Below are 55166 nucleotides of genomic sequence, written 5' to 3'. Positions count from 1 at the left end.
GCCTCGGAAATCGACATGAAGATGACGCCGGCTTTCTGAAGCTCTTTCTTGAAGGTCGTGGCGACGGAGACGGAATCGAACACCGCATCGACGGCGACTTTCTTCTTTTCCGGCGCCGCCTCGTTTGGAGTTGGGCCATCGGGATGCGTTCTCGCCTCGCCGGGACTGGCGCCGGCGCCCGCAACACCGAGCAGCACTTCCGCCTCGCGCAAGGGAATGCCGAGCTTTTCAAAGTCGGCGAGAATTTCCGGCGGCACATCGTCAATGGAGTCGTATTTCGCGCCCGATGTCGGTTCGGAATAATAATAGGCGTCCTGATAATCGATCTTCGGATAGTGAACCATCGCCCAGGTCGGCTCGGTCATGGTCAGCCAGCGCCGGAACGCTTCGAGGCGCCATTCGAGCAGCCATTCCGGCTCTTCCTTTTTGGCGGAGATGAACCGCACCGTGTCTTCATTGAGACCCTTCGGCGCCTTCACCGATTCAATATCGGTCGAGAAACCGTATTTATAGGTCTCCAGCGATTTCGCTGTGGCGACGGTGTCTTTGGAAATGGTTTCTTTGATTTCGGACATTATGCGTTCCCAAACTTTTCAATAATTTCTTTTTGCTGCGCCCTCGGCAACGCATCTAACTCTTCAACGCTTAAGCCCGTTTTTTCCATTATTTTTTCGACCCAAAAAACTTGCCGGATCATCAAGAACACAAACAAAAGCACATATCCGATAACAGCCAGAAGAAGAGCACCTTCAAGGTAAGCTTTAGTCAGAAGCCCAGCGAAACATTTGAGCAATATCGCTATGCCCGCAAAAAACGGAACCAAAAGCGCGACGAAAATCGGAAATAGAAAATATATACGAAACGATGCCATCACGCCGCCCTCGCTTTGATGCGCGTGTAAGCTTTCGGCCATTCGCGTATGAAGGCGTCGGCGTCTTCGGCGCCCGAGTTCCAGCCGAGGGAGACGCGGATGGCCGAGGTCGCCTCTTCTTCGCTTGCGCCCATGGCGGTCAACACATGGCTCGGTTTTGTCTTGCCTGAGGAGCATGCGCTGCCCGCCGAAATCGCGAGCCCGGCGAGATCCATGGTCATCAATTGCGTGGCGCCGGGAAAGCCGTCCGCCGACAGACAAAGCGTGCCGGGCAAACGCTCTTCGCTGGCGCCCCAGATTTTCGCGCCCGCCGCAATCGCCGCGTCTTCCATGCGATTGCGCAAGGCGGTGATGTCATCGGCGCGCGCGAGGCTGTCTTTCGCAGACTCGCAAGCCAGACCCAGCCCGGCGATCCCCGCCACATTATGGGTGCCGGCGCGGCGATTGCTCTCATGGCCGCCGCCGCGCATCTGCGGTTCCAGCGGCAGGTTCGGGCCCGCGACCAGCGCGCCAACGCCGATGGGACCGCCAAATTTATGGCCGGTGAACGACATGATGTCCGCGCCCGACATGACAAAGTTGACGGGAACCTTGCCCACCGCCTGCGCGGCATCGCAGAAGAGAAGCCCGTCCGCTTCATGCGTAATCGCCGCCGCCTCTGCGACCGGCTGAATGACGCCGGTCTCGTTGTTGGCGAACATGAGACAGACCATGAAGCCGCCGTCGCGTTGCACATCATAATTGGCGAGCCGGTCTTTCAGCCAGGCGAGATCAACAAGGCCCGAGCGCAGCGCAGGAATGATTTCGATGTCGGCGCCGGTGGTTTCGGCGTTGGCGGCGACCGCCGTATGTTCAAGCGCGCTGATGAAAAACCGTTTGATCTTGTGCGGCGCCATTGCGCCATGCAGCGCATAATGGATCGACTCCGTTCCGCCGCTCGTGAAGATGACGCCATTGACTGGCGCATTGACCAAAGACCGCACCTGTTCGCGCGCATCTTCCAGAATTTTGTGCGCGCGCCGTCCCTCTTCATGCACCGACAGCGAATTGCCGTCATGACGCATCGTCTCGGCCACAAGATCGATCACCTCGGGTCGAATGGGCGCGGTCGCGTTGTGATCCAAATAATGCCGTTTCATTCCGCCGCCCCCGCAAAACTGTTTTCACGGATGGGCGCGTTCACCGCCGCCATGCCGGCGACGCGGCGCTCAATAATGTCTTCGAGCGTGACGGCGTTGAGAAACACTTCGATCTGACGGCCAAGCTCATCCCACAAATCATGGGTGAGGCATCGCGCACTCGTTCCCTGACAACCGATGGCGGACCCTGTGGCGCAGGCGGTTGTGCGAATTTCCTCATCCACAGCAGCAATAATATCCGCAACCCGCGTCTCGGAGGCGGGCGCCGTCAACGCGTAGCCGCCGGCGACGCCGCGAACGCTTTCCACCAGACCGGCGCGGCGGAGTTTTGCGAAAAGCTGTTCGAGGTAAGAAAGCGAAATCCCCTGACGCAGCGCCACGTCGGAAAGGGCGACCGGACCGTCGCTGCCCGTCGCCGCCCCGGTCGCCGCAATATCGGCGAGGGCCGAAACCGCATATCTGCCTTTGGTGGTGAGTTTCACTTGGCAAATCCTCTTATAAGCCTGTGCGCCTGATCCGCGCGGTTTGGCCGGTTCGGCTGGCGCCAAAGGGAAAACGTGCTATACGCGCCCGCTCTTCGACCCCTTGCGCAGCCGAGATAAGAAATCCGACCAAAACAGTCAACATTAGCGCCGCTTGAAAAACCGGTGAAAATGACGATTTCTGCGTCTCCAGGGGATGAAAAGTGAGTGAGCGGCTGGGGTTTCGCCCCTGCCCCGTCAGGATTTGAAAAGGTAGACGATGCCAGAAGTGATTTTCGCCGGTCCGGAAGGACGCCTTGAAGGCCGCTATCAAAAGGGGAAAGGCGATAATCCGCCTGTCGCCCTGATCCTGCACCCGCATCCGATGTTCGGCGGGACCATGAACAATCGCGCCACCTATGAACTGTACCAGATGTTCGTGCGCCGCGGTTTCTCGACCATGCGCTTCAATTTCCGCGGCGTCGGCCGCAGCCAAGGCGAGTATGATCAAGGCCAGGGCGAACTGGCGGACGCCGCGACCGCGCTTGATTACATGCAGCAGTTGAACCCGAATGCGCCCTTTAGCTGGGTCGCCGGCTTTTCCTTCGGCTCCTGGATTGCGATGCAGCTATTGATGCGCAGACCCGAAATCGTCGGCTTCATCGCCGGCTCAACGCCCGCCAATCTGTATGATTTTTCGTTCCTGGCGCCCTGCCCGTCTTCCGGCGTCGTTATCCACGCCGAGCATGACAAGATTTGCATGCCCGAAGAAACCCGCGGCATGGTCGAGCGCACACGGACGCAAAAGGGGCGCAAGATCGAATTCGAAGTGGTGCCCGGCGCAGACCATTTCTTCGAGTCCCATATTGAGGCGTTCATCAAGACCGCCGAGACTTATCTCGACAACCGCCTCGCCCATGATCTGCCGGAAGGCGAGTATCACGGCGAAAAATAGAGGCTGTCCAAAGGCTTAACCTTTGACGGATTTCCCCCGGATTAACTTTTGCAAGCCAGAATGATAGACTGGCGCAACTGTCCGGGGGGATATTATGCTTGAGATGCTCACGAAGGCGTTGCCGCTCGCTTGGCGGCCGTTTTCCGCAAAGCTTACCGGCGTGAGCGGCTTCACGGGCCGCGGCTCCATTTCCTATCTGATTGGCGGCGACGGCGCGACAAAACTCTCGGTCGACCTTCAAGGAGTGGCGGGACGCGAAGCGCAGGTCATGGCGAATGATCACAGCGTTGTTACGGTGAAGATTGTAAAAGGCCGCGTCAACGCAACATTCACCTCAAAGCGTGGTGCGATCCTGCCGAAACTTGAAGATGGCGCGCGCATCGACATCCGTCAGAATGGCGATGTCATTTTAAGCGGCGTTTTGTCCCGCAGCTGACGCGCTTTACCGCAACGCGTCTCGTGCAATTTCATTCATGCATGCTATCGTTTTCAGGCAAGCAATGAGGACCTGCGCAGGTGGCGTCAGACGATCAACATGACTTTGATGATGGCTTCCCAACGCCGCCGCCGCGCAACGCCCGCAATCTCCCGCTGAAAACAATATTGCTTGCGGCAGGCGTCGCGGCGCTCATCGTGCTGCTCGCGCTGTCCAATTAAAACCAATAAATTTGAAGCGCCTTAAGCGAGGCCGACGCGGCCGATCGACAGGAACTTATTCCGGCGCTGTTGCTTCAGCTCATCCGGAGAAAGATGCTCAAGCTCGCGGATCGCAGACTCTACCGCATCGCCGAGACGTTCAATCGTCAGCCCCGCATCGCGATGGGCGCCGCCAACAGGCTCTGCGATCACGCCGTCTATGACGCCAAGCTCGAGGAGATCCTGCGCGGAAATGCGCATCGCCTCCGCCGCATCCGGCGCCTTGTTTTCGCCTTTGCCGGCGGCGTCTTTCCACAAAATGGAGGCGCAGCCTTCCGGCGAAATCACCGAATAGACCGAATGTTCAAGCATCAGGACCTTGTTGGCCGCCGCCAGCGCAACCGCGCCGCCAGACCCGCCCTCGCCGACAATGACGGAGATCAGCGGAGCGCCGAGGCCAAGGCATTTTTCCGTACACGACGCAATTGCTTCGGCCTGTCCGCGCTCTTCCGCGCCGCGACCCGGATAGGCGCCGGGCGTATCGACGAGTGTCACCACAGGCATGTTGAAACGCTCGGCCATATCCATGAGGCGCATCGCCTTGCGATAGCCTTCGGGCCGGGCCATGCCGAAATTATGTTTCACACGGCCCGCCGTGTCCGCGCCTTTTTCATGACCGATGAGCATGACCGAGCGTCCACGAAGGCGCGCCGGTCCGCCAAGGATCGCCGCATCCTCGCCAAAGGCGCGGTCGCCCGCGAGCGGTGTAAAGTCATCGACAAGCTGCGCTACATAGTCAGCGAAATGCGGTCGCGACCCGTGACGGGCGACTTGCGTCTTCTGCCAGCGCGACAATTTTGAATAGGCGTCGGACAAAAGACTGTCCGCCTTGCCCTGAAGCTTTTCAATTTCTTCGTCTACATTGACGCCGGTCTCGCCATCCATCTGGCGCAGATCAGAAATCTTGCCCTCAAGTTCGGCGATCGGTTTTTCGAAGTCGAGATAAGTGCGCATGGGCGACGACATAACAAAACTTTGGTTAGGGATGAGATAGAAGGATCTCTGCAATACCTAGTATTTTGGCAAATAGGCGGCAACCCTTCTAAGGTCGCGCCGGGAGATTCGCTTATTTTCCGCCCTTTTTCCGGGCCAGTGGGTGTTTTGACATGACAAGATCGCGCAGCCGGTCCTGAGCGACATGGGTGTAGATCTCGGTCGTGGTGATGTCCGCATGACCCAGCATCTGCTGGACGGTTCTGAGATCAGCCCCGCCATCCAGCAGGTGCGTCGCAAAGGCATGGCGCAGGACATGGGGAGACACCTTGGACGGGAGCACCCCGGCGGCGGCGGCGAGGTCTTTGAGCATCTGGGCGAACCGCGCCGCCGTGATATGCCCGGTTTTGCCGCGCGAGGGAAACAGCCATGGCGAGGCGGCGCCCTCTTCCAGAAACTCGCCACGCACGCCGAGATAAGCCTCGACGGCCTCGACCGCCCGCGCGGTCAGCGGCGCAAGACGCTCCTTGTCGCCTTTGCCGCGGATGATCAACAACCGCTCGCCCTTGCGCATGGCGGCGAGCGGCAAGCCCACAAGCTCCGACACACGCAACCCGCCCGCATAGAGAATTTCCAGCATGGCGATAAGACGCTTGCCCTTGGCGCCCTCAATCGCCTCCGCCGCCTCAAACAAAGCCTCGACCTCTTCGCGGCTGAGAATTTTGGGAAGCGCTCTTTGTGTTTTCGGGCGCTCAATTGCGGCCGTCGGATTATCGGCGCGAAGCCCTTCCGTATAGAGAAACTGATAAAACTGGCGCAGCGCGGACGTTTTCAGCGCGGCCGTCGCTGCGGACAGCTCCTGTTGTTCCAACGCCTCCAACCAGGCGGCGATGTCGTTGGCGCCAGCGGTTTCCAGCGTCTCATGACGATGGGTAATGAAGACAGAAAACCGCTCAAGGTCGCGGCCATAGTTCTTTAGGGTGTTGGCTGCAGCAGCGCGCTCCACCGCCATCATTTCCAGAAACGCCTCTATCAGCCGGGCGTTTGTTTGCGACGCTTCTGCGCGCTTTGCGCTCATCGCTTTTCCATCAAAGACATCACCGGCTTTTCGGCGGCTTGATGCGCGGCGCAAAACCGCCCTCTTCGCTCGTCGACGCAGCTTGCCCCGCCGCAGGCGCGGCTGCGAAAGCGGACGCCAGCGCGCGCTCGAACTGGTGACGCCGGCCAAGCTCCGGCATCCCCGCCGCGTCCAGACCTTCTTCAATAATCACGGCCTCAACCTCGCCGCCAAAAGCCGCAGAACCTGACGACGCCGCCAGCGCGGCAAGCCCCGCCTGACCGACCTTTTCGCCAGCCACGGCGTCAAAAGCCGCTTCCAGAATGCGGGCCGTCACCGAAGGGTCTTCATGGGCGCGGGCTCCCGCACCCGTCACGCCCGGTTCGTTCGAAAGAAGAGACACCCCGGCGCCGCGGGCGATGCGCGCAGCCGTTTGCGGATCGAGAACCGAGAGCAAATTGACCCGGTCGATAAATTCAATCCCGAGCGCTTCAGGCAAGGCGGCGACGCTTTCATTTGCGCCGATCATTGAGGCGAGCCAGCGGCCGGCGCCAACACTGTCGCCGGTGGTCATCGCGGCAAGGGCGAAGCTTGACGCCTCTTCCGGAGAAACAATCACGCCTTCGAGCGTGGCGATTTGCTCCGCATAAAGATGCGCCAGCGAATAGGCGCGGTGAAAACTGTCTGCGCGCGCAAGCGCAAGGGAAATGCGCTGCGCCTTGTCGCGAATGAATTCAGGCGCCGTCATCGCAGCGATAGATTGATAGAGGAGCGCATCCGTGACCGGATCGCCGGGCCGCGCCGCCGCCGTATCGATCGCCGCTCCAAGATCGGCGACTTCAAACTGGATGCCGCTGAACAGGGCGTTGAGGCGCGATGGCTCCATGATGCCGAGCGCCACGGCGCGCATGGTGGCTTCGATCCGCAACGCATTGGAAACGCCGGCGTCGCGCGCAACCGCCGCTATGACACCGCCTTCGGCCCCCGCCAGATCGTTGAGACTCATCTCAACGCCAGCAGCTTTGAGCGCAGCATATTGAAGCGGGGTTGTGATCGGCGGGACGTCCTTTGGCGGGGCGCCCGCAGCAGCGGCGAAAAACAGGGCTTCATCCGCCTGGGAAATCGCGCCGCGCTCGCGCAGCAGATTCATGGTGAGGTCAAGCGCGTCTAGCTCACCGGCGCGGGCGTAACAGAAAGCTCTGAGCCGCACCCAGAAAATCGCCTCGCGCCCGCCCGCAAGCCCGGCGCCGCGACGGCAGGCGTATTCAGCATCGCCGTTCAGAAGGCTGATCGTCGCGTCGGCCTCAGCCACGACAAGATCGTTGCGGCCGGCGCTTGCGAGACTGGCGATATTGCGGGCCTCATCAACGAAGCCTGCCCGCGCGAGCGCGAGCATTTTCTTGCCGCCAAGCGAGACGTCCGCCCCGGCGGGCTTGGCGCCGGGCGACAAAAGCGTCCGCCGCATCGCTCTGCCAAGGCTAGGCGAGGCCGGGCGCACCGGCGCGTGGGACAAGAGGAAATCGAGAATCTGCGGATCGGAATTGGTCCAGAGCGTCGCGGGAAGCCCGCGCTCGCCCTCCTCAAGCCCGCCAATGGCGAAAGCATCCGTTGGGAGCTGCGCGGTTTCGACGGTGTCCGGCGGCGCGATCTGGGCGACCGCAAAGGGAACGCTGGCCCCGGCGACAAAGGCGGAGGCCGCTGCGGCGAGGAGCTTATTGCGGTTCATAATTGGCTTCCGTCTGAATTTCGCGGGTCTCCGGCTCCATCATCTGGCCATAAACGAAAAGCCCAATCAGCCCGGCCAGGGCCACCAGCAACAGAATTCCTACAAACCGCACGAAACCGCTCCCTTCGAGGCCCAACTCGCTGACGCCAGCCAGCATAGCACGCTATTCGCCCAGCGCGCCGCCCGCCTTCCCTGACAATGACGCCTCAACCAGCATACGAACTAGCATCCCGAAGCGCGCTCCCCTACATCTAGCCTTCATGGGGCAAGCTCGTAAACACCCTGACCTTATCTGCGCCCGGCCAGTGGTTCTGGTCGGTATGATGGGCGTTGGCAAAACCACCGTCGGAAGGCGCCTTGCCGCGCGCCTCGAGCTCCCCTTTTACGACGCCGATCACGAAATTGAAAAAGCCGCCGGCATGACCGTTTCCGATCTGTTCGCCGCCCATGGAGAGCAAAGTTTCCGCGAGGGCGAGGCCCGGGTGATCAAGCGCCTGCTCGAAGGGCCGCCCCATGTCCTCGCCACCGGCGGCGGCGCCGTCACCAATCCGGAAACCCGCGCCCTCATCGCTGAGCGCACCGTCTCAATCTGGATCCGGGCTGAAATCGACACCATCGTCAAACGGGCGAGTAAAAGGAACACAAGACCCCTGCTCCAGAATGACGACCCGCGTGAGACGCTGATCAGGCTGATGAAGGAACGCGAACCTTTTTACGCCAGCGCCGATATTCATATCGACAGCCAGACGGGACCGCATGCAAATACGGTCGATCTGATTGTCGATGCATTGTGCGCCCGTCCGGATCTCCTGACGGCAATTGAGGAGCCCATGTCATGACCGCCGAAACCGTGCGCGTTCCCTTAAGCGACCGGTCCTATGACATTACGATTGGCGCCAACCTGATCGAGCAGGCCGGCGCACTGCTCGGACCGCATCTGAAACGGTCGCGCACGGCTGTCGTGACGGACGAGAATGTTTTCGTGACGCAGGGCGAACGCCTGCGTGAAGGGCTGGCCGCATCGGGTATTGAAGCCGATTTCATCACCCTCCCTGCGGGCGAAGCGACGAAATCATTCGCCGAGCTGGAAAAACTGACGGGACGCTTGCTCGATCTCGGCGTTGAGCGTGACGATGTAGTGATCGCTTTTGGCGGCGGCGTGATCGGCGATCTGACCGGGTTCGCCTGCTCAGTGCTTCGGCGGGGCTGCCGCTTTGCGCAAATTCCGACGACATTGCTCGCCCAGGTCGACAGCGCCGTTGGCGGCAAGACCGCGATCAATGTCGCCCAGGGTAAAAACCTCATCGGCGCTTTTCATCAGCCGGTGGCGGTGATTGCGGACATCACCTCGCTCGACAGCCTGCCAATGCGCGAGCTGAAAGCGGGTTACGCCGAAGTCGTGAAATACGGTCTGATCTCTGACCCCGACTTTTTCCGCTGGCTCGAAGAAAACGGCCCCGCCCTTTTTGAAGGGAATGAAGGCGCGCGCATTCACGCCATTAAAAAATCATGCGAGGCGAAGGCGGCGATTGTCAGCGCCGATGAAAAGGAAAAAGGCGCGCGCGCCCTGCTCAATCTCGGCCACACTTTCGGGCACGCTTTCGAGGCCTATTTCGGCTATTCGAACAAGCTCCTCCATGGCGAGGGCGTCGCGCTCGGGATGGCGCTCGCTTTCGATTATTCCGCCAGCGAAGGCCTTTGCCCGGCGCCAGACGCCGAGCGCGTGAAAGCTCACCTTAAAAACACAGGGCTGCCGTCTGAGATCAGCGATCTCAACTCGGAAATCACAGCCGACATCATCGCGAAATACATGATGCAGGATAAAAAGGTTGAACAAGGCAAGCTGACGCTGATCCTTGCAAAAGCCATCGGCGGCGCTTTTATCGCCAAAGATTCAGACCTTTCCACCGTTACCGCCTTCCTCAAGGAGAAAACCGGCGAATAGCCGGTGACAATCACCTCATGCCAAATATTGATCCGGCGATCTTCCTGCCCATTGGAACCATCGTTTTTCTGCTCTTCCTTTCGGCCTTCTTTTCGGGCTCGGAAACAGCGCTAACTGCAACCTCAAAAGCGCGCATGCACAAGCTGGAAAGCGACGGCAATCTGAACGCGCGCCGGGTCAATCTTCTCATCAAGAACCGCGAGCGGCTGATTGGCGCCATTCTTCTCGGTAACAACCTTGTGAATATTCTTGCATCGGTTATCGCCGCAAGCGTCTTTAATCAGCTTTTCGGCGCGTCTCTAATCGCCACCGGTCTTGCAACCGCAACCATGACGGTGCTCGTGCTTGTATTCGCTGAAGTGACGCCGAAAACCGCAGCCATCACCCGCCCTGATACGGTCGCCATGCTGGTGGCGCCGGTGATGCGGTGGGTCGTCTATATCCTCGCGCCCGTCACCTGGCTGGTGCAGATGTTTGTGCGCGGAGTCTTTCACATTTTCGGTCTGGATATTTCGAAAGACAGCGCCGTCTTTTCCGCGGAGGAAGAACTCCGCGGCGCCATCGATCTTCATCATTACGAAGGCCGGGTCGACAAGGAATCGCGCGACCTCATTCGTGGCGCGCTCGATCTCAATGAAATCCGCACGGAAGAGATCATGATCCACCGGAAATCGATCGAGATGCTCGATATCGATATGGCCAAAGACGCGCTGATTCGTCAGGCGCTCAAAAGCGCGCACACCCGCCTGCCGCTTTATCGCGAGAACCCCGACAACATTATCGGCATTCTTCACGCCAAGGACCTGTTGCGCGCGCTCTGGGACGCGGAAGGCAACGCTGACGCCATCAATTTCGAGGCGCTGGCGCGCGAGCCCTATTTCGCGCCGGAGACAACGACGCTTCAGGAACAGCTCGACGCGTTCAAGGTGAAACAGGAGCATTTCGCACTGATCGTCGATGAATATGGCGCGCTGATGGGGCTCGTCACCCTCGAAGACATTCTCGAGGAAATCGTCGGTGAAATCGAAGACGAATATGACAGCCCGGTTCAGGGCGTGCGCCCGCAAGGCGACGGATCGCTAACGGTGGACGGCGACGTCACCTTGCGCGATCTCAACCGCGCCATGGACTGGAATTTGCCCGATGAAGAAGCCGTGACGGTCGCAGGCCTTGTCATTCACGAAGCTCAGAGTATTCCGGATGTGGGCCAGACCTTTTCGTTTTACGGGTTCCGGTTCAAAATCCTGCGCCGTCGGCGTAACCAGATCACCGCGTTGAAAATCACGCCCATCACCTGACAAGTTAAAGAAAGAAGCCGGACATGGCGAAAACTGCTGGCAAGAGCGCCTTCGTTTTCATTTTCATCACCATCCTTCTCAACATGATTGGCTTCGGCGTCATCATGCCCGTGATGCCGCAGCTCATCATGCAGGTGACGGGCGAAGATGTCTCCCATGCGGCGAAGTGGGGCGGCTATCTGTCCGTCGTATACGCCATCATGCAGTTCTTGATGATGCCGATCATTGGCGGCCTTTCCGACCGTTTCGGGCGCCGGCCTGTGATGCTGACATCGCTCGCCGCCTATTCATTCGACTTTTTCATCATGGCGATTGCACCGACGATCGGGATTATCCTTATCGCCCGCATTCTCGCCGGCGCATTCGCCGCGACCTTCTCGACAGCAAACGCCTACATTGCCGACATCTCACCGCCTGAAAAACGCGCCGCGAATTTCGGGCTGATCGGCGCTGCCTTCGGCGTCGGCTTCATCATCGGGCCCGGCATCGGCGGATTTCTGGGCGAACATTTCGGTCCGCGCGCGCCGTTTTATTTCGTCGCCGCGACGGGCGCCGTGAATTTCCTTTTCGGCTTTTTCGCCATGCCGGAAACCCTGACGCCTGAAAACCGGCGCCCTTTCGACTGGCGGCGCGCCAATGCACTCGGCAGCTTCCGGCAGTTTTCGAAATATCCGGTCATGCTGCCCATTGCGGCGGTCCTGTTCTTCGCGCAGCTCGCCCATTGGACCTATCCGTCGATCTGGTCCTATTACGCCATTGAGAAATTTTCCTGGAGCGAGGCCATGATCGGCGCCTCGCTCATGTATATGGGCCTTATGTCCGGCCTTGTTCAGGGCGGACTCACGCGAGTCGCCATTCCCAAGCTTGGCGAGCGCAGGGCGGCGCTGTTCGGCATCAGCATTACCGCAATCGGCTATTTATGTTTCGCGTTCGCCGGAAAAGGCTGGATGATTTTCGTCATCCTGACATTCACAGCCCTCGGCGGCCTTGCGCAACCGTCGCTGCAGGGAATCATGTCGCGCACCATTCCGCCGAATGCGCAAGGCGAGCTTCAAGGCGCGATTGCCGCGCTCAACAGCCTGACCATGGTGTTCAGCCCGTGGATCATGACCCAGATGTTCGCGGCGTTTTCGTCCCCGGGCGAACCTTTCACGCTTTTCGGCGCCACGATCCTGCCCGAAGGAGCGCCATTCTATTTCCCCGGAGCGCCTTTGGTGTTTGCGTTTGTGCTGGAGCTGTTTGCGCTCGCGCTGTTGTTCCTCGCCTTCAAGCGCATTCAGCGCCCGCGTGAAGAGGCGGCTGTGGATGCCGAACACGCAGCGGAACAGCCATCGCCAACGAATATTTAGACAGACTTGCGGTTAGACTGGCTTGCGGTGAGAGACCCCGCCACGCATGGGCGACGGAACCCGCGTGGTCTTGGGATAGCTGATGGGAAGCTTTTTCATGTTGCGGACGGCGAGATAGGCGAAGCATTCCGCTTCAAGATCGTCGCCGCGCCAGCCCGCCTCTTCGGCGGCGATGACTTTGGCTTCCAGACGCTCGCGCAAGGCCTGCATCATCGCCGGATTATGCCGGCCGCCGCCGCAGACGATATAGCCGCCGGGCAGATCCGGCAAAAACTTCTCCGACTGCGCGATGCAGGCCGCCGTAAAGGCGGTCAACGTCGCGGCGCCATCTTCCACCGATAGTCTTTTCACCTGATCCAGCTTGAAATCATAACGATCAAGAGATTTTGGCGGATAGCGGCGCAGATACGGATTGAGCAGCATCATGCGCAACGCTTCTTCATTGACCTTGCCGGCAAGGGCGAGCGCGCCGTCCTCATCCATATGCTCGCCGGTTTTCATCTCGACCCACTCATCGACAAGCCCGTTGCCCGGCCCGCAATCGAACGCAACGAGATCAAGCGCGTGACAGCCTTCAGGCACATAAGTGACATTGGAGACGCCGCCGAGGTTGATCACGCCGACAGGGCATTGCGGGCGCTCTTTCATCGCGGCGACAAGCGCACGGTGATAAATCGGCGCAAAAGGCGCGCCCTCCCCGCCTGCGGCGACATCGTTCGAACGGAAGTCATTGACGACATCAATGCGGGTTTCTTCCGCCAGCGTGCGGCCATTGCCCAACTGCCAGGTGCGCCCGGCGACGCCCGCCTCTTTCGAGGGACGGTGCAAAATCGTCTGGCCGTGAAAACCGATCACATCGATGTTCTTCCGGTTCAGTCCGGATTTTTCGAGGAGCCGTTCCACAGCGCTTACATGAGCGTAGGTGACCTCGCCCGCCGCCTTGCCGATCTCCTCTGCGCCATCGCGGCCTTCAAGCGCCGCCTTGATCGCGCGGCGCACCCAGATTTTAAGATCGCGGCTATAGGGAACATGCAGCGCAGGGCCCGCTTCCACAAAGTCGGCGCCATCGGTGACCAGCACCGCCGCATCGATCCCGTCGAGAGAGGTGCCGCTCATCAATCCGATGGCTGTCATCTTGTCGGACATGGAAGTTTCCCGTCAAAGGCCGCGCCTAGCCTATCCAGACTCGCGGCGAAAACTGAAATGTCTCTTAACCATACGCTCTCAATCCATGCCAATACGTTGGAATTCAAGACGTAAGGTGCTAGGGGCTCCCGTCCCGGCAGCAGAACAAACCAAGAGCAGCCCCATGAGCGGCAAAGCGACTTACAAATCCGATTTCCTGAACGTGCTCAACGAGCGCGGTTTCATCGCCCAAGGCACCAATCTCGAAGGTCTCGACGAGAAAGCGGCGGCTGGCCCGATCACCGGGTATATCGGCTATGACGCCACGGCGAAGTCGCTTCACGCCGGGCACTTGATCCAGATCGTTATGCTCTACTGGCTGCAGCAGACCGGCCACCGGCCGATTGCGCTGATGGGCGGCGGCACCACCAAGGTGGGCGACCCCACGGGCAAGGACGAACAGAGAAAACTTCTCACCGATGAGGAGATCGACGCCAATATCGCCTCGATCAAGGGCGCGTTCGAAAAATATCTGACCTTCGGCGACGGCCCGACGGACGCCCTGATGGTCAACAACAACGACTGGCTCTCAAAGCTCGGCTATGTGGGGTTCCTGCGCGATTATGGCGTGCATTTCACCATCAACCGCATGCTGACCTTTGACTCGGTCAAGTTGCGGCTTGAGCGTGAAAGCCCGATGACCTTCCTCGAATTCAATTACATGCTCATGCAGGCTTACGACTTTCATGAGCTCTACAACCGTCATGGCTGCATCCTGCAGCTTGGCGGTTCGGACCAGTGGGGCAATATCGTCAATGGCGTCGAGCTTTGCCGCCGCAAGGACGGCGCAGAGGTGTTCGGCCTGACGACGCCGCTGCTGACCACCGCTTCCGGCAAGAAAATGGGCAAAACCGAGGGCGGCGCCGTCTGGCTCAACGCCGACATGTATGCGCCCTATGATTACTGGCAATATTGGCGCAACGCCGAAGACGCGGATGTGGCGACGCTGCTTGCGCGCTTTACGACCCTGCCCATGGATGAGGTGAACCGGCTCGCCGCGCTGCAGGACGCTGAAATCAACGACGCCAAAAAAGTGCTGGCGACCGAAGCGACCGCCCTCCTCCATGGACGCGAGGCGGCGGAAAGCGCCGCGGCGACGGCGCAGAAAACTTTTGAGCAGGGCGGACTCGGCGGCGACCTGCCGACCATCGACATGGCGTCCAGCGCTCTTTCCGAAGCCGCGCTCATCGATCAGTTCATCGCTACGGGCCTGTGCGCCTCGAAAGGCGAAGCGCGTCGCCACATCAAGGCCGGCGCCCTCAAAGTGAATGACGAAGCGGTGAGTGAGGAACGCAATCTTGCGACGAGTGACGTGCGCGACAATGCGGTGAAACTTTCCATCGGCAAGAAGAAGCACGCCATTATCCGCGTGCAGTAATTATTGCGGCGACGGCTCTTCTTCCGGTTGCGCTTCCGGCGCGGTTTGTTCGGAAGGCGCGTCTTCACCCGCAGGCTCAACTTCAGACGGCAACGTGCGCGAGGGCTGCATCAACTGGCGGAAAATACCTGGAGTCAATGCTGACAGCGGATTGACGAAAACGCGCGGATCGGTGGTCTCCCCCGTCACGCTATAGGAAAAGGCGAGGATCCCCTCGCCTTTTTTGCCGACCAGAATATCGCCGATGATCGGCGCGCCGCCGAGAATCGAATTCAGGGCATAAACAGGCGCCACAGCGCCATTGAGATGGGAAACGCCGTTCGGTCCAAGGCCGATTTCGCCATCCGCCGTGATCCCCACGGACGACCCGGTGGCGCGCATGTCATCGACGGAAACGACGCCGTCCTTGTAATCAAACTGCCCATAGGCGTAGGCGAATTCGATGCCTTCTCCGCTCATCAGATTGGCGAGGCCGTCAAGCGATCCCGCGGAGAGAATACGCGCCAACAACGGCGCATTGACGATTTGCAGATTGCGTGCTTCCAGCTCGCCCGCGAAGCCCGGCACTCCCGGCTGGTGCAGGGCGATCCGCATGGACCCTTCGCCGCCTTCAATGGATTGAATGCCAAAGACGCCGCGCAGCAATTCACCGATCGCGCTGGTGCGCGCGTCAAGGGCGCGTTGCGGCCCCTCCGCGGCGCCGGTCAGCGCCATGTCCACCCGCAAGGGTTTTCCATCTTTGCCAAAGGCCGAGAAATCAAGCGCCTGCAACCGCGCCGCATCGCGGCTGAAATCAAGAGCGCCGTCGCGATAGACGACGCCATCGCGCAGGGCGATTTCATCGATGCGCGCCTGCAGGCTGATGCCGGCGCCCCAGTTCAGCGGCTCGCCGCCCTCGCCGCCAGTTCCTTCCAGAATTTGTTCAACCAACGGCGCCGCGTTTAAAAACGGCCCCACCGCGGTCAGATCAAGCCCGCCCATTGCGTCACGTTTGGCGGTCATAGTGAAATCGGCCGCATCGGAAAAATAGAAGCGGCGCAAACCCGCCTCCTGCAACGCGCCGTGCCGATCAAAAGAGAGCGTGCCGCCGACATCAACGCCGTCGCCGGTGATCGTCATGCGCTCGACCAAGACGCGATCGGCCTCGAACACCATGGACAGATCGCCGACAGCAGCCATGCCAGCCGGTTTGCGCCAGCCAAGCGGACCGAGGGTGACGATCGCATCAACGAAATTCGCTTTAACATCAAGGCTCTGAAAATCTCCAAGATCGCCAATCGCCTTGGCGTCGAAGGAAACCGGCCCGCGCAGAAATTGCCGCGAGGAAACGCCAAAAACATCGCCTGCGGACGAATTGAACACGCCGGAAATGGCGATGTCGGAAGGGCCATCCGTCTCAAAGAAATTCTGGCGCCAGACCATTTTAATCGGCGCCTCTTCCGCCAGCGAAGCGTCCGCCCTGACCGTCAGGGAGCGGGGTTTCAGCTCAACATCGCCTTTTGCATTTCTGAGCTGAATATCGCCGATCAGACCATCAAGCGTCATGTTTTCGAAAGTCGCCGTTCCAGTATAGGCGTATTCTTCTGGATCGACGTCGCGCTTGTTCGGGCGCATCACTTCAACGACGGCGCGCGCGTCTCCCGCGAATTGATCCGGGGACAGATTGACTTTGGACAATAATAATAGCGGCTCCTGATCGAGGACGCCGAGCATGTCCTGCGCTTTTCCGACCGCCGAGAACCGGTAGTAGGTCGGCTCCCATTTCGGGATAAAGACCGGGAATGCAACCTCGCCTTTGGTGATCGCAACATCGCCAACACGCGCGCTATCGACAGTCAGGGTGAAAGAATTGCCGCGTACGAGCCCGCTTCCCTTGCCATTGCGCAACGGCGTCATGCCAGTCACATAATGGGCTTTCGCGTCGCGCGCATCAAAGCTGAGCTGGAGCGCATCGTCTGGAAAACCGCCATCTTCTCCGATCGCGCCCGGCGACAAATTCATCGTGAAATCGAGATTGTCGATATGCGCCGTTTCGAGCCGGTCCTCGACCCAGTCGCGCGCGCCGCTCGCCAGTTTTTTTGGCCAGATAGAAAGCAGCCTTTCAGGATCGAGCGAGCCATCAATATCAAGATCGGCGATGGCGCCCGGCGACGGAGCCGCCGCGCCATCAACGCCTCTTGGCCGCAGCAGCGTGACGTTGCCGGACACTGCGAGACCGGCGAAAGACGCCTTTGTTTGCCGGATCGCGAGCCGCCGGTCAGAAACAAAATACTGCCCGTCCAGGAACAGCGCCTCCAGCGGCAAGGGCCCTGGCAACTGGTTCGGCGCGGTTACGACAATTTCATCGGACGCCAGCGTGAATGAAATGCTTTCAGGTTTCCTGATATCGTCTCCGAACGAAATCGACACATCTCCTGAAACCGCGCCTTTCGCGCCTTCGAGATCGAAATTGAAATGATCTATGGAGAAACGGTTCGCCTCCGGATCAAACCCTGTCTCCCATTCGATGAAGGATACTTTCCGGGGAACACCGCCAACGCGCAACACGCCCTCGCTGAGGCGCGCATTGAACTGCGACGACAGAACCGCGCCTTCTGATGTGAATGCAATATCCGCATGCCCGCTCGCCGGCGCGTCGATGATCGCGGCCACGTCGCCATAAAATGTGCTTAACAGATCGCCCACGGGAAAGTTTTCGCCATCAAGCATGACATTGATGACGCCATTCTCGGAATCATAATCAGCGGTCGCTTTCACGCCGGCGTTGACATCGCCCATATCTATCTTGCCATCGACCAGCGCAGTCAGGCCGGCGTCATTTCGCCGAAGACGCACTTCTGTCGACGGCGCCGTCCATGACCGTTCTGACGCTTCGTCAAAGAATGTAATTTCAGCATTCGATAAATGCGCTTCCTCGAAAGCGCTTTTCAACAATCCGCCTTCGAGTATGGCGGCAAGGCCCGGACCTTTTTTGCGGGGCGCTTTCACCTTGACGATCGGAATATCGACATTGAGATTTTCGCGCCGGATGATGCTGAGATGGGCGCGATCTGCGAGGATGGTCTTCGGACCGATCTCCCCTGAAAGAAAATCACCGAGATCGAACGTCATCAACAGCTGAGGCGCGCGCGCCGCCTCGTGACCGTCTGTGTCGAAAATGGAAATGTCATTCACCGCGAGACGATATTCGCCCCGCAACTCGGTGCGGCGCAATTCAATCTCACCGAGTTTGGCGTCGTAGCCTTTCGGCAATCGCCGCTCGACCGCGAATTCGACGCTCGGTTTGAAGAGGTCAAGCATCACCGGCCCCTGACCAAGGCGCCATGTGAGAAAAATCAGTGCGGCGGCGGCGATGGCGATCGCAAGAGCGATGACTTCAAGCGCAATGACAGCCGATTTCAACGCCCGCTTTTTCATGCAAGCCGCAACCCTCGCGACACTCTACCCTGATGGCGGCCCCGCCCCGTCCATCACCGGCGCCGCAAACGACTACCGGTACCGGCCAACGCGCGCGACGGCAAGGGAACGGACGGAAAACAAAAGCTGACGAACTCTGTGCACACTGGAGATTTTGGCGAAGGCCGATATGGTGCCGGGCTATCAACCAGCCTCTTAGGACATCGTCATGACGAAAGCGCTCGCCGAGGGCTCTAAAGCCCCGGCTTTCACCCTGCCCCTTGATGACGGGACAACGATTAAACTCAAGGATCTCGCCGGAGAGAAGATCGTCCTCTATTTCTACCCTAAAGACGACACGTCGGGCTGCACCAAGGAAGCCATCGCCTTTTCCGAGGACATCGCGAAATTCAAGCGCGCCAAGACCCGGATTATCGGCGTGTCGCGCGATACGCTCGCCAAGCACCAGAAGTTTAAAGAAAAACATGACCTTAAAGTCGATCTCGGGTCTGACGAAAGCGGCGCGGTCACCGAAAAATACGGCGTCTGGGTCGAAAAGAGCATGTATGGCCGAAAATATATGGGCATTGAGCGGGCGACCTTCCTGATCGACGAAAAGGGCGTAATCCGGAAAATCTGGCGCAAAGTGAAAGTGGCGGGCCACGCCGAAGAGGTGCTGGCGGCGGTGAAAGCGCTTTGAGCGAACCCGAAACCCTGTTTGCCGCGGCAGCGGCCGTTCTGGAAACTGCGGCGCCAGACGCAAAAGTGGCGGCGGCCCTCAAAGCCGACGAATTACGGCGCGCAGGCGCCCCGCTGGGCGCCGCTCACCCCCCGCCAGACCGTCCCGCCAGACCGGGCGCCCCGCCCCTGGTACCGCCCGGGGATACACCGCGCCGCCGTTTCGGCAGCCCGGAGGGCCGCGCCATCCTCCTCCACGCGATCGCCCACATCGAATTCAACGCCATCGACCTCGCCTTCGACATGGCTCTGCGATTTGCGCCCGCCATGGCCGAAGAGGGCCTCGATGCAGACGCTTTCGCCGCCGACTGGGTCCGTATAGGCGGTGAGGAGGCGCGCCATTTCCGGATGGTGGACGCCCGTCTCGCTGAACTCGAGTGCCGCTATGGCGACTTTCCCGCCCATGACGGGCTTTGGGAGGCGGCCGAAACCACACGCCATGACGCCCTCGCCCGCCTAGCATTGGCGCCGCTCATTTTGGAAGCGAGAGGACTTGACGTGACGCCGGAGATGATCAAAAGGCTGAAGGCGGTCGGAGATGAGCGCAGCGTCAGCGTTCTGGAGGTCATCTATCGCGAAGAAGTCGGTCACGTCGCCTGTGGAAAACGATGGTTCGACGCTCTGGCCGCCGCGAGAGGCCTTGAACCTGAAGCCGCTTTCAGGGACCTCACCAGGCGATATTTTCCAGGGCGGCTGAAACCGCCTTTTAACCATGAAGCAAGGGCGAATGCCGGCCTGTCACGCGAATTTTATGAACCTATTGGAAACGAAACCCGGGTTTAATCATAAGTTATGATAAAGACGGCGAAAAATAGCGTTACACCATCACATAACTATTGCGTAATGCGCAATTTTGCGCTTCCCTGCGAGCAGGGGTGGCTAGGTTGCGTGTGTAAGCGCGTACAAGGGGCGTTCGTTTAATGAGCCGTCGTTCCGGCAAAATGAGGCGCGTACTCAGCCGTATCTTCAAGGAACGGCAGATTTACCATCGTAGCGATGGCGTCGTCCATTTTATCTCCATGTCATCGAAGACGCAGATCGCGCTCGCTGTTATCGTCGGCGGCGCCCTCCTCTGGGTCGCCTATGCTTCGGTCAATGTGGTCTTCAAGGAACAGATCATTGTCGCCAAGGATCGCGACAGCCGGATCATGGAGACAACCTATTCGAAACGACTGCATGACGCTCAGCGCGCTTATGACGATGTCAGCGAGCTGAACCAGATCATCAAGCAGAATTTCGACGAAACGCTTTCCGACATTTCAGCCCGCCACCAGCTCCTGCAGAACATGGTCGAGCGCAAGGCGGCGATCGATGAAGGCCTGAACGCTCTCGCAAACGGTCTTTCCGAGGCTGGCGGTCCCAATGGCCAGCGCCCGACCAATGGCAATCGCGTGATGATTGACGTGGCGCCGGGCGAACCGACCCCGCGCCAGTCGCGTATGTCCGCCGCCCGCAAACTTGGCGCAGCGGAGCCCGATAGTTCCAAAGCGAACGGCACCGCTTCAGAAGCCATCAGGGCGATGAACCATGCTGCGGCCGATCTCCATGCGGAACAGATGATGCTTGTTGCAGCGCTTGAAGAAAAAGCGACTGCGCAACGCGAAAGCCTGACCCTGTTGTTGTCGAGCGTCGGCGTGCCTGCGGAATCCCTCGTCACGCCGGCAAAAATCTCGAACACCATGCTGGCCCAGGGCGGCCCTTTCATCGATATCGCCGCCGGAGGCGAAGCCGCCGCCATATTCTATGAGCACGCCAATCGCGCGGCCGCCGCCGTGGACGATCTCGCGGCGATCTACAAGGCGCTGCAAAATGTGCCCCTTTCATCTCCGCTCGTTGTTGGGCGCCGCTTCACCAGCGGCTTCGGCATCCGCCGCGACCCGATCAACGGCAAATATTCCCGCCATAACGGCATAGATTTTGCTGCGCCATGGGCGTCGCCGGTGACGGCGACAGCCGACGGCGTGATCCATTTCGCGGGCACACGCTCTGGTTTCGGACGCGTAGTTGAAATCAACCACGGCAACGGGTTCATTACCCGCTACGCGCATCTGAATCGGATATCCGTGAAGTCTGGCCAAAAGGTATCTCTTCACGACAAGGTTGGGGAACTGGGGTCTAGCGGCCGTTCAACAGGACCGCACGTTCATTACGAAGTGCTGTACAAGGGCAAGCCGCTCAATCCTCGCCGTTTTATAGAGGCAGGTAGATATGTTTTCGAAAGCTAAACCAGCTAAGCAGCAAGGCGATCTGAAAACCGCGAGCAATGCGCCTCAGGAGGCGCCTGTTCAACATGCAAGCACGCATTCTGCGCCAAGAAAGGGATCAGGCGTTATGAAATCCGCCGGAGTGCCGTCCATCATCTCTTCCGACGTCGTCATGCGCGGCAATGTCAACTCAGCCGGCGAGATCCAGTTTGACGGTTCGCTGGAAGGCGACATCAAAGCGGGCTCGCTGATCATCGGGGAAAAAGCTTCGGTCAAAGGCGAAGTGATCTGCGAGACAGTCACCGTGCGCGGCCGCGTCGAAGGCGGCATTCGCGCAAAGTCAGTCTCCCTCGCCTCCACCGCTCACATCCAGGGCGACATTCTTCACAGTTCGTTGTCTGTTGAAACTGGCGCTCATTTTGAAGGCAATTGCCGTCACTCCGACGATCCTCTGTCGGAAACCTCAGCGAAAGATTTCCGCCGCGCCCGTCCCTCAAGCCCGGCTCCGGCGCCGCGTCCGGTTGCAAACGCCAGCGATGAAGCCGAGACATCGGCTCCGGCGAATGAAACACCATCCTTCCTCAGCGTTGGACGTTCGCCGCTGCGCTAAACGCATTCACTCATACCGATATAAAAAAGGCCGCCTTTTGAGGCGGCCTTTTTACTGGATCATATTTTGCCGGCGCTATCGACCGCGCATGCCGGAAAGCCCGGTGATTGTGGTTAGGAGCGAAAGTCCCGCCGCGAGATAAGCGCCCCATTGAACGCCGCCCAGCCCGGCTTCAGAGCCAATCATCCCCATCATGAAAAGTCCTAAAGCGCCTAGCGACGCCACCCCCGACACAAGCGTCACAGCGCTTGTGATACGTCCAATCACTGGCAACAGGCCAGGTATGCCGAGAATGGCGGCGATGCCGCAAAGAACGGACGCCCAAGTCAGTGCGCTGCCAACGGTCGTGCCGTCATTCATGCGCCCTTCTGTTGCGCATTCCTCCCCCAACGGCAGCCGCATATCCATGACACAATCAACCGCATTGCCGATAAAATAATCACCCGTGACGACTGACATGCTCTCGCCTCGCACAGGATCTGTTGTTTCGACCGCAAACATCGGCCCAAAGAAAATCGCTGCAATAATCGCCAGCGGCAGTAAAATCCGGATCATCTGGAATCCCCTCATCCAAGCCCACAAGGCCGATCTTACCGGCTCCAGCGCGCCAAGCCAAGCGCACAAGGATGAGGTGCAAGGCGCAACTCTTCTGTGCGCGATGATGCTCAAGCTATTTGATGTTGCATTGCGGTCGGGTCAGCAAACCGGCGGTTCAGGCGGCTTTTCTGTTTGAGGCCGCCACACCCATTTCGCGCAGTTTTTTGGCGAAACCGCCAAGCTCCGCGAACGGATTGACCTGGACCGGTTCATCACTACCCGTCCCTTCCGGTTCCGCTGGCGTAAGCCCGCCAGCCACGACCGTTTCACCTGACGGACCAAGCACGATCAGATATTCAAGATCGTCGCAGCGGACAATCGCAAGACGCCGGCGCGCATCGAGCGGCAAGGATTCCGAGATCGCAAGCCTGCGTTTCTTTCCATTGGCGCCGGCAAGATTGGCGAGCCCGGCCTTGCGCGCCAGAAAAGCCGACCCGCCGATCATCCCGATCACGGCGATGAAGCCGAAAACAAGGCGGAGAATTTCAGACGCCGGCATGTTCAATCCCTCGCGGCTTTGCGCAGGATGTTAAAATACCGGCTTCATGATTAATGCGGTGTTAAGACCGCACCGCCGCATAGAAATCATCGAGATCTTTCAGCGAAACAATGTCGCCGCCGACTGTTTCCTTGAACCAGCGAAGATAGGCGGCGCTTGTCCGCAACATCTCATCAACATCCTCGGCATCAGGCGCGTAGACATTGGCGCCAGCGGTTAAGGAAGTTGAATGAAGCGTGAAGGTGAGAACAGGCGTTTTATCCTGAACGAGACGGCGCGTGAGCGCCTGAAGCTCCACCAAACTCGTTCCTTCCGGCGACAGGCGCATCGCGCGTGACATGTCCGGAGATTGTTCTTTCATATAGCCTGGAAAGCCTGGCTCCGCTTTCTCCTGAGACAGGAAACTTCGCGTTCGCGCAATGGCGCGGGCGCCGCAAACCGGCGTCACGTCAATGCGCCAGTCATTCGCAAACGCCGCGAAGGGACAGTTCGACATGGATGAAAAATCCGGGCCGCCGCGATTTGAAAAGTCAAATCCGGCGCTGGGGCTGAAGTCCAGTTTCACCCCTATTTCCGCCAGCAAATCATAGCACGCTTTTGATATCCCATAGCGCCCGGCGCGATGGGCCTGCGCTTTTTCTCCAAAGAGACCTTCGTGAGCTTGCGCAAGGCTCTTTAGTTTTTTCCGCTGCACATCGCGGGGAAGGTTTTTCTGAAAGGAATAGAACTCGCCCCGATAGTCGCCCGGCGGCGTCGCCCATTGATGCAGATGAAGGCCGAATGACGCAAGCTCGCGCGTATGCAATGACTTGAACAGCCCCGCGGTTTTTTTGTCTTCCATCATCGGCAAGGTGAGAAAATAGAGCGGGCTGACGTTTATCTCTTCGCAAAGCGCCTGAAATCGCTCGATGCCGGAAGGATCGCAAACACGCCAAGTGTCATCATCAAAACGCGACCAGTCGAAAGTTTCTTCCGTGTCCACCGTAACGATCAGCCGGGGCCGGTATGGTGCATTACCGATTTCGATCGGCGCCGTTTTCAACGCCTGACCCGCCGCGGCCTTGTCCGTGAGCTCTTTAAAAATCCGATGCATCCCGTCGGCGGTTTCACCCCAGGAGTGACGCTCGGCATAGGCCCGCGTTTTTTTGCGGCCAGGCGGCGAAGCCAGCAGCGCTTTCACTTCAAACGCAATGGCTTCAGGATTTCGCTCAGTGACGAGACGTCCTGCTTCTGGCGCAGCGATCACTTCACGCACCCCGCCGACATCCGTTGCAACGCATGGCGCGCCGCACGCCATCGCTTCGAGCAGCACATTGGGCCAGCCTTCTCGCGAGGAGGCCAGCACCAAAACATCCGCCGCCGAATAAACGCCGCGCAACTCGTGATGACCAACCTCACCCAGAAATCTCACGCGATCCGCAACGCCTGCGGCTGCAGCCTGGTTTTCGAGAGAGGCTCGCATCGGGCCCGACCCGGCGATCAGCAAGGTTGCGCCCGGCAGAAATTTCAGCGCCTCAATAACCAGATCGTGCCCCTTGCGCTCAATCAGATGACCAACGCTTGCGAGCACAAGCCCATCCGCCCCCAGCACCCGCCTTTCCTGTTCGCGGTCTGCAGGGGAGAATGCTTCGAGATCGACGCCATTGCGCAGAACGGTGATCTTTTGCTCAGTCGCGCCGAGCCGGACAAGCTCCTGTTTTAAAGACGCCGCCACGGTAATGATTGCATCAGCGCGTTGCGCTGTATCCTGAATAAGCCGGCGCGGCCGCGTAAAAGACGGCAGCAAGGTGACATCCGTGCCTCGCGCCGTAACGACAAAAGGCTTTCCAAGCTCACGCGCGACCTGAGCCGCCGCCACGGCGTCAGGGTAGAAATAATGGGCGTCGATGAAATCAAAATCCCAGCCATTGTCGATCAGCTCCCGCGCCGCTTTGCGCAGGCATCGCGTTAGAGAAACCGGCGCCACATCCATGGCGACCTTTGGCGGAATAAAATAACGCGGATGAAAGACGTCAAAGCCGTTGCGCGTTTCGCGATGCGGCGCGCGCGCAAAATCTGCATATTCGCCGAACATCGGATGGGTGAACGGAAACCACGGAACCGGGGCGATGACTTTTACGTCCGCATCATACTTTTGACAGTATGCGGTGAGGCGGTTCTCCACGAAAACGCCATGCGCCGGACGGGCGGCGTTTGGATAAAGCGTAGAGAACAAAAGGATGCGCATGAACCTCGCGCCGTTCAGCGCACTGGACTGGGAAGCGAAGGGCCGTTCATCCGCCCAGCGACCCGGGCGGCAATTTCAGAATGAACCCTCATTAACATTTCTTTGTTCTCTATCCGGTTAACCTCACCAGCCCCCTGACCCGGATTGATACAGATGTCTCTCGCAGCACACGCCAATTTGGAACGCCCAGCCTCCGCCTCCCGGGAGCGCCTGCCCGTTCTCGCTTGCATGGCGGTCTGGTTTGCAAGTTCCGGTGGAATTTGGGTCGCCATCTTCGCTTTTCTGAGCCGCTGAGCGCCATAAAAGGCGCAATCTCTGAACGAAAATGCGCTCATTCCCCGCTTTGTCACAATAAATTTCTTAACTTTTCGTTAGGCATGCATTATGCGGAAACTGTGTCGACTGTCGAATTTCGGGACATCGGGACTGTCGGAGGCGCGCCTCCGCAAAATGGGGCCGGGGGATGTACGTTCATTACGCATTTGCGTTGGCCGCCGCCGTGGCCAGCGTCGCAGCGACAAATTATGCGCTCGGTCCGGCGTCTCGCCGAGAACGTAATCGAACGTCATCATATCGCGAGGCTTCACCGGAAGAGCATGATGGACAATCCGGAAATCTCACACCGTCTGGCGACGGGCTAAATCTCGAGACCACACAATTGGGAGAGATCGCTGACGCCGCCGAGCGCGGCCGCAGACCTTCTTCAGCCGCCATCAAGCGCGGACTGGACATCGTTTTGAGCCTTTGTTTGCTGGGGTTTTTGTCACCGCTGCTGGTTTTGACCGCCGTCGCGATCAAGCTCGACAGCCGTGGTCCTGTTCTTTACCGGCAGCGCCGGGTCGGCTTTGGCGGCAAGGAATTTGAGGTGTTCAAATTCCGCTCCATGATCGCAAACGCCGAAGCGAACGGCCCGCAATACGCCGCCGTGAAAGACAAACGCGTCACCCCTGTGGGATCTGTCATCCGGAAATTCCGCATTGACGAGATCCCGCAAGCGATCAACGTTCTGCGCGGTGAAATGAGCTTTGTGGGTCCACGGCCGGAGCGGCCCGAATTCGTCCGCGAGCTGGAACAGGAAATCCCGCTCTATCATTGCCGCCATCTGGTCAAACCGGGAATCACCGGCTGGGCCCAGGTCAAATATGAATACGCCGCCTCAGTCGAAGGCGCACGGACCAAGCTGCGCTACGACCTTTATTATATCCGGCATTCTTCCCCGCTTTTGGACCTCCTGATTGTCCTGATGACGGTCCGGGTCGCCCTATTTGGGCTCGGCAGCCGATAAGACCCTTTAAGGTTACTGATTCCAACGGAATCAGGGAATGAGAGGCGGGCTGCGAAACCGCCAGGATCCAAGGATTCCATGGTTTTGCATGACGCAGCGGAAGGGGGAGGCATGGCAAAGATTTTGCGTTGCCTTTAAACTGACGTGCGATTTTTGAGGCTTTCGCGCCGGCGTGATGCGCATTGGCGCCTTTGAGGTGATGAACATGATGAAAATTCTCGACAATTTCCGCATCCTGGCCGCGATCGGCGCAGCCTTGATCCTTTCCGCCTGTAGCGCCGTCGGCCTTGGCGGGGAAAAACTCGCAGCCGCTCCAGCGAATGCGTCGGACGCCGCAGCCGCCGCGCCTGACTATCTGATCGGCCCGCTCGACCAGCTCGAGATTTTCGTCTGGCGCGCGCCAGAGCTGTCGACCAAAGTCACCGTTCGCCCGGATGGCCGGATTTCGACGCCGCTGGTTGAAGACATGGTCGCCGCCGGCAAGACGCCGTCGAAACTCGCCAACGATCTTGAAGGCGTCCTGCGCGAATATGTGCGCACGCCGGAAGTGACCGTGATCGTCAGCGATTTCTCATCGACTTATGACCAGCAGGTCCGCGTCCTCGGGGAAGCGCAACAGCCAGTCGCCCTCGCCTATCAGGCCGGCATGACCGTGCTCGACGTCATGGTCGCGGTGGGCGGTCTCACTGAATTCGCCGCCGGCAACCGGGCTGTGCTCATTCGCGGACAAGGCGAAGATCGTCAGTCCTATCGCCTGCGCCTCGATGATCTCCTGCGCAAAGGCAATATTTCTGCGAACGTTCCGGTCCTTCCGGGCGACGTCATTTTGATCCCGGAAAGCGTGCTTTAAGCGGCGCGCTCGAGGGGTTTGGGGAAATAGAGTAGTGTTTAAGTTCTCCGATTTGCCGCAACCGGTCCTGCGCAGCCTTAACGGGCTCTGGCGCAGGCGCTGGCTTGTGCTTGCCGTGGCCTGGGCTGCAGCGCTCGCAGGCTGGTTCGCCGTGTGGCTCATACCGGACAAGTATGAGTCCCGCGCGCAGGTCTTTGTGCAAACGGAAACGATCCTCGAACCCGTGCTGAACGGCTTTACGGCGCGCCCGGATTATTCCCGGCGCGTCGAAGTCATGCGCCTTCAGCTTTTGACGCGGCCGAATGTGGAGGAAATCATTCTGCGCTCCGGCCTCGACAAAACGATTGAAGCCCGCACCCCTCTTGAACGCCGCGCAAAAATGCAAGGCATGGTCGATTGGGTGGCCGGCGAGATCAATATCGAAAGCCCGCGGGAGATGTATTTCATCATCTCTTACAAAAACAGCGACCCGAAAATCGCCCGCGCCGTTGTCGACGCCGTCCTCAATATGCTGATCGAACAGGATCTCGGCGCCAGCCTCACGGAGAGCGAAGCGGCGCGCCGCCGCCTCGATTTGCAGGTCGAAGAGTATGAGGAAAAACTGGTCGCCAATGAGCGCGCCGTCGCCGCCTTCCGCGCCGAGCACGCCGCCGAACTGACCTCCCTTCAGGGGGAAACGCGCCAACGCGAGCTTAAGGAAAACGAGCTTGTCCGGGTTGGCGACGAGATTGAGCGCACCAAAGGCCGCGTCCTGACATTGCAAAATCTCATTTCGGCGACGCCGCGGCGCGCGTCCGGCGGGGAGCTTGACCGACTCAAAGTCGAACTTTCAGCGCTGCGCAGCCAGTATGAAGAAAACCATCCCGACATTCGCGGCGTTGTCGCCCGCATCGAGGAGCTCGAAAAGGAAAACGCAACGCTCTCGGCGAATCCCGAATTCATCCGGCTGCAATCGGAGCTTCGCGTTGCGCAGGATTCTGTCACAGCCCTCGAAGCCCGCGAGATCAAACTCAAGGATGAACTCGGCTCCCTCGACTTTGCAGCGGGACAAGCCCCCGCCGTCGAAGCGGAGCTGCGCCAGATCGTACGGGAATACGAACAGACGCAAAAAACCTATGATGAATTGCTGTCGCGGCGCGACCGCCTGGCGCTGACGCGCAGCCTCGGCGCAGCCGGCCGCGGCGTCGAATATCAGGTGTTCGAATGGCCTGCCGAAGCGCTGGCGCCGAACGACCCGCCGCGGCTGCTTCTCATTTTCGGCGTGTGCGTCGCTGCTGTGGGCGCTGGCGCCGCGGCGGCGCTCGGCCTCGCCCTGCTCGATAAAAGCTATACGCAGGCGAGCGAGCTGCAAACCGCGTTCGGCCTGCCAGTGCTCGGCGCCATCAGTGAGACCCCGTCGGACGACATTTTCGAAGCGCGCAAACGCGACCTCATGCGTCTCGCCATGGCGAGCGTCAGCTTTGTCGCTGTCGCGGGGATTTATGCCTATCTGACGGTCTTCCGCCTGCCCTCAACAGGCCCGGCGCTTGAAAAAACAGCGTCCGCCTTCTCTCAAACGGCGGAGGCGTCATCATGAGCGTAGTTGAAAAAGCCGGCGCCAATGTCCTGAAGGCCGCCTTCGCCAAGAAGGACAAAAAGAACAAGAAAGACAAGAAAAAGCGCGACGCCGTCGACATGACGGCAACGCGCCAGATGGGAGAGCCTGAGAAAATCGATCTCGATTTTGAGGCGATGTCCCATCACGGGTTTTACAATCCGCAAGAGCGCTCAAACCAGCTTGCGCTGGAAATGCGCGCGGTAAAGCGCCGCCTGTTGCGCCGCATCGGCTATCTGCGTTCAAGCGGCGAGCGTCAGGCGTTTCGCACGCCCGGCAAACAACGCAACATGATCCTCGTGACCTCGACCCGGGCCGGCGAAGGCAAAACCTTCACGGCGATCAACCTCGCCCTCAGCCTTGCGCTCGAAGATCAGATTGAAACGTTGCTGATCGATGCAGATCTGTCGCGCCCTAAAATCCGTGAGCGTCTCGGCCTGCCTGAAGCGGCAGGCCTTCATGACCGCATTCTTGATCCGAAAATTGATGTGGAAAGCCTTGGCTGGCGCCTTATCGACGCGCCGCTCACCATCCTGCCCGAAGGCGCGCGGGCGGAACGGCCGACCGACCTTTTCGCAACAGCCAGCGCGCAGGACATGTGGACCGAACTTTCTACGGCTAATCCGCAGCGTCTTGTAATTATCGATGCGCCGCCGGTGCTCGCCGCCACGGACGCGGTGATGCTCGCCAAATACGCCGATGAGATCGTCTTCGTGGTGGAAGCCAATTCGACTCCGGAAGCCGCCGTCGCCGCCGCTGTTGACGAACTGATCGACATTAATCCGAATGTGAGCCTGATGCTCAACCGCTGCCAGATCGGCGCAGGCGGCGCCCATTACGGCTCCTACGAATATTACGACCGCAGCGAGGCCGCGAGCGCGCCCGCCGGCAAACCCTCCAGTGAAGGATAATCTCATGGGGAAGCACATCAAAAAACCAGTCGCCGCTCCACGCACGAAAGCGGCGCTCCTTGCGAGCGCCGGCATCGGTGTCTTTGCGACGGCCTCCTTCGCACAGGTCGCCGCGCCCAATGCTCCACTGAAAATGCAGACGGATTATTTCGGCTACGCTGCAAGCGCATCATTGCGGGGCGGCTATTCCGACAATATCAACCTCTCGCGGTCGGGATTGAAGGAAGATGAATTTTCTATTTCAACCATGTTTTCCGGCGGCGCGATTGTTTCAACGCACCGCGTCACAGCGATCGCGCTCGGCGATCTCGATTTTTCCTATCTGATCAACCAGGGCGATTTCGTGGTGAACCAGAATATTGGCGCCACCAGCACCTTCACGGGCGTCGACAACTGGCTCTATTTCGACCTGTCCGGCGCGACATCGCGACAATTGCTCGGCGATCAGGCGCGCTTTTCGGGCAATATCAACGCCGGGCGCAACCAGCGTGCAAATGTCCATAATTATTCGGCAAGCCCCTATGTCTTTCATGAGTTTTCTGACTCATCGACCACAGAGTTGCGTTACCGCTTCTCGCAGGTTTTCGTTGACGAAAGCGGATCGCTCTCTTCGTTTCTGACCGGCAACTCTGTCAGCGACTCGATTACACATGAAGTGCTCGCGCAATATGACAGCGGCCGCAAGCTCGACCGGATGCGTTTCCGCCTGACGGCTTATGGCAGCGACACGACAGAGGATGGCGTCAGCATTTTCCCTGACTTCGGATACAAGCAAGGCGCGCTTTCGGCCGATCTGCAATTCTCGCTGACCGACCGTTTCGCCCTTTCCGGGGCTGTCGGTTATGACGAAATGGAAACCCAAGGCGCGGCGGCCGTATTCTTTAATGACGCAGACCTCTCCGGTTTCTTCTGGCGCGCGGGCTTTACAGCGCAACCAGGCCCACGCTCTTCCATCAGGATCGAATATGGCGAGCGTTATGGCGATGACTTCATCGACGCCAGCGCGCGATACCAGATTTCCCAGCGATTTGCGTTTACCGCCGGCGCCAGCCGGTCGTTCCGCACCCGCGCGCAATCGGTCACGTCGCAATTCAGCACGACGCAGCGTGAAACGCTCGAATTCGCCGATCGGCTCCGCGAGGGGCAAGAGCTGCCAGCACGCGATATTATCGAGGCTGCAACTTTCTATTCCTCTGGCCGTAATTTCGGCAGCGCCCAAACAAGCGGCGTTTCCGTTACAGATAGCGCTTTTGCAACATTGACGGGCGATTTCGACATGACCGAAATCTCACTCAATGGCTTTTACTCGGACGACAATTTTGGCTATCGCCAGATTGAAACCTATGGCGCGGGCCTGAATCTGAACCGCCGCCTGGCGCGCCGCGTCACCGGTTATGGTTCGGTCTCCTACCGCCGAACAGACACCGCGTTCGATCCGGCGACCTGCGAAGCCAATCCGCTGATTTTCGGCCTCGACACCATGGACCCGCTGTTTAACGCCGTCACCGATTGCGCATCGCTCGCTGCGCAAAATGGCGTCACCAACACGGTCATCGGCCAGATTGGAGCGTCTTACCGCATCTACGAAAATGCTTCTATTTTTGTCGAGGCGACGCATACGGAGCGTTTTTCGCCGAACGCCCTTCTCGAATATAACGAGAACAACTTGCTGGCGGGAATCACTGTGGACTTCTAAAAATGTATGAAGAGTATTTCCACCTATCCGACGCCCCGTTCCGGCTTAACCCGGACCCGCGTTTCTTTTATGGCAGCCGCAGCCATAACAAGGCGATGGCGTATCTTCATTACGGCTTGAAGCAAGCGGAAGGATTTATTGTGATCACCGGCCCCGTCGGCGCGGGCAAGTCCATGGTGATCAGCCATCTTCTCGACCAGCTCAACTCGTCCAATATTGTCGCCGCAAACCTCCTCACCTCAAACATCGAGCCTGAGGATCTGTTGAGCCAGATTCTTTCCGCCTTTCGGATCGAGCCAGAAGGCGAAGGCCGCACAGGCGAGATCGAGGCCTTCGAGGATTATCTTTTCGACCAGCTCAATCGTGGTCGGCGCGTCCTCCTGATCATCGATGAAGCGCAGAACCTTCCCTTCAAAACACTCGAAGAGCTGCGGATGCTCTCCAATATCGATTATGAAGGCACGCCCCTGTTTCAGGTCTTTCTGGTGGGTCAACCTGAATTCCGTACGATTATGGAGCAACCCAATATGGAGCAATTGCGCCAGCGCGTGATTGCCTCCTACCATTTGGAGAATCTTTCCGAGGAAGAAACCCGCGATTACATCATGCACCGCCTGTCCGTTGCAGGCTGGCGCGAAGACCCGGCCTTCGCGGATGATGCGTTCAGCGCCATCCATGAAGCCACAACCGGCCTTCCCCGGCGCGTCAACACCCTGTGTAACCGGCTCATGCTTTATTGCTCGCTGGAAGAGAAGCATGAAGTGACGGTGGAGGTTGTCGAAACAGTTTGCGCTGAGTTGAAAGAAGAAAAACTCGACGCGCGCAAACCCGCGGACGCCATGCCGCCAGTCGCGAAAGTCGAAGGTGAGCCGGCCCGGGAAGAGCCGCAGCAAGAAGAGCCCGTTATAGAGGCGACCGCTGAACCGGCAGAAACGCCGACGGATATCTCCGAGGCTGATGACGCCGCCGCAGAAGAGACCGACACCAACATAGTCTCGCTGGAGACTGAGCGAGCGCGCAAAACCGCCGCTGTCGAACCCGACATGGAGCCTCCCGTGGAACAAGAACCAACCGCCACGCCCTCTTCCATGAGCGTGCTAGACCGCTTGCGCGCCAAAAAGGGGGACGACGCCCGCCAGGAAGCGACGCTGACCGATGTGGCGAGCGCCATCAAAGCAGCGAGCGAAGGCGCGGCCTCCGAATTTGAAGAAGAGACAGCGCCAGACTCCGGCGACACAATGTTGCCCACGGGAAATGCAGGCGAACCGCAATGGAGAATCGCCCTGACCCGCTCCATCGACGAAACCCGTGACGAGTTAAAGCGCGCCCATTCCAATGTGGTGGAGCTGACACGCTCTGTCGGTGCGGGCGAAAAGGATCGAAAGGCGCGCCGCGAGAAAATTGCAGCCAGCCTTGGCCGGGCCGAAGCGCTTCTCGATGCAATGCGTTCCGCTGAAGGCTGACCGGCCGCCGGAGAGGGAAAAATGAACGCCGCCGACATCATATCTCGGCCCCGCTTCGCTCTTTCCGTCGATGTGGAAGACTATTTTCAGGTTTGGGCGTTTTCCGGCGTCGTCTCTCGCGCCTCGTGGGACGGCTTTTCATCCCGGGTTGGCGACAACACCCGCCGCTGTCTTGATCTCTTTGACAAACACAACGCCAAGGCGACTTTTTTCACGCTTGGCTGGGTGGCGGAGCGCGACCCGGAGCTGATCAGGGATATTGTCGCCCGCGGTCATGAACTGGCCAGCCACGGCTATGACCACACCAAGGTTACAGAACAGACTCGCGATCAATTCTTCGCTGACGTCACAAAAACAAAAACGCTTCTGGAAGATCTTTCCGGCGTTGAAGTCAAAGGCTATCGCGCCGCAGGGTTTTCCATCGGCAAGGCGACGCCTTGGGCCCATGAGACGCTTGCGCAAGCCGGTCATCGTTATTCGTCCAGCAGCCATCCCATTGCGCATGACCATTACGGCGATGCGGCGGCGGCGCAATCGCCCCATGAAATCGCCGGCATGATTGAAGCCCCGGTGGCGACAGTGAATTTTCTGGGAAAGCGCTTCAGCGCCGCTGGCGGCGGCTGGTTTCGCGCGGCGCCTCTCGCCCTGTCAAAAGCATTGCTGTCAAAAGCCTCGAAAACCCTCAACGGGCCTGTGATCTTTTATTTTCATCCCTGGGAAATCGACCCAGGGCAACCGCGCCTTACACGGGCGCCGTTAAAATCGCGATTGCGCCATTATCTCAATCTCAACCGCATGGAAGGCAAGCTTTCGAAAACGCTCAGCGCTTATTCCTGGGGCAGAATTGACGAGGCCCTCGGACTGTCATGAATGCGCCCCTATCCATCACGCCGGGCTCGCCTTTATCGGTTACAGTCGAAACACAATGCGATGCAGCGGAATGGGACGAGTTTGTCAGCGCGCAACCCCATGGGACATTCTTTCACCTCTCGGGGTGGGGCAGAGCCGTCAAAGCCGCGTATGGCTATGAGACGTTCTACATCACCGCGCGCCGGGAAGGCAGACTCGCCGGCGTCCTCCCCCTGACTATGGCCAGAACGCCGCTGCTCGGCGCTTCTTTGATTTCGACAGCTTTTTCAGTGGGCGGCGGTCCGCTCGCCAGAGACGGCGACGCGCTGCAGGCGCTGCTCCACGCGGCCAATAAGCTCGGCGAAGAAACCGCGGTTCGCTATATCGAGTGCCGGTCTGATTTTGAGGCGAAAGGCTGGTTGGCGCAAAGCGGGCGGCACGCTGGTTTTGTAACGCCTCTGTTGAAAGATGATAAGGAAGCGCTGGCGGCGATCCCACGCAAACGACGCGCCGAAATCCGCAAGGCGATCGACGCTGTCAACAAAGGCGATTTGACGGTGCGCCATGAGGGTTCGCCCGATCTCTTTTATCGGCTCTATGCGCAATCGCTTCACCGCCTCGGCACACCTGTTTTTCCGCGCCGTTTTCTGAGCGCCTTGATGGACGCCTTTTCAACAGAGACGGAGATTTCCGTTATTGAACATCATGGCGAGCCCGTCGCCGCGCTGTTGAGTTTTTATTTCAAAGACAAAGTGCTGCCTTATTATGTCGGCGCCACTGAAAAAGCCCGGCCGACACGCGCTTTTGATTTTATCTACTGGTCGGCGATGCGCCGCGCTGCGGAAAAAGGGTATGAATATTTCGATTTCGGGCGCAGCAAGATCGACACCGGCGCCTATGCCTATAAAAAACTCTGGGGCATTGACCCACACCCCTTCACCTATCGCATCAACCTTATCAGCGATGATGCGCCGCCCGACATCAATGTGAATAATCCGAAATTCGCAGTCTTCTCGAAACTCTGGCCGCGCCTTCCCGGTTTCGCTGCGAACCGTCTCGGCCCTCTGCTGGCGCCGAATTTCCCATGAAATCGGAAGTCTTATTCCTTGCTCATCGCATTCCCTATCCGCCGGACAAAGGCGACAAGATCCGGTCATGGCGCATCCTGAAATTTCTGACGGACAATTATCGCGTTCATCTCACTTGCTTCGCCGACGATCCGCGCGACCTCGTGCATCGCGATTTTCTGGAAACGCTTTGTGAGAGCGCAACAATTATTCCACTAGACCCGCGCGCGGCGCGCATTAAAAGCGTCGCGGCATTGGCGGCCGGACAGCCACTAAGCTTTCAGTATTTTCGTGACGCCCGCATGGTTGCTGCTGTCCGCAAGCTTCGGAAAAAGCCGCTCAGCGCCGAGATCGTCTTTTCTTCTTCCATGGCGCCTTATATCAAAAAGCCAATTGACGACCGCATACGGCTCGTCGATTTCTGCGACACGGACGCGGAGAAATGGCGCGACTACGCCCGCGACGCCAAAGGCCCAATGAAAATTATCTATCAGCGCGAGGCGAAACTGCTTGAGCGTGAAGAAACGGACATCACCAGCTGGGCCGATGCGTGCTTTGCGGTCAGTGCAGAGGAAGCCGCCATTTTCAATTCGCGCGCAGACGTGACAAACACTGTCGCATCCTTCTCAAACGGCGTCGACGCGGCCTATTTCGATCCGATTGGAAATGTTGCTTCGGACACGCCTGAATATGACTGCGTCTTTATCGGCGCCATGGATTACCGCGCCAATATCGACGGCGTGTTGCATTTCGTAAAACATGTCTGGCCGCTGGTGCGCCAGTCGCAGCCTGAGGCGACATTCGCCATTGTCGGCGCAAACCCGGCGCCCGCCGTCGCCGCTCTCAATGGAGAGAACGGGATTACAGTCACCGGCCGCGTCGAGGATATTCGCCCATGGCTCGGCGCGGCGAAGATCTCCGTTGCGCCTCTGTGCGTAGGACGCGGCATCCAGAATAAAGTGCTGGAAGCGATGGCGATGGCCAAGCCTGTTGTCGCAAGCCCGGCTGCCATGACCGGTATCGCCGCGCCGCGTGACGCCGCGCTCACCGCCGCAACGAATGAAGCGATGGCGGCATCAATTCTCACACTTCTGGACGATGCGACCCAATGCGAGCGCATTGGACGGGCTGCAAGGCATTTCGTGCTGACCCATCATCAATGGGATCAGGCGCTGAAGCCGCTTGAGGACAAACTCACTGCACTGGGACTGTGAGCTTACCTTTTGCCTTCTTCAGCCAGCACTTTCTTCACATAGGCGTCGATATCGACATCGCCCGACACACGCCCTTTGACCTGTTCGCGGACTTTTGACGGAAGCTGCGCGGGATCAATGGCTCCCGCGCTTTTGATGGTCGCGCGAATGAGCTCTTTCAAACTCTCTTCGTCATCGGGCTTCCATTTTTTATCCGTCATGTCTCTCGCCTCAGTTGAGCAACGCTCCGGCGGCGGGCGCCTCCGGCCCTGACCCGCCGAGTGAAAACGCGTCACGCCCGCCAACAGGTTTGCCATTGATGGTGAGACTGGCGTCGTCGGCGGAAATTTCAAGCGTTTCGCCATCACTGACTTCGCCGGACAGGATCAGCTCTGCGAGCGGGTCCTGCAATTTTTTCTGAATGACCCGCTTGAGCGGACGCGCGCCATAGACCGGATCATAACCACTGTCGCCAAGCCAGTGACGCGCCTTGTCGTCAAGGTCCAGCGTGATCTTGCGGTCAGCCAGCAGTTTTTGCAGACGCGCCACCTGGATGTCGACAATAGTATCCATGTTCACGCGCGACAGGCGATGGAACAGGATGATCTCGTCAAGGCGGTTCAGGAATTCCGGGCGGAATTTCGCCCGCACGGCTTCCATTACTTGCGGGCGCACCGCGTCGCTATCCTGGCCTTCCGGCTGGTTCGCGAGATATTCAGCGCCCAGATTCGACGTCATGATGATCAGCGTGTTCTTGAAGTCGACCGTATGGCCCTGCCCGTCCGTCAGGCGGCCGTCGTCGAGAACCTGCAACAGGACGTTGAAGACATCGGGATGCGCTTTTTCGATCTCGTCGAAAAGCACAACCTGATAGGGGCGCCGGCGCACGCGCTCGGTCAGGACGCCGCCTTCTTCATAACCGACATAGCCCGGAGGCGCGCCGATAAGGCGGGCGACCGAATGTTTCTCCATGAATTCCGACATATCGATACGCGCAATCGCGGTCTCGTCGTCGAACAGGAATTCCGCGAGCGCTTTGGTCAGCTCGGTTTTACCAACGCCAGTCGGCCCAAGGAACAGGAACGAACCCATGGGGCGGTTCGGGTCTTTAAGACCAGCCCTTGCACGGCGCACAGCAGCCGAAACAGCTTCCACCGCTTCGTGCTGACCGACGACGCGCTTGGCCAGCGCTTTGTCCATGGCGAGGAGTTTTTCGCGCTCGCCTTCGAGCATCTTGTCGACGGGCACGCCGGTCCAGCGCGAGACGATGGCGGCGATGTTTTCTTCGTCCACGACTTCATGGACAAGGGATTTCGCCGCCGCTTCATCGGCTTTGGCCTCCGTCGCGGCGAGCTGTTTTTCAAGCGCAGGAATTTCGCCATATTTTAACTCAGAGGCGCGGCCAAGGTCGCCGCGGCGCTCTGCGTCGGCCAGCATCTGGCGCGCCTGGTCGAGCGACTCCTTCACCTTCGTTGACGACGCAAGGCTGTCTTTCTCAGCCCGCCAGCGCGCTGTGATGTCCGCCGATTTCTGTTCAAGCTCGGAAAGCTCCTTGTCGAGCTTTTCAAGCCTATCCTTCGACGCGTTGTCGCTTTCCTTTTTCAAGGCTTCGCGCTCGATCTTCATCTGAATGATGCGGCGATCAAGCTCATCGAGTTCTTCCGGCTTGGAATCGACTTCCATGCGAAGACGTGACGCCGCCTCGTCCACAAGGTCGATGGCCTTGTCGGGCAGAAAACGGTCAGTGATGTAACGGTTCGACAACGTCGCGGCGGCGACGATGGCGCTGTCGGAAATCCGGACGCCGTGATGGAGTTCGTATTTTTCCTTGAGTCCGCGCAGGATAGAGATGGTGTCCTCGACCGTCGGTTCGTCCACGAACACGGCCTGAAAGCGCCGGGCGAGCGCGGCGTCTTTCTCCACATATTTGCGATATTCATCGAGCGTAGTCGCGCCGACGCAGTGAAGCTCACCGCGCGCAAGCGCCGGCTTCAAGAGGTTCGAGGCGTCCATGGCGCCGTCACTTTTCCCGGCGCCCACAAGCGTGTGCATTTCGTCGATGAAAAGGATGATCTTGCCGGCTGCTGCGGTTACTTCGTTCAAGACCGCTTTTAGGCGCTCCTCGAACTCGCCGCGATATTTCGCGCCGGCGATCAGCGCACCCATATCGAGCGCGAGCAATGATTTGTCTTTCAGGCTCTCCGGCACGTCGCCATTGATGATGCGCAGCGCGAGCCCCTCAGCGATGGCGGTCTTGCCGACGCCCGGCTCACCAATGAGCACAGGGTTATTTTTGGTCCGGCGCGACAGCACCTGCATGGTGCGGCGGATCTCCTCGTCACGACCGATGACCGGATCAAGCTTGCCTTCGCGCGCCGCCTCCGTCAGGTCGCGGGCGTAGCGTTTCAACGCGTCATAGGCCTGTTCCGCCGACGCCGTATCCGCCGTGCGCCCTTTTCGAACGTCATTGATCGCCTCGTTGAGTTTCGTCGCCGTGACGCCCGAGTCTTTCAAAATCTTTGCTGTGCCTGCGCTCGCCTCCACCGCCAGCGCCGTGAGGAGCCGTTCCGCGGTGACGAACTTGTCGCCGGCTTTCTTGCCGATTTCCTCGGCGGCGGCGAAGACCTTGGCGGTCGGCGCGGCCATGTAAATCTGGCCGTTGCCGCCTTCGACTTTCGGCAGCTTGCCGAGCGCCTCGTCAGTCAGCTGCAAAGCCTTGTCAGGCTGGCCCCCTGCCGCGCGAATAAGATTTGAGGCAAGCCCTTCCTGATCATCCAGCAGGGCTTTCAGGACATGTTCGGGGGTGAATTGCTGATGGCCGTCGCGCAGGGCGATGGTCTGGGCGGCCTGAATGAGACCGCGGGCGCGGTCAGTGTAGTTTTCAAATTGCATCTCGACCTCGGTTTGAGCGTCAATGGGTTAATAGCGTCCCTGTTGCGGCAACGCCTTGTTCTATCTCAAAATGGGTTACGAACGCTCAAGATCAAGCCGCTGTGGCAAATTTTCAGAGCCCCGCAAGTCAGGCGGCAAGCCATTTTTCGCGGTTCAGGCCGCGAATCAGAAGCCAGAGCATGAGCGAGCCCTCTCCGACCAAGGCCGGCAGAATGACGACATAAAGCCCTGCATTGGGGAGCCCGCCATAATCAAGGGCGAGAATGTCGTTGAAGCCGTCGGCGATGTAGCCCGCGCCGGCAATCATCACCAAAACCCCGATCAGGGACGGCAGGAAGGAAGACCGGATCACGAGATATCCGAGCAGCAGGAGATGCGCGCCGAAAAAGATCAAGGTCAGGGTGAAACCCGTATTGTGGGCGCCAAGAAAATAATACGGCCAGGCGCTGTCATTGATCGCCGCCAGGGCGCTCGACGGATCTGACGCGCCGACAAATTCAAGGACGCTTACAAGGTTCAGAAGAACGCCGATCTGCGCGACCGTGTAGGTCAACCGAAACAACGCTGCGAGGAGCGATAGATTTGGATCGACTTTCTGCAGGATCAGATAAAGCGCCCACGAGATGAACACATCGCAAATGAGAACAACGAAAAACGCAGCAATGGCGAGGCGGAAAAGACTTTCATTCGATGCGATATTGGCGGCGGTCGCGGCCGCATCACCGCTGACGATAAGTTTCGACAGAACGAAAAAATTCGCAAAAATCGCAAGAACGAAAATCAGGAAATAATTGAAGCCGGCGAAACGCGCATAAGCTTGCGGTTCAGAGATTATTGCTGGTTGTCCCATAGTTACCCCGGTCTTGATTTAGGCCGAACCTTCTCCGCCTTTATATTAAGCCCGCCAGCGGGCTCGACGGATCGGCATAGCGTTTTTTAGGCATCCGTCCGGCGAGATAGGCCTCGCGGCCTGCAATAACGGCGTGCTTCATGGCGCTCGCCATCAGGATCGGATCTTTGGCTTCCGCGATCGCGGTATTCATCAACACGCCGTCGCATCCGAGCTCCATCGCAATCGCCGCATCTGAGGCTGTGCCGACGCCGGCGTCAACTATAACGGGCACGGAGGACTGTTCGACAATGAGGCGGATGTTCACCGGGTTCATGATCCCGAGCCCCGAGCCGATCAGCGAGCCCAAAGGCATGATAGCGCAGCACCCCGCGTCTTCGAGCTTGCGCGCATAAACCGGATCGTCGGAACAATAGACCATAACATCGAAGCCTTCCTTGATGAGCAGCTTCGCGGCGCGCAGGGTCTCTTCCATATCCGGGTAAAGGGTTTTCTGGTCGGAGAGGACTTCGAGTTTCACCAGTTCCCAGCCGCCCGCCTCTCTCGCTAATCGCAATGTGCGGATGGCGTCTTCGGCGGTGAAGCAACCAGCGGTGTTCGGCAGGTAAATATATTTCTTCGGGTCGAGATAATCGACGAGAAGCGGCTTGTCCTTGTCAGTGAGGTTCACCCGGCGCACGGCGACCGTCACCATTTCCGCGCCCGCCGCCTCGGCCGCTTTCGCATTCTGCTCATATGTCTCGTATTTGCCGGTGCCTATAATGAGGCGGGAATTCAGCTTCCTGCCGGCGACTTCCAGAATATCCGTCATGCGTATTCCTAAACCCTAACCACCGCCAACAAACTGGACGATCTCGATCTTGTCGCCGTCGCTCAGCGCCGTGTCCTCGAAAAGCGACTTCGGAACGATTTCGAGATTGCGCTCCACGGCGATTTTCCGGGGCTGAAGCTCCAGCGCAGCGAGCAGGCCCGCAACGGTAATCGGGCCTTCAAACCGCCTCTCTTCGCCATTCACGGTAATATCCATGAAAATTCAATCTCTTCCATCTATTGCACGGGGACGGGCCCCGTTTTACTAGGGCCTTTACGCGCGCTTTCGGGCGCCAGATGTATTCAGGCGCGGCTGGCCCCGCAAGGAACATGGGCGGAAAACATGGCTTCGAAGACGATCTATGTCCTCAATGGCCCCAATCTCAACCTTCTGGGGACCAGAGAGCCTGAGATCTATGGCAGGACCACCCTTGCGGATATTGAGGCCGAGGTGACCGCCAAAGCCAAAGAGCTCGGCTTTTCCGTTGAGTTCCGCCAATCCAACACCGAAGGGACCCTCGTCGACTGGGTTCAGGAGGCCGCCGCTAAAGGGGCTGGCCTCATCATCAATCCCGGCGCCTACACCCACACCTCCATCGCCCTGTTCGACGCCCTTTCGGCGGCGGCGCTGCCGAAAATCGAGCTGCATCTGTCCAATATCCACGCCCGGGAGGCGTTTCGGCGGCAATCGGTCACGGCGGCGGCGGTGGACGGCGCCATTATGGGGTTCGGCGCGCCGGGCTATCGCTTGGCGCTCGAAGCCCTTAAAACCCTTATTGAAAGCCGCACGGCCTCCTGACGGTCAAAGCGGCGTGTCGCAGTAAAGAAGCGGGAATTGCATGTCCGACAAGAAAGACCACAAAGATCACGGATCTGAAGCTGCGTGGATTCGCGAGCTTGCCGGGATTCTGGAAGAAACCGGCCTCACGGAAATCGAGATCGAAAAAGACAATACGAGGCTGCGCGTCTCGCGCCAGGGCGGCGTCGCCGCCTTCGCAGCGCCCGCGGCCGCTCCTGTTGCAGCTGCAGCGGCGCCTGTTCCGGCCGCCCCTGCGGCGAGTCATCCGGGCACGGTCAAATCGCCAATGGTGGGAACCGCCTATCTTTCGCCCTCGCCCGGCGCTGACCCCTTTGTGCGCGAAGGAACACAAGTCACGGAAGGCCAGACGCTGATGATCGTTGAGGCCATGAAAACCATGAACCCTATTGCGGCGCCGCGCTCCGGGAAGGTGACAAATATCATGGTTTCCGACGCACAGCCGGTAGAATTCGACGAGCCCCTGCTCATCATCGAATAAACGGAATTGACGGGTAAGACATGTTCAACAAGGTCCTGATCGCCAATCGCGGTGAAATCGCCCTACGCATTCACCGGGCGTGCAAGGAGCTCGGCCTATCCACCGTCGCTGTCCACTCGACAGCAGACGCGGACGCGATGCATGTGCGTCTTGCCGATGAAAGTGTGTGCATCGGCCCGCCCGCGCCCAAGGACAGTTATCTCAACATCCCTGCGATTATTTCCGCCGCGGAAATTACCGGCGCTGACGCCATTCATCCCGGTTACGGATTTCTGTCGGAGAATGCGCGCTTTGCTGAGATTGTGGCGGCGCATAACATCACCTTTATCGGTCCGAACCCGGAGCATATCCGGGTGATGGGCGACAAGATCGCCGCCAAGGACGCGGTCGGCAAGGCGGGGATCCCCCTGGTGCCCGGTTCGGACGGCGAAGTCCGCTCCTATGAAGAAGCAAAGGAAGCCGCAGAAAAAATCGGCTATCCCGTACTGGTCAAAGCAGCCGCCGGCGGCGGCGGGCGCGGCATGAAGGTCGCTAAGACCGCTGCTGATCTTTCTGAAGCCCTTTCAACCGCCAAAGCGGAATCTAAAGCCGCCTTTGGCGACGACGCGGTCTATCTTGAAAAATACCTGCAACTGCCCCGCCATATCGAACTTCAGATCATCGCCGATCATCACGGCAATGTAGTTCAGCTCGGCGAGCGCGACTGTTCCCTGCAGCGCCGCCACCAGAAAGTGCTGGAAGAAGCGCTCTCGCCGGCGCTTACGGATGAAGAGCGCATCAAAATTGGCGACACCGTCAGAAAAGCGATCGAAAAGATCGGATATCTCGGCGTCGGCACGATCGAGTTCTTGTATGAAAATGGCGAGTTCTACTTCATCGAAATGAACACCCGCCTGCAAGTGGAGCATCCGATCACCGAGCAGGTGACCCGCATTGATCTTGTGCGCGAACAAATTCTCGTCGCAGCCGGGAATAAACTGAGCTTCAAACAGGAAGACATCGCCTTCAAAGGCCATGCGATTGAATGCCGCGTGAATGCGGAAAATCCGAAAACCTTCCGGCCTTCTCCCGGCGAGATCAAACAGTTCCACCCCGCCGGCGGCCCCGGCGTACGCTTCGATTCCGCAGTTTATACAGGCTATAAAATTCCGCCTTATTATGACTCCATGATCGGAAAGCTGATCGTCTATGGCGACGACCGCGCCCATTGCATTGCGCGTCTGAAACGCGCGCTTTCCGAAATGGTTTTCGTCGGCGTTGAAACGACCGTGCCGCTATTCATGGACCTTGTTGACGATCCGTCTTTCCAGAAAGGCGACTACCACATCCACTGGCTTGAAGAGTGGCTGGAGAGCCACGACTAATCCAGCGTCCTCTGGAACCGCATCAGCGCGATCCCTGCAAGCACCAACAGAATAAGCACCAGCGGTCCGAGGTCGCTGATGATATCCGGCAGCCCCGCCCCTTTCAGCATGATTTCGCGGACCATGCGCAGAAAATGCGTGTTCGGAATGCCTTCACCGAGGGCGCGCGCCCAGCCGGGCATGGCGCGGAACGGAAACATGAATCCCGACAACAGGATCGACGGCAGGAAGATGAAGAACGTCATCTGCATCGCCTGCATCTGTGTCTTCGCAACAGTGGAGATGAGATATCCGAGCATCAGGTTGGTCAGGATGAAAACGGAGATGACCAGAAGAAACGCCGCCGGATCGCCGGTGAAAGGGATATGAAAAACATATCGCGCGGCCAGGAGAATAATCGAGGTCTGGATCGCCCCGACAATAATATAGGGCGTCGTCTTGCCGATCATGATTTCAAGCGGGCGAACAGGCGTCGACAACAACGCCTCATAGGTGCCGCGTTCGCGTTCGCGGGTAAGTGCTATGGATGTGATCATCGTCATGGTCATCGTCAAAATGACGCCAAGAAGCCCCGGCACAATGTTGAAGGCCGTGACGCCCTCCGGATTATATTGCCGGTGGATGACGACACTATAAGGCGGAGCGCCGCCCCGCAATTTCGCCGGCAGCCGGTCAAGGTCTGGCGCAAAGGCGCGGCGCGCAATCTCCCCGATCGCCCCGACAACGCCGCCCGCGGCCACCGGGTCTGAGGCGTCAGCCGCGATCAGGATTTCCGGTTTCTGGCCGCGCACAAAGTCCGTTTCAAAATTTTCAGGTATAACGATGAGGAAATTCACCTTGCCGGAACGCAAAAGTTCTTCTCCCTCCGCATCGCTGTGAACGAGGTCGATGATTTCTACATAGGTCGATTGTTTAAGGGAGGACAAAAAGCTGCGCGTCAGGGGGCCGTCATCGCGCAACTCAACCGCCGCCGGCAAATGACGGGGATCAGTGTTGATAGCGAAACCGAACAAGGCGAGTTGCATCACCGGCACCATAATCATAATGGCGAATGTCGGCCGGTCCCGGCGCATCTGCACCAGTTCCTTGATAAACACGGCGGCGATGCGGGAGAAAGAAATCACGCCGCGCTCTCCACACTGAAATTGTCATCGCTTTCGGTCATGAGATAGATAAACGCCTCTTCGAGACCCGCCTCTATCTCTGTGATCCGAACGCCGGGCTCGTCCCTTATCCTCGCGACGGCGGCGGCGAGTTTTTCCCGGTCTTTCCCGCAGACATGAATGGAGGCGCCAAAACGCGCGAGAATCTCCACGCCAGGCGCGCCTTTCAACGCCGCCGACAGTTTCTCAAGATCGCCATTATCAATCTTGAAGGCGTGCAGCCCAAGACGCGCCGGTATTTCCGCCGTCGGCGCATCCAGCAATTTCTTGCCATAGGCGATATAGGCGATGCGGTCGCACTGGACGGCTTCATCCATATAATGCGTCGAGACTAGCGTGGTTACGCCTTCGCGCGCATAGGCGCGGATGGTGTCCCAGAAATCGCGCCGCGCCTTTGGGTCGACGCCGGCCGTTGGTTCATCCAGCAACAACAATTGCGGCTCATGGATCATACAGGCCGCCAGCGCCAGGCGTTGCTTCCAGCCGCCCGACAGGCTCCCGGCCAATTGCCGCGCACGTCCCTCAAGCCCGAGCGATGAAATCGCTTCATCAACGCGGCGGCGAATATCATCGAGACCGTAAAGCCGGGAAAAAAACTCCAGGTTTTCGCGAATGCTCAGATCTTCATAGAGCGAGAAGCGCTGGGTCATATAACCCACATTGGATTTGATCTTCACGCTCTCATGGAGAACGTCATATCCAAGACATGTCCCCTCGCCTTCATCAGGCTTTAAAAGGCCGCACACCATACGGATGGTCGTCGTCTTGCCGGAACCGTTCGGACCAAGAAACCCATAGATCGATCCGCGCGGCACCTTGAGATCGAAATGATTGACGACGGTTTTATCGCCGAAACGCTTGGTGAGGCCGCGCACATCAATGACGGGCTCGCCTTTCATGGCGCTTCAACATCAATCGGCAGACCGGTCCTCAATCCTTCTGTATTGAGCGGCCGAGCCTCAATGAGAAACACGAATTTATCGCGTTCATCGAGGCTGTAGATCACCGGCGGCGTGAATTGCGGCTCCGCCGCCACATAGGTGATGCGCGCCTTGAGGCCATCGGCGCAACCATCGCAATGAAAACCAATTTCCTTGCCGGGGGCGAAAGAGGCCAGCATGCGTTCCGGCGCAAAAAAACGCAGCTTCAAATTTCCCGGCGGCAATAGCGCGATCACCGGGTCGCCGGCGCCGGCGATTTCACCGGCGCGGCGGTAGATGCGTTCAATGCTTCCCGCTTGCGGCGCAGCGACCGCAAGGTCATAAAGGCGTTGCGTCGCAAACCCCGCCTGCGCCTGCACCGACTGATAGTCTTCTTCAGCCGCCTCTTTTTCTGCCCGTGCGCGTTCCAGCCGCGCTTCCGCCGCCGTCAATGCTGCGCGGTCTGAATCATAGCGCGCCTTGGCGACATAACCCTGCTTGAAAAGTTCTTCAGTCCGGGCGAAGTCAGCAGCGATGCGATCGAGATTAGCCTGCGCTTCCAGCACCCCTTTAGCGAGGGCGCCCGTATCATCGGCGCGTTTTTCCGCCGCCGACGCAGCGGCTTCCGCCTGCTCTGCCTGATAGAGGATTTTGTCAGCATCCATGCGAAACAAAATGTCCCCCGCCTTAACCCGGTCGCCTTCAACGACGTGAATGTTGCTCACAACACCGGTTTCCTGCGGCGCCAGGTAAAGCGTTTCCGCTTCAACATAACCGCTGAGACGGTCTGGCGTCGCGTCGGAACAACCCGAAAGAAATGCTGCGATACAAAGAAGGGTGATGTTTCTCATGACTGCGCCATCAATCCGTTAAGCAAAATATCCGTGTGCGCCTCAACACGTTGCTCGGCGTCTAGGGGCCCGGGATCGCCAAGGAGAACATGCGTGTAAAAACCATGCAGAAAGATGGGGCCGATAAACATCCGTGCGGCGATTTCGGTGTTGCAGGGCCGGAACACCCCACTCGCGACACCGGCTTCCAGCAAAGCCGATACGGCGGCGAGGCCCTGCTCGACCACATTCTCGCGGTAATAGATGGCGATGTCGGGATAGCGCCCCGCCAGTGACAGGACGAGACGGGGCACGGCGAATTTTCTTTTATCGCTCGCCAGCCCGGTCAAGGCGGCCGCGATCATGTGCAGGGCGCCAACGGGATCATCTAGGCCCGCCTCGGCGACAGCGCGAAGGTTACGGGCGACCGGCGCCACTTCACGCTCGATCAGCCCCCGCAGGATCGCGTCCTTGGCCTCGAAATAGAGATAGACGCCCGCTTTCGACAGATTCGCCGCTTTGGCGATATCTTCGACCCGGGCCGCATCGAAACCGTCCCGCTCGAAAATTTCGAGCGCAGCGTCCAGAATCTCATCCGGCCGGCTTTCGGCGCGGCGACGCCATTTCGGCTTTTGACTGGCGAGCTGGCTCATAAACGGGACTACAACTAACTAACCCGTCAGTCATATATTCTCCGCCCTTAAAAAATCAATAAGCAGGACCAGTCAAACGACAGGTGACGGGCGCCGCCGGGCCAGCTTAGACTGACCCTCATGGCCCGCGATTCAGCCAATTCGATCCCGACCGAGGACCTGTTAAAGGCCTACACGCTTGGCTATTTCCCGATGGCGCGTGCGCGCGAAGACGCTTCTGTCGTCTGGGTTTTGCCCGACGAGCGCGGGATCATTCCGCTGGATGCGCCGCATGTGCCGAAAAAGCTGGCGCGGCTCCTGAAAAAGGAGCCGTTTGAAATCCGCATCAACACGGCGTTTTCAGACGTCATGATGGCCTGCGCCGAAGCGACCAAGGCCCGGCCCGAAACCTGGATCAATGATGCGATTGTCGAAGCCTATTCGGAACTGCACTTTCAAGGCCATGCCCATTCAGTGGAATGCTGGCGCGAGGGCAAGCTTGTCGGCGGTCTTTACGGTGTTGTGCTTGGGGCGGCCTTTTGCGGCGAGAGCATGTTCTCACGCGAGAGCGGGGCGTCAAAAATCGCCATGCTGCATCTGATGGCGCGGCTGAAAATCGGCGGCTTTCATTTTATCGACGCGCAGTTTTTCAACGAGCATCTCGTCCAGTTCGGGCTCATCGCCATGGACGACGCCGATTACCAGATCATTCTCGCAAAAGCGTTGAAGGAGAAAGCGGACTTCTTCGCCGCGCCGGATCAATTATCGGCGGCTTTGGTTTTGCAGTCGATCACCCAGACATCATAGACCGGGTGCTCAAGAGCATTGAGGGCCGGCGTCGACGCAAACATCCAGCCGCGGAAAATATTGACGCCTTCTGCTTGCGGCCCTTCGAGCACCACCGCCGCCGGCGCTTCAAAAGTAGGCGTTTCGCCCACCGCTTCGCCGGGCAGAACCTCAAGGTCCCTCGTCTCGATTTCATCCTCGATCAATTCGGGCGCCTGAATTTTCAAATCGCTCTGGCGGCTTTCGAATTCAGTGTCGAAGATTTCAAGGAACGCCGTTGTTTCCGGAAACTCTTCCGGCGGGCGTTTGTCACAGGTGCGCGGCTGAATTTCGAGCGAGCCGAAATGTGCGATTTCATTCATCTTGATTTCAAGATCAGTGTACCGCGCCGTGATCTTGTTGAGGGCCCGAAGCGTGACGGACACCGGCTCGCGTTCTTCCGTGTTTGCAGCGGCTGCGAAGGGATCATCTTCCGCCTGTGAGAGAAGATCTAGTTCACTTAGAATGTCGTCAACCGGCGCTTCGTCCTGCGCCATGGCAGTTGCGGACAGCATGATCAGCGCCGCAAAAACACAAACGCAACGCATTACATATCTCCCAACGGATCAGCAGGCTTGTCGCTCTCGTCGCTGTCCTTGCCGCCGCCTGACGTGAACGCCTGAACAGCGAGGCTCAACAGGTCGACAGACCCTTGCGTGATGGTGAGCTTTTCACCTTCCACTAACATTTCTTCCGCGGCGCCCGGTTCGATCGCGATATGCGCGCCGCCGAGAATGCCGTCAGAAACAACCTTGGCGACAGAGTCCTGCGGAATGGCGACGCCGCGATCGATTGCAAGCTCCACATTCGCTTCATAGGTCATGAGATCAAGGCTGTTGCCAGCGACCGACCCGACTTTAACGCCGGCGATCCTGACTTCCGATCCTACCGTCACTCCATCAACGCGGCCGAAGACGGCGCCGATCTGATAATGGTCGCGCCCAACACCCTTGCCGCTCACCCCATAAGCATAAGCGAGAAACGCCGCTGCAACGGCGATGACAAGAGCTCCGACAATCGTCTCGAAAAATCCGGCGCGGCTCATAGACCAGCCTCCCCTTGGTTTCGGCGTTAGACGCTTTCCGGCGTCCAGGCCTCATAATCGTCATTCACATCGGCCGGGCCGCCAGTGCGCGAAAGGCTGCCCTTCGGATGATAGGCGAGCGGTGTGCCGGTCATGTTCGGCAAATGATCCTTCTCGAAGGCCCGGCGCGTCAAGGGCGCCACCGTCGGCGCCTCCTCGAAAGTGTGATGCAGCCAGCCATGCCAGTCGGGGGGCACCCGAGAGGCTTCGGCGATGCCATGATAGATGACCCAGCGGCGGCGGCGCTTGCCGTCACTGCCCGGCAGGGTCGGGTCTTTTTCTTCAAAATAGCGGTTTCCCTGCTCATCCGTCCCCACGAGACGGGCGCCTTTGCGCCACAAGGTGAAGGAAGTGCCGAAGGTGGTCGTATTCCACCAGGTAAAAAGCTGCGAAAACATGCAAGGATTCCTGAATCTCTGGGGCCGATACTAACCCCTGGTCGCGGCGCGAATATGGCGCCCGTCGCCGGACCCCGCAAGAGACCCGGAACCAGCCTCTCCAGGGGCGCTTTTCCCTTGAAATTAGGGGAAAATTAGCCGAACCCCCTGACTGAGGCCATGAGCGGACCAGGGATTTGCTGGTGCGGTGGAGCCGGAGCGCTCAGACGACTATATTGTAATCGGGCCAGCCTTGCGGAAACCGGGCGGCCCCGGGACAGGACCAGATGCGCATTGATCGGCGATATACGGAAAGCTCAGGCGCGCCTTATGGCGGCGCCGTATTCCGGCGCGCCGATTCGGAAATTCGCACCCTTTCAGGCGAGATCATCTTCGAGATGCGCGATCTTGAGGTTCCCAAAAGCTGGAGCCAGACCGCGGTCGATATCCTCGCCCAGAAATATTTGAGGAAAGCCGGCGTGCCGGCCCGCACCAGGCGGGTGAAAGAAAAAGGCGTTCCCGATTTTCTACAGCGCTCCATGCCCGACATCGCAGCGCTTGCGAAACTGCCCGCCGACGAACGCTATGGACCGGAGATCTCGGCCAAGCAGGTGTTCGACCGCATGGCCGGCGCCTGGGCCTATTGGGGATGGAAGGGCGGCTATTTCGACGACGAGAACGCCGCGCGGACTTTCATGGATGAAATGCGCGCCATGCTCGCCCTGCAGGTCGCCGCCCCGAACTCCCCGCAATGGTTCAACACCGGCCTGCACTGGGCCTACGGGATCGACGCCGCCGGACAAGGCCATTTCTATGTAGACCACGCCACCGGCGCGCTCACCGAATCCGACAGCGCCTATGAACGCCCGCAGCCGCACGCCTGTTTCATCCAGTCCGTCGATGACAGCCTCGCCGGAGAAGGCGGCGTCATGGATTTGTGGAAACGCGAAGCGCTGCTGTTTAAATATGGCTCCGGCTCCGGCACCAATTTCTCGAACATTCGCGGCGCAGATGAGCCGCTCTCAAGCGGCGGCAAAAGCTCCGGCCTGTTGAGCTTTCTGAAAGTCGGCGATGCGGCGGCGGGGGCGGTTAAATCCGGCGGCACCACGCGGCGCGCCGCAAAAATGATTGTCGTCGACGCCGATCATCCGGACATCGAAGAATTCGTTTCATGGAAGACCCGCGAAGAAGAAAAAGTCGCCGCGCTGGTGACGGGTTCGCGCGTCCACGCCAAACATCTTCCCCGCGTTCTCGACGCTTGCTGGCAAGGCAAAGACGCGGACACCCGTTTCGATCCGAAAGAAAATCCGGCTCTTAAAGCGGCGATCAAAGACGCAAAGAAATCATTCGTTCCCGACGCCTCGATCCGGCGGGTCATCGATTTTGCCCGTCAGGGCTATCGCCAGATCGAAGTCGACACCTACGATCTCGATTGGGATTCGGAAGGCTATCGCACGGTCTCCGGCCAGAACGCCAACAACTCTGTGCGCATCACCGACGACTTCCTGAAAGCCGTCAATGACGATACGTCCTGGTCCCTCACCCGGCGCACCGACGGCGAACCGATGAAGACCATTCGCGCGCGCGCGCTGTGGAGCAATATCTGTTCGGCCGCCTGGACCTGCGCCGATCCGGGCCTACAATTTCACGACACCATCAACGCCTGGCATACATGCCCCGCAGGCGGCGAGATCCGCGCCTCGAACCCGTGTTCGGAATATATGTTCCTCGATGACACGGCCTGTAATCTCGCCTCGCTCAATCTCTTGAAGTTCAAAACGGTGTCCGGATTTGACGCCGATCTTTTCGAACATGCCTGCCGGCTGTGGACGCTGACCCTCGAAATCTCCGTGATGATGGCGCAATACCCGTCGCCGGAAATTGCCCGGCGGTCTTTCGATTATCGGACGCTCGGCCTCGGCTTCGCCAATCTCGGCGGCTTATTGATGTCCTCCGGCCTTGCCTATGACAGCGAGGAAGGGCGTGCCGTCGCCGCAGGCGTATCGGCGCTGATGACCGGCGCCGCCTATCGCGCTTCGGCGGAGATGGCCTCTGTCGCCGGCGCTTTCGCAAAATTCGCCGACAATCGCGATGCGATGCTGCGCGTGATGCGTAATCACCGCCGCGCCTGCGCCGGCACCGCGATCGGCGGCGCGTTTGAAGGTCTCGCGGTCGAGCCCATGCAATTCGACGCTGACGCCTGCCCCTGGGCAGAAGTGACGGAAGCTGCGCGGCGCGTCTGGAACGAGGCTTATGAACTCGGCGCCATTAACGGCTTCCGCAACGCCCAGGTCTCCGTCGTGGCGCCAACCGGCACCATCGGCCTCGTCATGGATTGCGACACAACCGGCATTGAACCGGATTTCGCGCTCGTCAAATTCAAAAAGCTCGCCGGCGGCGGCATGTTGAAGATCGTCAACCGCTCCGTTCCGGCGTCTTTGAAAACGCTTGGTTATACAAACGCCGAAATCGAGGATATCGGTTATTACGCGGCCGGTCGCGGCACACTTGAAGGCGCGCCGGGCGTTGCTTTAGACGATCTGCGCCGCGAAGGGTTCGAGGACCGTCACATCAAAGCGCTGGAAGAGCGCCTCAAAACGACGTTCGACCTTACCTATGCGTTCACGCCCCAGGCGCTCGGCGAAGATTTCTGCGTACATGTTCTCGGGATGCATGAGAGCGAGCTGGCGCTTACCGGTTATGAAGTGCTGCAATATCTCGGCTTTTCCGACGAAGAAATTCATCAGGCCAATCTTTTCTGTTGCGGGGCGATGACCGTCGAAGGCGCGCCGCATTTGAAGGAAGAGCACTATCCTGTTTTCGATTGCGCCAATCCATGCGGGCGCATCGGGACGCGCGCCCTTTCCGTCGAGGCGCATCTGAAAATGATGGCCGCCTCGCAGCCCTTTATTTCCGGCGCGATTTCGAAGACCGTGAACCTTCCGAATTTCGCCACCATCGGCGACTGCGCCAAGGCCTATATGCTCGCCTGGCGCATGGGCCTGAAATCGATCGCCCTCTACCGCGATGGCTCAAAACTGTCGCAACCGCTCGCCGCAGCATTGCTCGCGTCTGACACACAGGAAGAAGACGAAGAGCTTCAGGAAGAAATCGCGGCGGCGCCGGCGGCTGAAAAATCAAAAATTGTCGCCGAGCGCATTGTCGAACGCATTATTGAACGCACACCTGGAAGGCGACGCCTGCCCGACCGGCGCAAGGGTTATATCCAGAAAGCTATTGTCGGCGGTCACAAGGTTTATCTTCATACCGGCGAATTCGACGACGGAGAAATCGGCGAAGTCTTCATCGACATGCACAAGGAAGGCGCCGCCTTCCGCTCACTCATGAACAATTTCGCAATCGCCGTTTCCCTCGGCCTGCAATATGGCGTGCCGCTCGAGGAATTCGTCGACGCCTATGTGTTCACGCGCTTCGAACCGGCTGGCCCCGTGCAGGGCAATGACCAGATCAAGAACGCCACATCGATCCTCGACTATATTTTCCGCGAGCTCGCGATCTCTTATCTCGGCCGGGCCGACCTCGCCCATGTCCATCCCGATGAATCCGCCGTCGACGCCATTGGGCGCGGCGTCAGCGAAGAGAAAACCCAGGCCGACGCAACCAAGCTTATTTCCAAGGGCTTTTCGCGCTCTACCGTCACCGACAATCTCGTGATCTTGCGGGGCGGCGATTTCGACCGGCTCCGGCATTCGGCCAAAGAGGCCCATGGCGCCGACGAAGATGAAGAAGATATCAATGTTGAAATCGAAGACATTGAAGAACCCATGCGCGCCGAAAGCCCGCCTGAGATAGAAGCGCAGATCGCCAAGCTCGCTGACGCTGTAAACCAGAAGGCGCCGCGCGGGGTTCTGGCGACGCCGGGCAATCCGCGCAGTGAAGCCCGCATCAAGGGCTATGAAGGCGACGCCTGCTCGGAATGCGGACAATTCACGCTTGTCCGGAACGGCGCCTGCCTGAAATGCGACAGCTGCGGCGCGTCCACAGGCTGCTCTTAACAAGAGCTTAACAGCCCCATCCCTGTGACAATTCGAATTTTATCCTTAATCGGACGTTGACCCCGCCTGTCTTATTTTGTGAGGGAGGAAGAACCCGGGAGACCCGCGATGAAGTTAATCGCGTTTATAATGATTTTGATGATCGTCTTGATGTCCGTGATTACGACAATCACGCCGGGTTCGACTAATTACAACAAACGCAATCCTGTCGCCGAGATTGGCAAGGAGATCGCCAAACCCCTTACGCAAGTGGAACAGATCGGTCCGGAGCTTGAAAAAGTGCTCGACGGGGCCGGCGTCAAGCTGCCGTCGCTTTCAGGCCCCAAGCCAGTGAAAGAAGACCTGAAACATGTCGCGCAGGATTTCACCGGCGAGGTTTTTTCCAACAAGGACTTTCCGCGGTCGAATTTTGCGAGCTCGTTTCTCAATAATGCCCAGTTCAACGAAACGCTGCTTGACGGGACCAGCCTCGAAGGCGCCACAGGCGATGCGGTGAACTTCAAAGGCGCGCGGATGGCGAAGTCCAATCTCAACGCCGCCATGTTTATCAATAGCGATTTTTCCGGCGCCGAATTGCGAGAAGCCAAGGCGCGCGCAGGCGACTTCACCGGCTCCAAATTCGTTGACAGCGAGCTTTCCTTTTCAACATTTGCCGGCGCCAATCTTTCCGGAACAGATTTCCGCGCTGCTTACGCAGCCGGCGCCTCTTTCATCAGCGCCAACGCAGCGGGCGCAAAGTTCGACGGCGCCGATCTCACCGGCGTGCGCTTCATAAACGCCAAGCTTGGCAAAGCAAGCTTCACCGGCGCTGATGTCAAAGCTGCGGATTTTTCCGGCGCGCTGATCCAGGGCGCCGATCTTTCCGGCGCCGTCAATCTGACGACGGAACAGCTCGCAAAAGCCTGCGCCTCGCCGGAAACCAAGCTGCCGGAAGGCGTCACCGCCCCGCGGTGCTAAAAAACACTATTCAATTCAGACTAAGACCGGTCTTGATCGTCATCATCCTTGCGTAAGGATGAGGTCGGGTCGAGCGCGTCAAGAACCGCGAGCGCAGTGGCGCTGTACCCTGCGGACGGCGCCGTTTTCACCGGCGATGTAAAGGCGTCGACGATCTGATGCATGTAACTTCGCACAGGCGAGAAATTGCGCGCGGATTGTTGTTGCGCCGTAGCGGGCGCGCCTGCGGTTTCACTGGCGGCGGCGCCCATGGAGGTCGCAATCGAGGCGACAACCTCACCCACGCTTTTCGCGCGCGCGCCGTCATAAAAGACATTCCGGTTGGCGGCGGCCGCTTGCGGCAACAGATCGGCGGCTTTCACCGCAGAGGCGGATGACAAAAGCTTCACTGCGCCGGCGGGACCGAGGAAATGCGCCGTATAAAGGTCGGCGCTGGTCGCAGCCCGGCCGAGCCGGCCTTCAAGCATGGTTTTGTTTTCATTCGCGAGTTCGCCCGCCATGGCGGAAGCGGCCTCAGCATTGAAACGCAAATTCAAAATCTTTTCGCGCGCAGCGCTGTCTGACACCTGGTAGCGTCCACTGGCGTCTTGCGTGATGGCGTTCGCCGCGGCGCCAAGCCCATGTTCGCCGCCGTATTTTTTGACGGTCGAAAACCAGGTCTGCTCGATAAACTGGAACAGCCCGGCGGCGCTTGATGTCTTCGCCTGCGCATTGGGATTATAGCCGCTTTCACGCGCGGCCATTTTCATCAGGAAATCAAAACCGGCGCCGGTGGACGCGCTGGCGCGTTTCACCGCGCCTTGCACAGACGCAGCCCCGGTGGTCGCAGCAGCGGCGATCTCGGCAGTCATAGTCATCCCTCTGGCGGCGTTTACAGCCCAGCCCGCGTAATTTGGCGAGCAATCGTCAACAAAGCGCTAACCATCCCGTCCCGAACTGAAACGGGAGATTGAGAAAGGCGCGAGATCGAAAGCCG

General features: G+C 58.9%; 54 protein-coding genes (2 of these 54 running past the window's edge). 27 read left to right on the top strand and 27 right to left on the bottom strand.

Features of this window, described 5'->3' with window-relative positions; all coding sequences use genetic code 11:
• The 4 genes in view from sufB to ACFOOP_RS09325 are tightly spaced (each overlapping or abutting the next) and all read right to left on the bottom strand, a layout consistent with a single transcriptional unit that may run on beyond the window.
• Positions 1-575 carry the beginning of a Fe-S cluster assembly protein SufB gene (sufB, locus tag ACFOOP_RS09340; RefSeq protein ID WP_379880663.1) on the bottom strand. It extends 976 nt beyond the left edge of the window, so 575 of the gene's 1551 nt are visible here — the first part of the coding sequence; it begins with the start codon at positions 573-575; the stop codon falls past the left edge of the window.
• A complete protein-coding gene (locus ACFOOP_RS09335) occupies positions 575-874 on the bottom strand; it encodes a hypothetical protein (protein WP_379880662.1) in 300 nt (99 codons plus the stop codon). The genes sufB and ACFOOP_RS09335 overlap by 1 nt, the downstream gene beginning before the upstream one ends.
• Positions 871-2010 (bottom strand): cysteine desulfurase family protein, encoded by a 1140-nt coding sequence (locus tag ACFOOP_RS09330; protein WP_379880660.1) that lies wholly within the window; start codon positions 2008-2010, stop codon positions 871-873. The genes ACFOOP_RS09335 and ACFOOP_RS09330 overlap by 4 nt, the downstream gene beginning before the upstream one ends.
• On the bottom strand, positions 2007-2492 hold the full coding sequence (locus ACFOOP_RS09325; protein ID WP_379880659.1) for an Rrf2 family transcriptional regulator: 486 nt from the start codon (positions 2490-2492) through the stop codon (positions 2007-2009). Before ACFOOP_RS09325 ends, ACFOOP_RS09330 begins: the two co-directional genes overlap by 4 nt.
• A gap of 259 nt (positions 2493-2751) precedes the next feature.
• Here ACFOOP_RS09325 and ACFOOP_RS09320 point away from each other — a divergent pair, with 259 nt between their 5' ends.
• From ACFOOP_RS09320 to ACFOOP_RS09310, 3 genes are all read left to right on the top strand, one after another.
• Positions 2752-3426 carry an alpha/beta hydrolase gene (locus ACFOOP_RS09320; protein ID WP_379880658.1) on the top strand — a complete coding sequence of 225 codons (675 nt, stop codon included), beginning with the start codon at positions 2752-2754 and terminating at the stop codon, positions 3424-3426.
• A 94-nt stretch (positions 3427-3520) separates the two neighbouring features.
• Positions 3521-3862, top strand: coding sequence for a hypothetical protein (locus ACFOOP_RS09315; RefSeq protein WP_379880657.1), 342 nt, complete (start codon positions 3521-3523; stop codon positions 3860-3862).
• A gap of 80 nt (positions 3863-3942) precedes the next feature.
• The gene (locus ACFOOP_RS09310) at positions 3943-4083 is read left to right on the top strand and encodes a hypothetical protein (RefSeq protein ID WP_379880655.1); all 141 of its coding nucleotides are present in this window, start codon (positions 3943-3945) and stop codon (positions 4081-4083) included.
• Positions 4084-4104: 21 nt separating this feature from the next.
• Here the strand turns inward: ACFOOP_RS09310 and ACFOOP_RS09305 are convergent, their stop codons facing one another.
• From ACFOOP_RS09305 to ACFOOP_RS09290, 4 genes are all read right to left on the bottom strand, one after another.
• Positions 4105-5076, bottom strand: a complete 972-nt coding sequence (locus ACFOOP_RS09305) for an acetyl-CoA carboxylase carboxyltransferase subunit alpha (RefSeq protein ID WP_379881546.1) — start codon at positions 5074-5076, stop codon at positions 4105-4107.
• Between the two features lie 112 nt (positions 5077-5188).
• Positions 5189-6133 carry a site-specific tyrosine recombinase XerD gene (locus ACFOOP_RS09300; protein WP_379880654.1) on the bottom strand — a complete coding sequence of 315 codons (945 nt, stop codon included), beginning with the start codon at positions 6131-6133 and terminating at the stop codon, positions 5189-5191.
• 19 nt (positions 6134-6152) lie between these two features.
• Complete coding sequence (locus tag ACFOOP_RS09295; protein ID WP_379880653.1) at positions 6153-7838, bottom strand: hypothetical protein; 1686 nt, start codon at positions 7836-7838, stop codon at positions 6153-6155.
• Positions 7825-7950 carry a hypothetical protein gene (locus ACFOOP_RS09290; RefSeq protein ID WP_379880651.1) on the bottom strand — a complete coding sequence of 42 codons (126 nt, stop codon included), beginning with the start codon at positions 7948-7950 and terminating at the stop codon, positions 7825-7827. Before ACFOOP_RS09290 ends, ACFOOP_RS09295 begins: the two co-directional genes overlap by 14 nt.
• 148 nt (positions 7951-8098) lie before the next feature.
• Between ACFOOP_RS09290 and ACFOOP_RS09285 the strand changes: the two genes are divergently transcribed.
• From ACFOOP_RS09285 to ACFOOP_RS09270, 4 genes are read left to right on the top strand one after another with little or no spacing between them, the layout of a single operon-like run.
• Entirely contained in the window at positions 8099-8677 is a 579-nt protein-coding gene (locus ACFOOP_RS09285) for a shikimate kinase (RefSeq protein WP_379880650.1), read from the top strand.
• Positions 8674-9783 carry a 3-dehydroquinate synthase gene (gene aroB, locus ACFOOP_RS09280; protein ID WP_379880648.1) on the top strand — a complete coding sequence of 370 codons (1110 nt, stop codon included), beginning with the start codon at positions 8674-8676 and terminating at the stop codon, positions 9781-9783. Before ACFOOP_RS09285 ends, aroB begins: the two co-directional genes overlap by 4 nt.
• Before the next feature lie 17 nt (positions 9784-9800).
• Entirely contained in the window at positions 9801-11081 is a 1281-nt protein-coding gene (locus ACFOOP_RS09275; protein WP_379880647.1) for an HlyC/CorC family transporter, read from the top strand.
• 23 nt (positions 11082-11104) lie between these two features.
• A complete protein-coding gene (locus ACFOOP_RS09270) occupies positions 11105-12430 on the top strand; it encodes a TCR/Tet family MFS transporter (RefSeq protein ID WP_379880645.1) in 1326 nt (441 codons plus the stop codon).
• Between the two features lie 12 nt (positions 12431-12442).
• On the opposite strand, the gene ACFOOP_RS09265 is transcribed toward ACFOOP_RS09270, so the two are convergent.
• Complete coding sequence (locus ACFOOP_RS09265; protein WP_379880643.1) at positions 12443-13576, bottom strand: anhydro-N-acetylmuramic acid kinase; 1134 nt, start codon at positions 13574-13576, stop codon at positions 12443-12445.
• Between the two features lie 163 nt (positions 13577-13739).
• Between ACFOOP_RS09265 and tyrS the strand changes: the two genes are divergently transcribed.
• On the top strand, positions 13740-14993 hold the full coding sequence (gene tyrS, locus ACFOOP_RS09260; protein ID WP_379880641.1) for a tyrosine--tRNA ligase: 1254 nt from the start codon (positions 13740-13742) through the stop codon (positions 14991-14993).
• Here tyrS and ACFOOP_RS09255 read toward each other — a convergent pair whose 3' ends face one another.
• Complete coding sequence (locus ACFOOP_RS09255; protein ID WP_379880639.1) at positions 14994-18410, bottom strand: YhdP family protein; 3417 nt, start codon at positions 18408-18410, stop codon at positions 14994-14996.
• 208 nt (positions 18411-18618) lie between these two features.
• On the opposite strand from ACFOOP_RS09255, the gene bcp reads away from it, so the two are divergent.
• The 4 genes from bcp to ACFOOP_RS09235 all read left to right on the top strand — a co-directional run bounded on the left by bcp (position 18619) and on the right by ACFOOP_RS09235 (position 21941).
• Complete coding sequence (gene bcp, locus ACFOOP_RS09250) at positions 18619-19089, top strand: thioredoxin-dependent thiol peroxidase (RefSeq protein WP_379880637.1); 471 nt, start codon at positions 18619-18621, stop codon at positions 19087-19089.
• Positions 19086-19910, top strand: a complete 825-nt coding sequence (locus ACFOOP_RS09245; protein WP_379880635.1) for a ferritin-like domain-containing protein — start codon at positions 19086-19088, stop codon at positions 19908-19910. Before bcp ends, ACFOOP_RS09245 begins: the two co-directional genes overlap by 4 nt.
• A 137-nt stretch (positions 19911-20047) precedes the next feature.
• A complete protein-coding gene (locus tag ACFOOP_RS09240; protein ID WP_379880633.1) occupies positions 20048-21352 on the top strand; it encodes a peptidoglycan DD-metalloendopeptidase family protein in 1305 nt (434 codons plus the stop codon).
• 106 nt (positions 21353-21458) lie between these two features.
• Positions 21459-21941, top strand: a complete 483-nt coding sequence (locus ACFOOP_RS09235; RefSeq protein ID WP_379880631.1) for a bactofilin family protein — start codon at positions 21459-21461, stop codon at positions 21939-21941.
• A 75-nt stretch (positions 21942-22016) separates the two neighbouring features.
• On the opposite strand, the gene ACFOOP_RS09230 is transcribed toward ACFOOP_RS09235, so the two are convergent.
• The 3 genes from ACFOOP_RS09230 to ACFOOP_RS09220 all read right to left on the bottom strand — a co-directional run bounded on the left by ACFOOP_RS09230 (position 22017) and on the right by ACFOOP_RS09220 (position 25264).
• Positions 22017-22496 (bottom strand): hypothetical protein, encoded by a 480-nt coding sequence (locus tag ACFOOP_RS09230; RefSeq protein ID WP_379880629.1) that lies wholly within the window; start codon positions 22494-22496, stop codon positions 22017-22019.
• Between the two features lie 157 nt (positions 22497-22653).
• Complete coding sequence (locus tag ACFOOP_RS09225; RefSeq protein ID WP_379880628.1) at positions 22654-23037, bottom strand: FliO/MopB family protein; 384 nt, start codon at positions 23035-23037, stop codon at positions 22654-22656.
• Positions 23038-23098: 61 nt separating this feature from the next.
• Positions 23099-25264, bottom strand: a complete 2166-nt coding sequence (locus ACFOOP_RS09220) for a glycosyltransferase (protein ID WP_379880627.1) — start codon at positions 25262-25264, stop codon at positions 23099-23101.
• A gap of 463 nt (positions 25265-25727) precedes the next feature.
• On the opposite strand from ACFOOP_RS09220, the gene ACFOOP_RS09215 reads away from it, so the two are divergent.
• The 9 genes from ACFOOP_RS09215 (at position 25728) to ACFOOP_RS09175 (ending at position 36193) form a co-directional block, all read left to right on the top strand.
• Positions 25728-26549, top strand: a complete 822-nt coding sequence (locus ACFOOP_RS09215; RefSeq protein ID WP_379880625.1) for an exopolysaccharide biosynthesis polyprenyl glycosylphosphotransferase — start codon at positions 25728-25730, stop codon at positions 26547-26549.
• A gap of 205 nt (positions 26550-26754) precedes the next feature.
• Positions 26755-27399 (top strand): XrtA/PEP-CTERM system exopolysaccharide export protein, encoded by a 645-nt coding sequence (locus tag ACFOOP_RS09210; RefSeq protein WP_379880624.1) that lies wholly within the window; start codon positions 26755-26757, stop codon positions 27397-27399.
• Between the two features lie 34 nt (positions 27400-27433).
• On the top strand, positions 27434-28975 hold the full coding sequence (locus ACFOOP_RS09205) for an XrtA system polysaccharide chain length determinant (protein WP_379880623.1): 1542 nt from the start codon (positions 27434-27436) through the stop codon (positions 28973-28975).
• Positions 28972-29904: a nucleotide-binding protein gene (locus ACFOOP_RS09200; protein ID WP_379880622.1), complete on the top strand. Its 933-nt coding sequence runs from the start codon at positions 28972-28974 to the stop codon at positions 29902-29904. Before ACFOOP_RS09205 ends, ACFOOP_RS09200 begins: the two co-directional genes overlap by 4 nt.
• 4 nt (positions 29905-29908) lie before the next feature.
• Positions 29909-31600, top strand: coding sequence for a porin family protein (locus ACFOOP_RS09195; RefSeq protein ID WP_379880621.1), 1692 nt, complete (start codon positions 29909-29911; stop codon positions 31598-31600).
• 2 nt (positions 31601-31602) lie between these two features.
• Positions 31603-33063, top strand: coding sequence for an XrtA/PEP-CTERM system-associated ATPase (locus ACFOOP_RS09190; protein ID WP_379880620.1), 1461 nt, complete (start codon positions 31603-31605; stop codon positions 33061-33063).
• Positions 33064-33084: 21 nt separating this feature from the next.
• A complete protein-coding gene (locus ACFOOP_RS09185; protein ID WP_379880619.1) occupies positions 33085-33933 on the top strand; it encodes an XrtA system polysaccharide deacetylase in 849 nt (282 codons plus the stop codon).
• A complete protein-coding gene (locus tag ACFOOP_RS09180) occupies positions 33930-35000 on the top strand; it encodes a FemAB family XrtA/PEP-CTERM system-associated protein (protein WP_379880618.1) in 1071 nt (356 codons plus the stop codon). The genes ACFOOP_RS09185 and ACFOOP_RS09180 overlap by 4 nt, the downstream gene beginning before the upstream one ends.
• Complete coding sequence (locus ACFOOP_RS09175) at positions 34997-36193, top strand: TIGR03087 family PEP-CTERM/XrtA system glycosyltransferase (RefSeq protein ID WP_379880617.1); 1197 nt, start codon at positions 34997-34999, stop codon at positions 36191-36193. The genes ACFOOP_RS09180 and ACFOOP_RS09175 overlap by 4 nt, the downstream gene beginning before the upstream one ends.
• Positions 36194-36195: 2 nt before the next feature.
• Here ACFOOP_RS09175 and ACFOOP_RS09170 read toward each other — a convergent pair whose 3' ends face one another.
• From ACFOOP_RS09170 to thiS, 5 genes are all read right to left on the bottom strand, one after another.
• On the bottom strand, positions 36196-36393 hold the full coding sequence (locus ACFOOP_RS09170) for a hypothetical protein (RefSeq protein ID WP_379880616.1): 198 nt from the start codon (positions 36391-36393) through the stop codon (positions 36196-36198).
• Between the two features lie 10 nt (positions 36394-36403).
• On the bottom strand, positions 36404-39064 hold the full coding sequence (gene clpB / locus ACFOOP_RS09165; protein WP_379880615.1) for an ATP-dependent chaperone ClpB: 2661 nt from the start codon (positions 39062-39064) through the stop codon (positions 36404-36406).
• Between the two features lie 127 nt (positions 39065-39191).
• Positions 39192-39914 carry a DUF4386 domain-containing protein gene (locus ACFOOP_RS09160; protein ID WP_379880614.1) on the bottom strand — a complete coding sequence of 241 codons (723 nt, stop codon included), beginning with the start codon at positions 39912-39914 and terminating at the stop codon, positions 39192-39194.
• Positions 39915-39954: 40 nt separating this feature from the next.
• The gene (locus ACFOOP_RS09155; RefSeq protein WP_379880613.1) at positions 39955-40725 is read right to left on the bottom strand and encodes a thiazole synthase; all 771 of its coding nucleotides are present in this window, start codon (positions 40723-40725) and stop codon (positions 39955-39957) included.
• Between the two features lie 15 nt (positions 40726-40740).
• The gene (gene thiS / locus ACFOOP_RS09150; protein ID WP_379880612.1) at positions 40741-40941 is read right to left on the bottom strand and encodes a sulfur carrier protein ThiS; all 201 of its coding nucleotides are present in this window, start codon (positions 40939-40941) and stop codon (positions 40741-40743) included.
• Between the two features lie 126 nt (positions 40942-41067).
• Between thiS and aroQ the strand changes: the two genes are divergently transcribed.
• The 3 genes from aroQ to accC are packed head-to-tail and all read left to right on the top strand — an operon-like array spanning position 41068 to position 43386.
• Complete coding sequence (gene aroQ, locus ACFOOP_RS09145) at positions 41068-41523, top strand: type II 3-dehydroquinate dehydratase (protein ID WP_379880611.1); 456 nt, start codon at positions 41068-41070, stop codon at positions 41521-41523.
• Between the two features lie 40 nt (positions 41524-41563).
• Complete coding sequence (gene accB, locus ACFOOP_RS09140; RefSeq protein ID WP_379880610.1) at positions 41564-42022, top strand: acetyl-CoA carboxylase biotin carboxyl carrier protein; 459 nt, start codon at positions 41564-41566, stop codon at positions 42020-42022.
• Between the two features lie 20 nt (positions 42023-42042).
• Positions 42043-43386 (top strand): acetyl-CoA carboxylase biotin carboxylase subunit, encoded by a 1344-nt coding sequence (accC, locus tag ACFOOP_RS09135; protein WP_379880609.1) that lies wholly within the window; start codon positions 42043-42045, stop codon positions 43384-43386.
• On the opposite strand, the gene ACFOOP_RS09130 is transcribed toward accC, so the two are convergent.
• The 4 genes from ACFOOP_RS09130 to ACFOOP_RS09115 are packed head-to-tail and all read right to left on the bottom strand — an operon-like array spanning position 43383 to position 46952.
• Entirely contained in the window at positions 43383-44510 is a 1128-nt protein-coding gene (locus ACFOOP_RS09130) for an ABC transporter permease (RefSeq protein ID WP_379880608.1), read from the bottom strand. The genes accC and ACFOOP_RS09130 overlap by 4 nt on opposite strands.
• The gene (locus tag ACFOOP_RS09125; RefSeq protein WP_379880607.1) at positions 44507-45448 is read right to left on the bottom strand and encodes an ATP-binding cassette domain-containing protein; all 942 of its coding nucleotides are present in this window, start codon (positions 45446-45448) and stop codon (positions 44507-44509) included. Before ACFOOP_RS09125 ends, ACFOOP_RS09130 begins: the two co-directional genes overlap by 4 nt.
• On the bottom strand, positions 45445-46320 hold the full coding sequence (locus ACFOOP_RS09120) for an HlyD family secretion protein (RefSeq protein ID WP_379880606.1): 876 nt from the start codon (positions 46318-46320) through the stop codon (positions 45445-45447). Before ACFOOP_RS09120 ends, ACFOOP_RS09125 begins: the two co-directional genes overlap by 4 nt.
• Entirely contained in the window at positions 46317-46952 is a 636-nt protein-coding gene (locus ACFOOP_RS09115) for a TetR/AcrR family transcriptional regulator (RefSeq protein ID WP_379880605.1), read from the bottom strand. The genes ACFOOP_RS09120 and ACFOOP_RS09115 overlap by 4 nt, the downstream gene beginning before the upstream one ends.
• Before the next feature lie 120 nt (positions 46953-47072).
• Between ACFOOP_RS09115 and aat the strand changes: the two genes are divergently transcribed.
• Complete coding sequence (gene aat / locus ACFOOP_RS09110; RefSeq protein WP_379880604.1) at positions 47073-47738, top strand: leucyl/phenylalanyl-tRNA--protein transferase; 666 nt, start codon at positions 47073-47075, stop codon at positions 47736-47738.
• On the opposite strand, the gene ACFOOP_RS09105 is transcribed toward aat, so the two are convergent.
• The 3 genes from ACFOOP_RS09105 to ACFOOP_RS09095 are packed head-to-tail and all read right to left on the bottom strand — an operon-like array spanning position 47690 to position 49238.
• Entirely contained in the window at positions 47690-48271 is a 582-nt protein-coding gene (locus tag ACFOOP_RS09105) for a DUF2155 domain-containing protein (RefSeq protein ID WP_379880603.1), read from the bottom strand. The genes aat and ACFOOP_RS09105 overlap by 49 nt on opposite strands.
• Positions 48272-48303: 32 nt before the next feature.
• Positions 48304-48801 (bottom strand): MlaD family protein, encoded by a 498-nt coding sequence (locus tag ACFOOP_RS09100; RefSeq protein ID WP_379880602.1) that lies wholly within the window; start codon positions 48799-48801, stop codon positions 48304-48306.
• Positions 48802-48827: 26 nt separating this feature from the next.
• A complete protein-coding gene (locus ACFOOP_RS09095) occupies positions 48828-49238 on the bottom strand; it encodes an NADH:ubiquinone oxidoreductase subunit NDUFA12 (RefSeq protein ID WP_379880601.1) in 411 nt (136 codons plus the stop codon).
• A 266-nt stretch (positions 49239-49504) separates the two neighbouring features.
• On the opposite strand from ACFOOP_RS09095, the gene ACFOOP_RS09090 reads away from it, so the two are divergent.
• Positions 49505-53233 (top strand): vitamin B12-dependent ribonucleotide reductase, encoded by a 3729-nt coding sequence (locus tag ACFOOP_RS09090; protein WP_379880600.1) that lies wholly within the window; start codon positions 49505-49507, stop codon positions 53231-53233.
• 108 nt (positions 53234-53341) lie between these two features.
• Entirely contained in the window at positions 53342-54190 is an 849-nt protein-coding gene (locus ACFOOP_RS09085; RefSeq protein ID WP_379880599.1) for a pentapeptide repeat-containing protein, read from the top strand.
• Between the two features lie 20 nt (positions 54191-54210).
• Here ACFOOP_RS09085 and ACFOOP_RS09080 read toward each other — a convergent pair whose 3' ends face one another.
• Both ACFOOP_RS09080 and thiO read right to left on the bottom strand, forming a co-directional pair.
• The gene (locus ACFOOP_RS09080; RefSeq protein ID WP_379880598.1) at positions 54211-55041 is read right to left on the bottom strand and encodes a lytic transglycosylase domain-containing protein; all 831 of its coding nucleotides are present in this window, start codon (positions 55039-55041) and stop codon (positions 54211-54213) included.
• A gap of 66 nt (positions 55042-55107) precedes the next feature.
• Positions 55108-55166, bottom strand: partial view of a glycine oxidase ThiO gene (gene thiO, locus ACFOOP_RS09075; protein WP_379880597.1) — the 3' portion only. 1063 nt of this gene lie beyond the right edge of the window; 59 of the gene's 1122 nt are visible here — the last part of the coding sequence; its start codon lies off the right edge, out of view — the gene reads right to left on this strand; it ends in the stop codon at positions 55108-55110.

The organism is Hyphococcus aureus, assembly GCF_042643165.1.
GTDB classification, from domain to species: domain Bacteria; phylum Pseudomonadota; class Alphaproteobacteria; order Caulobacterales; family Parvularculaceae; genus Hyphococcus; species Hyphococcus aureus.
The sequence above is the reverse complement of the archived record's forward strand: the minus strand, read 5'-3'. Positions and strand labels throughout refer to the sequence as shown.

What these genes read in the sequence shown, in the direction of transcription:
- aat (WP_379880604.1), top strand. Translation starts at nt 47,073, where the DNA reads ATGGCCCGCGATTCAGCCAATTCGATCCCGACCGAGGACCTGTTAAAG.
- ACFOOP_RS09090 (WP_379880600.1), top strand. Translation starts at nt 49,505, where the DNA reads ATGCGCATTGATCGGCGATATACGGAAAGCTCAGGCGCGCCTTATGGC.
- bcp (WP_379880637.1), top strand. Translation starts at nt 18,619, where the DNA reads ATGACGAAAGCGCTCGCCGAGGGCTCTAAAGCCCCGGCTTTCACCCTG.
- ACFOOP_RS09200 (WP_379880622.1), top strand. Translation starts at nt 28,972, where the DNA reads ATGAGCGTAGTTGAAAAAGCCGGCGCCAATGTCCTGAAGGCCGCCTTC.
- ACFOOP_RS09100 (WP_379880602.1), bottom strand. Translation starts at nt 48,801, where the DNA reads ATGAGCCGCGCCGGATTTTTCGAGACGATTGTCGGAGCTCTTGTCATC.
- ACFOOP_RS09105 (WP_379880603.1), bottom strand. Translation starts at nt 48,271, where the DNA reads ATGCTGTCCGCAACTGCCATGGCGCAGGACGAAGCGCCGGTTGACGAC.
- tyrS (WP_379880641.1), top strand. Translation starts at nt 13,740, where the DNA reads ATGAGCGGCAAAGCGACTTACAAATCCGATTTCCTGAACGTGCTCAAC.
- thiS (WP_379880612.1), bottom strand. Translation starts at nt 40,941, where the DNA reads ATGGATATTACCGTGAATGGCGAAGAGAGGCGGTTTGAAGGCCCGATT.
- ACFOOP_RS09315 (WP_379880657.1), top strand. Translation starts at nt 3,521, where the DNA reads ATGCTTGAGATGCTCACGAAGGCGTTGCCGCTCGCTTGGCGGCCGTTT.
- ACFOOP_RS09175 (WP_379880617.1), top strand. Translation starts at nt 34,997, where the DNA reads ATGAAATCGGAAGTCTTATTCCTTGCTCATCGCATTCCCTATCCGCCG.
- clpB (WP_379880615.1), bottom strand. Translation starts at nt 39,064, where the DNA reads ATGCAATTTGAAAACTACACTGACCGCGCCCGCGGTCTCATTCAGGCC.
- ACFOOP_RS09080 (WP_379880598.1), bottom strand. Translation starts at nt 55,041, where the DNA reads ATGACTGCCGAGATCGCCGCTGCTGCGACCACCGGGGCTGCGTCTGTG.
- ACFOOP_RS09300 (WP_379880654.1), bottom strand. Translation starts at nt 6,133, where the DNA reads ATGAGCGCAAAGCGCGCAGAAGCGTCGCAAACAAACGCCCGGCTGATA.
- ACFOOP_RS09195 (WP_379880621.1), top strand. Translation starts at nt 29,909, where the DNA reads ATGGGGAAGCACATCAAAAAACCAGTCGCCGCTCCACGCACGAAAGCG.
- ACFOOP_RS09160 (WP_379880614.1), bottom strand. Translation starts at nt 39,914, where the DNA reads ATGGGACAACCAGCAATAATCTCTGAACCGCAAGCTTATGCGCGTTTC.
- ACFOOP_RS09185 (WP_379880619.1), top strand. Translation starts at nt 33,085, where the DNA reads ATGAACGCCGCCGACATCATATCTCGGCCCCGCTTCGCTCTTTCCGTC.
- ACFOOP_RS09085 (WP_379880599.1), top strand. Translation starts at nt 53,342, where the DNA reads ATGAAGTTAATCGCGTTTATAATGATTTTGATGATCGTCTTGATGTCC.
- ACFOOP_RS09295 (WP_379880653.1), bottom strand. Translation starts at nt 7,838, where the DNA reads ATGAACCGCAATAAGCTCCTCGCCGCAGCGGCCTCCGCCTTTGTCGCC.
- ACFOOP_RS09265 (WP_379880643.1), bottom strand. Translation starts at nt 13,576, where the DNA reads ATGTCCGACAAGATGACAGCCATCGGATTGATGAGCGGCACCTCTCTC.
- ACFOOP_RS09240 (WP_379880633.1), top strand. Translation starts at nt 20,048, where the DNA reads ATGAGCCGTCGTTCCGGCAAAATGAGGCGCGTACTCAGCCGTATCTTC.
- ACFOOP_RS09125 (WP_379880607.1), bottom strand. Translation starts at nt 45,448, where the DNA reads ATGAAAGGCGAGCCCGTCATTGATGTGCGCGGCCTCACCAAGCGTTTC.
- ACFOOP_RS09235 (WP_379880631.1), top strand. Translation starts at nt 21,459, where the DNA reads ATGAAATCCGCCGGAGTGCCGTCCATCATCTCTTCCGACGTCGTCATG.
- ACFOOP_RS09305 (WP_379881546.1), bottom strand. Translation starts at nt 5,076, where the DNA reads ATGCGCACTTATCTCGACTTCGAAAAACCGATCGCCGAACTTGAGGGC.
- ACFOOP_RS09255 (WP_379880639.1), bottom strand. Translation starts at nt 18,410, where the DNA reads ATGAAAAAGCGGGCGTTGAAATCGGCTGTCATTGCGCTTGAAGTCATC.
- ACFOOP_RS09285 (WP_379880650.1), top strand. Translation starts at nt 8,099, where the DNA reads ATGGGGCAAGCTCGTAAACACCCTGACCTTATCTGCGCCCGGCCAGTG.
- ACFOOP_RS09275 (WP_379880647.1), top strand. Translation starts at nt 9,801, where the DNA reads ATGCCAAATATTGATCCGGCGATCTTCCTGCCCATTGGAACCATCGTT.
- ACFOOP_RS09095 (WP_379880601.1), bottom strand. Translation starts at nt 49,238, where the DNA reads ATGTTTTCGCAGCTTTTTACCTGGTGGAATACGACCACCTTCGGCACT.
- ACFOOP_RS09230 (WP_379880629.1), bottom strand. Translation starts at nt 22,496, where the DNA reads ATGATCCGGATTTTACTGCCGCTGGCGATTATTGCAGCGATTTTCTTT.
- ACFOOP_RS09215 (WP_379880625.1), top strand. Translation starts at nt 25,728, where the DNA reads ATGTACGTTCATTACGCATTTGCGTTGGCCGCCGCCGTGGCCAGCGTC.
- ACFOOP_RS09170 (WP_379880616.1), bottom strand. Translation starts at nt 36,393, where the DNA reads ATGACGGATAAAAAATGGAAGCCCGATGACGAAGAGAGTTTGAAAGAG.
- ACFOOP_RS09220 (WP_379880627.1), bottom strand. Translation starts at nt 25,264, where the DNA reads ATGCGCATCCTTTTGTTCTCTACGCTTTATCCAAACGCCGCCCGTCCG.
- ACFOOP_RS09115 (WP_379880605.1), bottom strand. Translation starts at nt 46,952, where the DNA reads ATGAGCCAGCTCGCCAGTCAAAAGCCGAAATGGCGTCGCCGCGCCGAA.
- aroB (WP_379880648.1), top strand. Translation starts at nt 8,674, where the DNA reads ATGACCGCCGAAACCGTGCGCGTTCCCTTAAGCGACCGGTCCTATGAC.
- ACFOOP_RS09320 (WP_379880658.1), top strand. Translation starts at nt 2,752, where the DNA reads ATGCCAGAAGTGATTTTCGCCGGTCCGGAAGGACGCCTTGAAGGCCGC.
- accC (WP_379880609.1), top strand. Translation starts at nt 42,043, where the DNA reads ATGTTCAACAAGGTCCTGATCGCCAATCGCGGTGAAATCGCCCTACGC.
- ACFOOP_RS09270 (WP_379880645.1), top strand. Translation starts at nt 11,105, where the DNA reads ATGGCGAAAACTGCTGGCAAGAGCGCCTTCGTTTTCATTTTCATCACC.
- aroQ (WP_379880611.1), top strand. Translation starts at nt 41,068, where the DNA reads ATGGCTTCGAAGACGATCTATGTCCTCAATGGCCCCAATCTCAACCTT.
- ACFOOP_RS09120 (WP_379880606.1), bottom strand. Translation starts at nt 46,320, where the DNA reads ATGAGAAACATCACCCTTCTTTGTATCGCAGCATTTCTTTCGGGTTGT.
- ACFOOP_RS09210 (WP_379880624.1), top strand. Translation starts at nt 26,755, where the DNA reads ATGATGAAAATTCTCGACAATTTCCGCATCCTGGCCGCGATCGGCGCA.
- ACFOOP_RS09190 (WP_379880620.1), top strand. Translation starts at nt 31,603, where the DNA reads ATGTATGAAGAGTATTTCCACCTATCCGACGCCCCGTTCCGGCTTAAC.
- ACFOOP_RS09155 (WP_379880613.1), bottom strand. Translation starts at nt 40,725, where the DNA reads ATGACGGATATTCTGGAAGTCGCCGGCAGGAAGCTGAATTCCCGCCTC.
- accB (WP_379880610.1), top strand. Translation starts at nt 41,564, where the DNA reads ATGTCCGACAAGAAAGACCACAAAGATCACGGATCTGAAGCTGCGTGG.
- ACFOOP_RS09225 (WP_379880628.1), bottom strand. Translation starts at nt 23,037, where the DNA reads ATGCCGGCGTCTGAAATTCTCCGCCTTGTTTTCGGCTTCATCGCCGTG.
- ACFOOP_RS09330 (WP_379880660.1), bottom strand. Translation starts at nt 2,010, where the DNA reads ATGAAACGGCATTATTTGGATCACAACGCGACCGCGCCCATTCGACCC.
- ACFOOP_RS09180 (WP_379880618.1), top strand. Translation starts at nt 33,930, where the DNA reads ATGAATGCGCCCCTATCCATCACGCCGGGCTCGCCTTTATCGGTTACA.